Source organism: Planctomycetaceae bacterium, assembly GCA_041398825.1.
Lineage (GTDB): Bacteria > Planctomycetota > Planctomycetia > Planctomycetales > Planctomycetaceae > F1-80-MAGs062.
On record JAWKTX010000006.1, the window covers coordinates 115,343 to 173,013 of the forward strand.

General features: G+C 53.9%; 41 protein-coding genes and 1 tRNA gene (1 of these 42 cut by a window edge). 26 read left to right on the top strand and 16 right to left on the bottom strand.

Annotated elements, in window-relative coordinates; translation table 11 throughout:
• Nucleotides 1-719: 719 nt before the first annotated feature.
• The 3 genes from R3C20_12460 to R3C20_12470 all read left to right on the top strand — a co-directional run bounded on the left by R3C20_12460 (nucleotide 720) and on the right by R3C20_12470 (nucleotide 6,088).
• Entirely contained in the window at nucleotides 720-1,106 is a 387-nt protein-coding gene (locus R3C20_12460) for a hypothetical protein (protein MEZ6041312.1), read from the top strand.
• 2,322 nt (nucleotides 1,107-3,428) lie between these two features.
• Nucleotides 3,429-4,832 (top strand): sulfatase-like hydrolase/transferase, encoded by a 1,404-nt coding sequence (locus R3C20_12465; protein ID MEZ6041313.1) that lies wholly within the window; start codon nucleotides 3,429-3,431, stop codon nucleotides 4,830-4,832.
• Between the two features lie 443 nt (nucleotides 4,833-5,275).
• Nucleotides 5,276-6,088, top strand: coding sequence for a caspase family protein (locus R3C20_12470; protein MEZ6041314.1), 813 nt, complete (start codon nucleotides 5,276-5,278; stop codon nucleotides 6,086-6,088).
• A gap of 974 nt (nucleotides 6,089-7,062) precedes the next feature.
• Here the strand turns inward: R3C20_12470 and R3C20_12475 are convergent.
• From R3C20_12475 to R3C20_12505, 7 genes are all read right to left on the bottom strand, one after another.
• Entirely contained in the window at nucleotides 7,063-7,422 is a 360-nt protein-coding gene (locus R3C20_12475; protein MEZ6041315.1) for a hypothetical protein, read from the bottom strand.
• A gap of 23 nt (nucleotides 7,423-7,445) precedes the next feature.
• Nucleotides 7,446-8,069 carry a sigma-70 family RNA polymerase sigma factor gene (locus R3C20_12480; protein ID MEZ6041316.1) on the bottom strand — a complete coding sequence of 208 codons (624 nt, stop codon included), beginning with the start codon at nucleotides 8,067-8,069 and terminating at the stop codon, nucleotides 7,446-7,448.
• 250 nt (nucleotides 8,070-8,319) lie between these two features.
• Entirely contained in the window at nucleotides 8,320-9,636 is a 1,317-nt protein-coding gene (locus tag R3C20_12485) for a hypothetical protein (protein MEZ6041317.1), read from the bottom strand.
• 421 nt (nucleotides 9,637-10,057) lie between these two features.
• Nucleotides 10,058-12,649: a serine/threonine-protein kinase gene (locus R3C20_12490; GenBank protein MEZ6041318.1), complete on the bottom strand. Its 2,592-nt coding sequence runs from the start codon at nucleotides 12,647-12,649 to the stop codon at nucleotides 10,058-10,060.
• 319 nt (nucleotides 12,650-12,968) lie between these two features.
• Complete coding sequence (locus R3C20_12495) at nucleotides 12,969-13,694, bottom strand: hypothetical protein (protein MEZ6041319.1); 726 nt, start codon at nucleotides 13,692-13,694, stop codon at nucleotides 12,969-12,971.
• Between the two features lie 342 nt (nucleotides 13,695-14,036).
• Nucleotides 14,037-14,429, bottom strand: coding sequence for a holo-ACP synthase (gene acpS / locus R3C20_12500; GenBank protein MEZ6041320.1), 393 nt, complete (start codon nucleotides 14,427-14,429; stop codon nucleotides 14,037-14,039).
• Between the two features lie 5 nt (nucleotides 14,430-14,434).
• Complete coding sequence (locus R3C20_12505; protein MEZ6041321.1) at nucleotides 14,435-15,643, bottom strand: 2,3-bisphosphoglycerate-independent phosphoglycerate mutase; 1,209 nt, start codon at nucleotides 15,641-15,643, stop codon at nucleotides 14,435-14,437.
• A gap of 318 nt (nucleotides 15,644-15,961) precedes the next feature.
• Here R3C20_12505 and R3C20_12510 point away from each other — a divergent pair, with 318 nt between their 5' ends.
• From R3C20_12510 to murA, 4 genes are all read left to right on the top strand, one after another.
• On the top strand, nucleotides 15,962-17,755 hold the full coding sequence (locus R3C20_12510) for an aspartate kinase (protein MEZ6041322.1): 1,794 nt from the start codon (nucleotides 15,962-15,964) through the stop codon (nucleotides 17,753-17,755).
• A 35-nt stretch (nucleotides 17,756-17,790) separates the two neighbouring features.
• A complete protein-coding gene (locus R3C20_12515; GenBank protein MEZ6041323.1) occupies nucleotides 17,791-19,671 on the top strand; it encodes an ABC transporter permease in 1,881 nt (626 codons plus the stop codon).
• Nucleotides 19,672-19,841: 170 nt separating this feature from the next.
• Nucleotides 19,842-20,843: a peptide chain release factor N(5)-glutamine methyltransferase gene (gene prmC, locus R3C20_12520; GenBank protein MEZ6041324.1), complete on the top strand. Its 1,002-nt coding sequence runs from the start codon at nucleotides 19,842-19,844 to the stop codon at nucleotides 20,841-20,843.
• Nucleotides 20,840-22,156, top strand: a complete 1,317-nt coding sequence (gene murA / locus R3C20_12525; GenBank protein MEZ6041325.1) for a UDP-N-acetylglucosamine 1-carboxyvinyltransferase — start codon at nucleotides 20,840-20,842, stop codon at nucleotides 22,154-22,156. The genes prmC and murA overlap by 4 nt, the downstream gene beginning before the upstream one ends.
• Here murA and R3C20_12530 read toward each other — a convergent pair.
• The gene (locus tag R3C20_12530) at nucleotides 22,143-24,362 is read right to left on the bottom strand and encodes a hypothetical protein (GenBank protein ID MEZ6041326.1); all 2,220 of its coding nucleotides are present in this window, start codon (nucleotides 24,360-24,362) and stop codon (nucleotides 22,143-22,145) included. The two genes, murA and R3C20_12530, sit on opposite strands and share 14 nt — an antisense overlap.
• A 349-nt stretch (nucleotides 24,363-24,711) precedes the next feature.
• Here R3C20_12530 and R3C20_12535 point away from each other — a divergent pair, with 349 nt between their 5' ends.
• The 3 genes from R3C20_12535 (at nucleotide 24,712) to R3C20_12545 (ending at nucleotide 33,059) form a co-directional block, all read left to right on the top strand.
• Nucleotides 24,712-27,480 carry a peroxidase family protein gene (locus R3C20_12535; protein MEZ6041327.1) on the top strand — a complete coding sequence of 923 codons (2,769 nt, stop codon included), beginning with the start codon at nucleotides 24,712-24,714 and terminating at the stop codon, nucleotides 27,478-27,480.
• Nucleotides 27,481-27,951: 471 nt separating this feature from the next.
• Entirely contained in the window at nucleotides 27,952-30,207 is a 2,256-nt protein-coding gene (locus R3C20_12540; GenBank protein MEZ6041328.1) for a BatA domain-containing protein, read from the top strand.
• Nucleotides 30,204-33,059, top strand: a complete 2,856-nt coding sequence (locus R3C20_12545; protein MEZ6041329.1) for a VWA domain-containing protein — start codon at nucleotides 30,204-30,206, stop codon at nucleotides 33,057-33,059. The genes R3C20_12540 and R3C20_12545 overlap by 4 nt, the downstream gene beginning before the upstream one ends.
• A gap of 197 nt (nucleotides 33,060-33,256) precedes the next feature.
• Here the strand turns inward: R3C20_12545 and R3C20_12550 are convergent, their stop codons facing one another.
• Complete coding sequence (locus R3C20_12550; protein ID MEZ6041330.1) at nucleotides 33,257-33,997, bottom strand: LysM peptidoglycan-binding domain-containing protein; 741 nt, start codon at nucleotides 33,995-33,997, stop codon at nucleotides 33,257-33,259.
• Between the two features lie 550 nt (nucleotides 33,998-34,547).
• Between R3C20_12550 and plsY the strand changes: the two genes are divergently transcribed.
• The 4 genes from plsY to R3C20_12570 all read left to right on the top strand — a co-directional run bounded on the left by plsY (nucleotide 34,548) and on the right by R3C20_12570 (nucleotide 39,430).
• Nucleotides 34,548-35,246: a glycerol-3-phosphate 1-O-acyltransferase PlsY gene (gene plsY / locus R3C20_12555; protein ID MEZ6041331.1), complete on the top strand. Its 699-nt coding sequence runs from the start codon at nucleotides 34,548-34,550 to the stop codon at nucleotides 35,244-35,246.
• Nucleotides 35,243-35,911, top strand: a complete 669-nt coding sequence (gene mqnB, locus R3C20_12560; GenBank protein ID MEZ6041332.1) for a futalosine hydrolase — start codon at nucleotides 35,243-35,245, stop codon at nucleotides 35,909-35,911. The genes plsY and mqnB overlap by 4 nt, the downstream gene beginning before the upstream one ends.
• A 378-nt stretch (nucleotides 35,912-36,289) precedes the next feature.
• Complete coding sequence (typA, locus tag R3C20_12565) at nucleotides 36,290-38,152, top strand: translational GTPase TypA (GenBank protein MEZ6041333.1); 1,863 nt, start codon at nucleotides 36,290-36,292, stop codon at nucleotides 38,150-38,152.
• Between the two features lie 342 nt (nucleotides 38,153-38,494).
• A complete protein-coding gene (locus tag R3C20_12570) occupies nucleotides 38,495-39,430 on the top strand; it encodes a hypothetical protein (protein MEZ6041334.1) in 936 nt (311 codons plus the stop codon).
• A gap of 153 nt (nucleotides 39,431-39,583) precedes the next feature.
• Here the strand turns inward: R3C20_12570 and R3C20_12575 are convergent, their stop codons facing one another.
• From R3C20_12575 to R3C20_12585, 3 genes are all read right to left on the bottom strand, one after another.
• Nucleotides 39,584-40,507: an SGNH/GDSL hydrolase family protein gene (locus R3C20_12575; protein MEZ6041335.1), complete on the bottom strand. Its 924-nt coding sequence runs from the start codon at nucleotides 40,505-40,507 to the stop codon at nucleotides 39,584-39,586.
• A gap of 133 nt (nucleotides 40,508-40,640) precedes the next feature.
• Nucleotides 40,641-42,065 (bottom strand): DUF1501 domain-containing protein, encoded by a 1,425-nt coding sequence (locus tag R3C20_12580; GenBank protein ID MEZ6041336.1) that lies wholly within the window; start codon nucleotides 42,063-42,065, stop codon nucleotides 40,641-40,643.
• 24 nt (nucleotides 42,066-42,089) lie between these two features.
• The gene (locus tag R3C20_12585; GenBank protein ID MEZ6041337.1) at nucleotides 42,090-44,759 is read right to left on the bottom strand and encodes a PSD1 and planctomycete cytochrome C domain-containing protein; all 2,670 of its coding nucleotides are present in this window, start codon (nucleotides 44,757-44,759) and stop codon (nucleotides 42,090-42,092) included.
• Between the two features lie 736 nt (nucleotides 44,760-45,495).
• Here R3C20_12585 and R3C20_12590 point away from each other — a divergent pair.
• From R3C20_12590 to R3C20_12625, 8 genes are all read left to right on the top strand, one after another.
• A complete protein-coding gene (locus tag R3C20_12590; GenBank protein MEZ6041338.1) occupies nucleotides 45,496-47,235 on the top strand; it encodes a serine/threonine-protein kinase in 1,740 nt (579 codons plus the stop codon).
• A 210-nt stretch (nucleotides 47,236-47,445) separates the two neighbouring features.
• A tRNA-Arg gene (locus R3C20_12595) sits at nucleotides 47,446-47,519 on the top strand.
• A gap of 410 nt (nucleotides 47,520-47,929) precedes the next feature.
• Nucleotides 47,930-48,253, top strand: coding sequence for a hypothetical protein (locus R3C20_12600; GenBank protein MEZ6041339.1), 324 nt, complete (start codon nucleotides 47,930-47,932; stop codon nucleotides 48,251-48,253).
• Nucleotides 48,254-48,303: 50 nt separating this feature from the next.
• Complete coding sequence (locus R3C20_12605) at nucleotides 48,304-48,558, top strand: helix-turn-helix transcriptional regulator (protein MEZ6041340.1); 255 nt, start codon at nucleotides 48,304-48,306, stop codon at nucleotides 48,556-48,558.
• A gap of 501 nt (nucleotides 48,559-49,059) precedes the next feature.
• Nucleotides 49,060-49,344 (top strand): hypothetical protein, encoded by a 285-nt coding sequence (locus R3C20_12610; GenBank protein MEZ6041341.1) that lies wholly within the window; start codon nucleotides 49,060-49,062, stop codon nucleotides 49,342-49,344.
• A gap of 52 nt (nucleotides 49,345-49,396) precedes the next feature.
• Entirely contained in the window at nucleotides 49,397-49,582 is a 186-nt protein-coding gene (locus R3C20_12615; GenBank protein ID MEZ6041342.1) for a carbon storage regulator, read from the top strand.
• A gap of 368 nt (nucleotides 49,583-49,950) precedes the next feature.
• The gene (locus R3C20_12620) at nucleotides 49,951-50,826 is read left to right on the top strand and encodes a hypothetical protein (protein ID MEZ6041343.1); all 876 of its coding nucleotides are present in this window, start codon (nucleotides 49,951-49,953) and stop codon (nucleotides 50,824-50,826) included.
• Between the two features lie 36 nt (nucleotides 50,827-50,862).
• On the top strand, nucleotides 50,863-52,077 hold the full coding sequence (locus tag R3C20_12625; protein MEZ6041344.1) for a PIN domain-containing protein: 1,215 nt from the start codon (nucleotides 50,863-50,865) through the stop codon (nucleotides 52,075-52,077).
• 8 nt (nucleotides 52,078-52,085) lie between these two features.
• Here the strand turns inward: R3C20_12625 and R3C20_12630 are convergent, their stop codons facing one another.
• The 4 genes from R3C20_12630 to R3C20_12645 form a co-directional block, all read right to left on the bottom strand.
• On the bottom strand, nucleotides 52,086-52,805 hold the full coding sequence (locus tag R3C20_12630) for a hypothetical protein (GenBank protein ID MEZ6041345.1): 720 nt from the start codon (nucleotides 52,803-52,805) through the stop codon (nucleotides 52,086-52,088).
• On the bottom strand, nucleotides 52,805-53,926 hold the full coding sequence (locus R3C20_12635; protein MEZ6041346.1) for a hypothetical protein: 1,122 nt from the start codon (nucleotides 53,924-53,926) through the stop codon (nucleotides 52,805-52,807). The genes R3C20_12630 and R3C20_12635 overlap by 1 nt, the downstream gene beginning before the upstream one ends.
• Nucleotides 53,926-54,369, bottom strand: coding sequence for a hypothetical protein (locus R3C20_12640; GenBank protein ID MEZ6041347.1), 444 nt, complete (start codon nucleotides 54,367-54,369; stop codon nucleotides 53,926-53,928). Before R3C20_12640 ends, R3C20_12635 begins: the two co-directional genes overlap by 1 nt.
• Nucleotides 54,370-54,661: 292 nt before the next feature.
• Nucleotides 54,662-55,081 (bottom strand): hypothetical protein, encoded by a 420-nt coding sequence (locus tag R3C20_12645; protein ID MEZ6041348.1) that lies wholly within the window; start codon nucleotides 55,079-55,081, stop codon nucleotides 54,662-54,664.
• Between R3C20_12645 and R3C20_12650 the strand changes: the two genes are divergently transcribed.
• The 4 genes from R3C20_12650 to R3C20_12665 all read left to right on the top strand — a co-directional run.
• A complete protein-coding gene (locus R3C20_12650; protein ID MEZ6041349.1) occupies nucleotides 55,080-56,096 on the top strand; it encodes a lipase family protein in 1,017 nt (338 codons plus the stop codon). The two genes, R3C20_12645 and R3C20_12650, sit on opposite strands and share 2 nt — an antisense overlap.
• A gap of 249 nt (nucleotides 56,097-56,345) precedes the next feature.
• Nucleotides 56,346-56,756 (top strand): hypothetical protein, encoded by a 411-nt coding sequence (locus R3C20_12655; GenBank protein ID MEZ6041350.1) that lies wholly within the window; start codon nucleotides 56,346-56,348, stop codon nucleotides 56,754-56,756.
• Complete coding sequence (locus R3C20_12660; GenBank protein ID MEZ6041351.1) at nucleotides 56,753-57,082, top strand: hypothetical protein; 330 nt, start codon at nucleotides 56,753-56,755, stop codon at nucleotides 57,080-57,082. The genes R3C20_12655 and R3C20_12660 overlap by 4 nt, the downstream gene beginning before the upstream one ends.
• A gap of 457 nt (nucleotides 57,083-57,539) precedes the next feature.
• A protein-coding gene (locus R3C20_12665) for a hypothetical protein (protein MEZ6041352.1) crosses the window boundary here: on the top strand, nucleotides 57,540-57,671 show its 5' portion. 531 nt of this gene lie beyond the right edge of the window; only the first 132 of its 663 coding nucleotides appear in the window; the start codon lies at nucleotides 57,540-57,542; the stop codon falls past the right edge of the window.

Sequence of the window (57,671 nt, forward strand, 5' to 3'; positions counted from 1 at the left end):
AAGGTTCGGTCCTTCCTGTCGTCAGCGGAATATGACGAGACAGTACTATGACCTCTGCTGACTCCGTCGCACACCGACAGTGTTTGCCACTGAAGGCTCTGCCTGTCGATCAATCGAGCGTGCAGATACGTGCGGCGGATCTCCCAGGACCGCCCCGGGCGGATTGTTGGGAGCTACCGCTCCAAAAGCGATCCTAGCGCCAGCTGGAACAACGCGACAATGCCGCCCTGGATAAGACGTGTGACTTTCACTGCACAAGCTCCGGATTTAACAATGCGGATGAATAGAGACGGTTTCGTGATGATTGGCTCACTCACCTGTCCGCACCGGCCTTCTATAGGGTTTCTGTTTAGTCTGTGAAGTCTTGTATGGGGCTCGCAGCTCTGACGAGAGTGTGATCGTCGGCGAAAGACAGGCCGCCCCCCAAAGACGGAAAACAGTCGCGCACGCTTGCAGGCTTCCTCCCCACGGTTCGTTACCTTCCCGCGGTTGTCCTCGTTTTCTCCTTGATTCATGCTGCCATCTGGCGATACCATTAGTCAGCACGGCCTCCATTCTCCTACAGGGGATCTGCACCCCATAAAACACATGCCAGGCGTACCAATTGAATCCAGCCGAGTTGCCGTCGGTCGATTCTCACATGGCAAGTCAGTCGCGGCAGCCTGCTGATCCTGCTCATTGGTCCGGCTTTGAGGTTCCAACAGTAAAAGGTAAACGAAATGAAAATGTTACGTCCTGTCCTCTGCGTTATTTGCATACTTACAACTGGAACTATCGTCGTTTCGGAAGATGGCACAGGGGCAGAAAAGAATGTCACCCGGCAATGGCACGACGTCTTCGCTAGTTGGAACGAGAGCTTGCTGGATCCGATCTACAAGCTGAGTGAGAAACGTGCACGTTATATTAAGGAACTCGGTGCAGCGCATCCTGCTGTTAAATCGCTCAGCAAGCAAATTGAAACACGCAAGACAGAGCTTGCTAAAATCTGTCCCGATGCAAACTTCCAGGCGGAACGCATCGCGCGCATAGATGACGCTGAAACACAACGGTATGTTTTAGAGCTGATACTTAAAAACCGGGCACTTGAGTTGCAGCTGGCTGAGTAGCCAAATGGAGATCGCTTCCCGACCGAGAGGAACTTGGATGAATGCTCGACGAACGAAGGCATGAACGCCGAGCGTGTCAAACTTTGAAACACCTTCGACCCGGCGACCGGGTTATGGCTGGCGTTCACCGACATGAGATTGGAGACGAAAGCTTGCCCCTGTGGCTGATGCTTGAAGATGACCTCGACAGGATTGATCGATTCCAGTTCATCCTTGCCGGGCATCATCGACCGATTTCGCTTGCCATCTCTCGCGGGCCGCGCCGTCATTCCTTGGTCGATACAACGCACCGGACGTCATCCCGGACCTGATTTGCCTCGACCATGACTTGATACCAGACTCGAGGGACGATCCCGATGACGGAAGAGACGTATCGCGATTTAACAATACCTGCCTTGCGGCACCTCCCGTGTTGATTCACTCAACGAATTCGGTGGCGGCTGACTCGATGATGTTCTCCATACGTGAGCACGACTGGTTCGTCGATCCCATGTCTGCAATTGGACAGGATTGAATGGAATCGTATTGGTTTCCGTCAGCCTTCGAGATAGTTGCCAAATTCCGGACGTAGCCAAAACGAGTGGCGAACAAGGCGGTCAACCCGAGCGGCGGATCGGGCGGATTCTGAAATCAGAGGTTCGTGGCCGCCGCCGCGGTACCTTTATCGTTCGCATTCAGATTGGGAAACGCCGCCAAATGAATGATCCCGAGAAGTCGTGGGTTGGCTGGATTGGATTTATCGCGCTCGCCATTATTGTTGTGAGCGTTTGCGCCCTTTTTATCGCGATGCGTGCTGGTTCCCATCGAGACTAAGTGGGCGCTGGCATATGTTTTTTTTGTGCCAACTTAGGGTTCGGCCTGCTGTTGAATGCGATCTGCCGGCGCTAGCCGAGGCACTCTGCACAGTCAAAACAGCTCCTTCGACGTCGAACTGTTCTTCGTACTCGCCTGAATAAAATCGTAGTATTGTCCACAGATGACGCGGACGAACACGGGTGAATTGCAGAACGCAGGCGGCTGTTGAACGCTGAATGATTGAGACGCAACGTCTCGCAGCCTGTCTTCCTCAACCATCACATCCCGGGCCAGATTTTGATTCCGTAACCGGTCCGGCTCAGCGAACGCGAAAACTTCTGAACCACAAGGTAAACTGCACACGCCATGCTCTTGCCAAGGGGTGACATCTGTCGTAACCTCACAAAACAAAGAATTCAGAAACCGGCAACTCATTATCGCGCGTGCATTCGCCACGAAACAGAATCGGCGAGAATCGCAAATTCAAACAATAGGTTGAACCGGAGTTGCCGTAGATGGTTTCACATGACAAGTTGCCTGGCGGCAACCCTGTTACGACTGTCGTTCGCTTTTACTTGAGAGACTTAATTTGTAGGCTTGAATGGAAGAACCTGAATCACCCATCCTCAGCTTCTCGGAACACAGCAAACAATTGGGCGTCGATAGCACTGTCCGATGCCCCCGTTGCAACAAGCTGATTCTCATGCATTCGACAAGGTGTGAGCATTGCGGGATCCACTTCAGCGGTGAAGCGTGGCAATTTTCGCCATCTACGAAGATCAACGTAATTCCGCGTAGCCTCCCGGTGCGATGGTCAATCGCTATTGTCATCATTGCTCTCGTCGCTGTGCTGTTGCTGTACTGAGAACTTTGGTTGCGCTTTCGCTCTTTGATTCGAGTGAAACATTCTGTTGTGATCGCGAATTTGCAAAATCGCAAATATGAAATCTCGTAAGGACCATCATTGCTGATGGCCCTTACCACACCGCTTGACCTGAGGGTCCGCATCAGGCGGTTCGACGAGGTGGAGCCCGTTCGTTCCACGAACATTTCCGGCTCAGCAACCCATTGCTTCCAACATTGTGTTCGTAAAGCCGACGCCACTGGTGATGGCCGCTAACAGCCTGTTGAGAAATGGGACTGGCTCGGGCGGAAGACATTAAACACGACGTCTTACAGACGCCAGCGTGACTGTCCCGATTTTCAACGGACTGCTAAGAGATCAAACGCAGTGCCATACGCCAGTAGCCCTTGCGGCTTTTCGCGTGACGAATTGCCTGACGACGTGGTAATCCCAGTCGCATGAGTTTTCGGCCGCGTGTGCGAGCATGTCGCCAACGATTCCAGAACCGCCCGAGGCGGGTGATTAGGAACGTACGCTCCGCTGATCAGTTGGGAAGAGCTTATTGAACATGGTTAGATTACAATGGGTTACAGTGGGCCAATCACGGCGCGGTTGCCCCAGACCATTTCGTAGAAACTCGTTGGCTGAACCCAGATATCGCTCTCTTCGACAGGTTTGAAATTGTGCAAAGACTTCTGTTTCGTATCAGCGTTGCCGCTTTATGCGTGGCCGGAATTCCCTGCCGTTCTATATTCGCTGGCAAACCCAATGTCATTGTGATTATGTCAGACGACCAGGGAATTGGAGACGTCGGCTGCTACGGTTCACCTGACGTCCTGACGCCAGCCATTGATTCTCTGGCTGCGTGTGGAATTCGATTCACGCAGTTCTATTCCGCAGCCCCGGTCTGTTCTCCATCACGTGCCGGATTGCTCACAGGGCGATTTCCACTTCGGGCGGGGCTGACGGGAAATGCTTCGTCACAACCGGGCGGCAAATCGGCGCTGCCTCCCGAACAGATCACAATGGCTGAGATGTTTCGTGCGGCGGGATATCGGACAGCTCACATTGGAAAATGGCACCTTGGCTACACGCCGGAGACCAGCCCGTTAGCTCAGGGATTTGACCAAAGCTTTGGACATATGGGAGGCTGCATCGATAACTACTCCCACTTCTTTTACTGGTCAGGACCCAATCGACATGATCTTTATCGCAACGGTAAAGAGGTCTATCACGACGGGCAGTTCTTTGGCGATCTCATGGTCGATGAAGCAAGCCGATTCATCGAAGAGAACACGGACCAACCGTTCTTCATGTATTTTGCAATCAACATGCCGCATTACCCTTACCAGGGTGACGAAAAGTGGCTGACGCATTACGCGAATCTGCCCTATCCGCGAAACCTTTACGCTGCTTTTATGTCGACGTGTGATGAGCGAATCGGACGACTGATACAGTGCCTTGAAGCCCGGGGACTGAAAGAGGACACCATAATTGTTTTTCAATCTGACAACGGACACTCCACAGAAGAACGTGCTCATTATGGCGGCGGCAGCGCTGGTCCGTTCCGCGGTCAAAAGTTCAGTCTGTTTGAAGGCGGCATGCGTTTGCCGGGCATCATTTCCTGGCCGGCAAAAATCCCGGCGGGTGAAACGCGGCACCAGCTGGTTCATTCCGTGGACTGGATGCCAACTCTGGCAGAGTTATGCGGCGTTGAACTCCCGAAAAGGGCGCTCGATGGCAGAAGTCTGACGGCCGTCATCCGTTCATCCACAGCACCGTCACCGCATTCGGTTTTACACTGGTATGTTGGTGGCGGCAAAAACGCACAATGGGCAGTTCGCCAAGGCGACTGGAAACTGATCGGAAACGTTCAATCCGCACCGGATGAGTCACTGACAATTGAGGATCGGAAACTGTTCCTTTCCAATCTGGCGACAGATTCAGCAGAAACCACCAATCATGCGAACCAGCATCCGGAATTGGTCGAACGGCTGCACGGATTGCATAAAACCTGGTTGCAGCAAAATTCCCAGGCAGACTTGCCACCTGCAACGACACGGGACAGCAAAGGCAACGAACAGTAGGGTTGCTTGCTCCGTTTCAGAGCTTCGCAGGGAGTTGCAGACACGAAATCACTCTGGATACAGGGCGGCCTGCGATACCAGTGATCATCCGGAACACCTGATGAAGGCCGCCGCTTGATCGATGTACCTTGCGGCCTAACAGCCTGTTGAAAGACGGGACTGGCTCAAGCAGACCTTAAAACACTACCGTTTCCAGTCGTCCCGCGCGCCTGTCCCGGTTTTTCAGCGGACAGCAATCCGGTTCTCATGGCGGCCAGTTAAGGAATTCCCTGACATCGAGTCAAAAACAGATCGATGGTTTCATCACGTCATGGCCCGGACTACAGTCGACCGACATTCCTGTCGTACTTCGATCATTTCGATCACAAATCACTTCAATCCCCGTGCAACGCCAATCCGGTAATATTGCTTGCTGTGCGTTTCAAACTAATGAAAGCAGCGTTATGTGCTTCCACAACGTCATTAAAGCTGTCCTGCTGGCATGGTTATTCGTGTGTCCTGCGAAAACCAACGCTCAAACACTGCATGTCATCGCTGTTGCAGATACGGATTCCAACATCGGTCCGTCAGTTCGAGCGGACTTATTTCGACTAAAATCCACGCTGACGAATGGGTTTGAACAAAACCAAGTACACTGGATTGAACTGAGTGGCACCAGCGCGACTCCGGCTCGGGTCATCAGGACGCTCAAGGAAGTTGTGATTGACCCGCAACGAGATGCCGTGATGCTCTACTATTCGGGGCACGGAGGATTCGACACAAAAAATGGTCACTTTCTCTCGATGTCCCACGGCGGGCGGCTGTATCGGTCGCAGGTGCTGGACGCGATTACAACGCCTGTCACTCCCAAATTCTGGGCGGTCGTTACCGATTGCTGCGCCAATCTGTCAAACACCGCTTTCAATTCACCTTCGGTCGATGCACCACGAAAGCGCAAGCAACTGCTGCAGAATCTTTTCTTTCAGACTCAGGGATCAGTGGACATAACATCAAGCCGCCCAGGGCAGGTTTCATATTGCTCACAGTCGCTTGGCGGCGCATTTACCATCGCTTTTTGTGGGGTCATTGAAGATAACTATTACAACAGCCTTCGCTGGGACGACGTTTTCCGGCAAACCAGAAGTCAAACCGCGCGACTTGCGGAATTAATGATCGAAAATTCAAAGCCGGTGGCAGCAGGCAATACCGGGCAACAAACAACCCAGACTGCTTATTCGTTCTCCGAAATGTATGGACGGAACGTCAACGGGGAGTGAGTTGTTATTTCAAAGGACAATCCCCCGTTTCGCCCTGTCACAACAGCCCGGCATGGCCAGCGCATTGCGAATTGAAGTCGGGACGCAGCGAATCAATGTCAATTTCAGCTTCGTATTGCAGACAAGTTCAAGGATCCGGTGGATGTGCTGAATGCTATCCCGTATCCGGATATTGACCTCCCCGGCGGAACACCATATACCATCGTTGGGAGAATCTCGATGGATTTCGGTCAACGCGAATGCAGTATGCTGAATTCAGAATCGGAGTCGAACGGAATTGGGCCGACGGCTCTGCCTAGCGCTGGAACAACCCACAGGAACGTTTTGGAGGAGTTGACGAAGTGGATGGAATAGTTCGGCACTTAGAGAAACGGTGTTCCCTTCCGACATCTATTCTCTACCGTTGCTTGTTATTGATACTGGCTGTTGGCTGCGCCGATGAGATTACTCGCAAACAGCTCCCCGGCGGTTTATGGCATGAGACCAACCGAGGGGAATTTGGGATGCTGGTATCTTCACCTCTTGATTCAGGACAAATTATTTATCCACAACTAACCGTTGAGACAGACGAAAGTGAATGGTGGCAATGCAACGATGTGTCTATTGTCGACAGATTTATCATTGGGCGATGTGTTATTCACTCAAGTTACAACGTCATTGCTTCAGAGAAGTTTTTCATCATCGATGTGCATGATCGACCTTCGAAAGACTGGATCCTGACGGACAATCTTAGAGAGTTCTCCAGAGTGGATCTCCTCGTCAGCTATTGTGAGGATAGGAATATTAAACTCCCCGCGGAGTTTGAGACTACGCACGGCAGAACGGAAGATTGAAGGTTTGGCAGTGCCGAACAATCGCTGTGCTGCGTGAAAGTCGCGTATGCAGTGAATACGACCACGGACACGGTTCTCGGTATCAGTACAATCGCCAGCGGCCTTCCATTTCCGCGCAGAACCTCAGCCCGGGCAGGGTTATCAGGCAGTTTTGGGAAGTGGGACGAGGCTGTAAAGACGTGAATCCGTGGGTGGGTCGAGTCCGCATTGGCGGGTTATGCGTTGAAAGAGGCTTTCGCCGTCGTGCCACCATGACTGCACTTCGGCCAGCACAGTGCCAAGATGGAAGTCATCCAGATGCGGTTGCAGTGATTCCAGAACACTCATCAGGATTGTTGGGCATCGAGCACCGCGGAGTGTTTTGCTTGTACGACCGGTTCGGCGGTCCTGAGCCGCGCTGCAAAGACTGCGTTCGGCTTCATTGTTGGAGGCTTCTTTTTCCGGATGAAGCACGAACGTCAACAATTCTTCGTCGCATGCAAGCCGTGCGACTTCATGCACCAGGTTATGAATTCAGGGGTGGCTCAATCCAGACCGGTGCGTCGAAGGATTTCTTCGCACCCTTCTGATTCCATTTGCCTGACTTCCTCTGCAATCAGCTTCTGGATCTGGTAGCGACTCGAGTAAACACTTGGCAGCTTCATGTTCAGTTCTGCTGCAACATGCTCACCGGATTCGTTACGCACAGCAATCATCTCCCAGGCAAGCCACCGGCGACTGTCGACCCGGCGCCGCACGCGACATTTTGCTTCTTCGAAGAGCTCCAGATCGAATGCCGATTCCAGTCGTTCGGTAAGATCAGCTCGCGCGGCGGCGTCCTCCAGGAGGGTGATACATTGCTTCAAATCTTCGCCGCGACTTTTCCGTTCGCGAAAGAAGTCAATGACGGCATTCTCCGTCGTCCTTCTTAACCAGCCCCGAAATGTCATTTGCGGATCGTATTCGAACGAACCCAGCCGATTTGCGAGCTTCAGCAGAACATTCTGCGTGACATCTTCGGCATCAGCCGGCTGGAGCTTGCGGTTAAGACACCATTCGAAGATGCGACGACCGTAGCGGTTGACGAATTCGTCCCATGCGTGGGGATCTGAAGCATCACATCGAATCCGATGCAGCAGGCTGACGCTGGTGATGGATGTTTCGTTCATTTCCCGAATGCCGCGTTGAGTCAGATTGCATGGTGATTTCCTTCTGACGTTAACATTCGTTCGAGAAAAAAACACCTGAGTCCGGCTTCGCAGAAGGCAAAACCGGACTTCTGACAAAACCCGCCCGGATGGCCCGGCATCTAAAAACCGGGGACCACGGGCGGCAGACAGTAATGGGCAGACAGCAACTTCAGAGAAACCATTCGCCACCTGACGTTGCAGCAGCCGTCAACGCTCATTCAACACGGCGTCAGTCATTGGTCCACTGAAACGTCACGGTTTTACCCCGCATCGCGTACAGGTCAATGGAATGCTTTCTGATGTTGGTATGAGCACCAAACGCTTTGGCTTTGCAGAATTCCACCTGGCAACTGTCACCTGGCTGTACATCAAGGGCGAAATGATCGCTCCTTCGACCATCCTGCGTATAGAGCTCTTTGACCATGGTCCCATTCTTATAGATCTTCAGGCCCTTCCACCAGCTGATTCTGTCATGAGCCTGAAGTTGCACCGTAACTTTGCCCGAGGTCCCGCCCGCTTCACTCACGGAAAATTTGTCACCTGGTTCTGCCAGCTGTCTCGTCCGTGCGACAGCAAGTGTTGGAATGTCGGTCGTGGGTCGAGCGCTATCCGCGTAGGCAAGATTCCGAGCCACCCAGACATAGTAAAGGTGATTGTGAGGGTCGTCGTTGCGGAGTGTTTTTCCGCTGAATGCTTTTGGTCTGCGGATACGGGTGCCGGTAAAGCAGTGCTCGTTACTCAAACCAAGATTGATGATATCCGTCCAGAGTGTTGTCTTTGGATCCTCTTCGATTTCCACATCGAATGCTTTCGTCTGCGGTGCACTGGATCGCAGATGTCGGTTGAAATTCTCCCGGAACGAAGGAGTTCCGTAACGAGGTGCGCCAAATGTGATCAGCCGATGGGCCTTCCCCTGATTCAGGTACTTATTCTTGAGTGCAAGGTACATCAGATGCCCGGCAACGGCTCCGCCCTGACTGTGGCCGGTCATAATGATCCGCTTGCCAGCGGCACCCTGACCGGACATTTCCTTCGTAATGGCCGCATAATTGTCGTAGGCCATCGCAGCCCAGCCCGCATGGGTTGCCGAATTGTCGTAGGCCGGATTTACGACAGGGAGGGCAATATTGCCCTGCCAGTTTTGATCAGTCGTTCCGTAGAACGTTACAAACATTGTGTCGGTGTCAGAGAAGATCGAGAAGTTCAGCTTGTTGAAGCCATAATCTTTGTAGATCCACAGCTGGTACCGGTTTGAGGCTCCGTTCAGAAGTGTGTTGGCATCCCATGGAGGGGCTTCACTGTTTTGTCTGCCCAGACGAGAAACCACACTGCTGCCCGAGTGTGATTTAGCGATGCTTCGGTCACCGGATCCGAAGCGAAGATCTCGAATGTGATCAATTGCCAGCGAGGCTTTGTAGATATCCAGGTAGTCGGACGCCGTCTGCGCGTGGACACTTCCGGCGATTGCGAAATACATCACCATGACGATGACCAATCGCAAACGACCACGAAACGCAAATGCGTGAATCTTCATCAGGTTCTTCATCGGTTTAGCTCCTTCGAACTTTGGTGAACGGGGGAAGTAACGGGCATTCATCTGCCACAACTGGCAGATCTGAGTCGGTGACCGCGGATTCGCGCGAAGCGCTGATCCAGTCTTTGTTGCGAAGTCGTTTCTACTCAGGGTTCAGCAGGAGTGTGGATTGCTTTCGCACTTGTTCCTGCACCAAATGCACGGTGGTGCATTCGAAGGGCCTTACGGTGCCGTGGTTAAGAACTGCGCCGGAAGTTTGCGATTTCTGAAATCTGTGGCGAGCCGCTACCACGACGCTTCATGCAACCCCAAAACTGCTGTTGGCCCATCCGTATCAGCCGTCACGGGCGAACGAACAGGAAGCGGGCAACGAATGAGTCGTCACGGGAGTTCGCCTGTTACCGAAAGGCCGTCGACTTCCAGGTGCAGGCCATCAGGGCGTTTCGGGCAGCAGTTTTCTGATGCGTTCAATTTCCTGCTGCGCCTGTGTCACCTGAGCGGAATGGCGCTCAGTCCCGGTGGCTGTGGCGAATTCTTCCGCGAACTGAATGCGTTGTTGATGGCATTCGATGGCCTCTGTCAGCTGGCCCAGGCGTTCGCAGGCAGTCGCCTTCGCCTTCTGTGCGTGGAACAATTTGGTGTACAGGTGCGGGTTGGTTGTGTCGACTCCTGCAAGTCGAGCGCGAATTTCAATGCATCGTTGAGCTTCGGTGCGGGCCTCTTCGTAGCGACGTGCGCGCAGATGGCAGTCGGCCAGTTCCTGATAGCTGAACGAAAGCTGCCACTGAACGAAGTCATTTTCCGGAGCCATCCGGGCCGATGTTTCTGCAAACTCCAGCGATTCCTGGTAGTAGTTCAATGCCTGGTCGGGGTGCTTGAGTGCCTGGCTCGTGTCCCCCAGTCGACCCAGAGCTGTCGAGACATCCATGATGGCTTTGCTTTCACCGGGCAGGCGAGCAACGATTTTCCGGGCCTCAACATCCATTTGCTGGAAATGAGTATGAGCGGCCGACCATTCCTTTTTCTGAAGGTGCCAGTCGCCCAGCTTCAGGAAGGAGTGAACAAGTTCTCGATGTACGTAGGTGTCGTTCGGGGCACGTGGCAGCACGGCCAGACATCGCTGGTTCGCGCGATCCAGATACTCTTTTGCTTTTGGCAGATCTCCGGTGCGCATCAGAGTTTCGCCGTACAGCACTTCAAATTCCACCAGCCTTCCATGCAATCGAAAGTCGTCTGAAGTGCTGGCCGTCTCCGACAACAGTTGTGACGCCGTCAGACATCGTTCCACGTAGTCTCTGGCTGCTTTCCAGTCCGACGCATCGGCCAGTATGTTGCCGAATTCCAGAACAGCAGCAACCAGATCTTCTGCGGCGGCAGAATCATCCGGCCACTGTTCGTGCAAGTCCTGAATTCGTTGAATTGCGTCGACAAACAATGGCCGTGACGCAGTCAATCCGGTGCGCCCGGTTCCATCGCCAACCTGATGCGTTACTCCGGCCAGCCCCAGCAACGTATTGGCTCGACACCGACGCACTCGATTCTCGGTGACAAATTCCACATGCAGGTCATCCAGTCCCGCCAGAACCGACTCCAGAAGTTTTCGGCGGCGAAGTTGAAGGGCTGGATCGTTCGATAGAATCGGTTGCAGCTCGTACAGTGTCGATTCCAGCAGTGACAGCGTGGCACTCGCCTGCTGGCTTGCCAGTTCGGCCTTTGCTTTCGCATTCTCAGCTGCCTGTCTGGCCTCCTGTTCGGCCTTGACGAGATCGCTGTTCGCTGCGACCAATGTCACGGATCGTTCGTTGGCCAGTAAACCAAAGTAGGTCGAAATGGCCGTGCCGGCCATCAAAGCCATAGCAACGGTGAAGGACATTGCGGCCATTCCCGGATGCCGCCGACACCAGCGGACCAGTCGACCAAAGGCACCCACTGGACGAACAAGAATGGGTTCGCCGTTCAGGAATCTGCGGAGTTCGCGAGCCACCTCGCCCGCTGATTCATAGCGTTCGTCCGGACGCTTCGCCAGACAATGCAGGGCAATTGTCTCCAGATCCAGAGGCACTGCCGGATTTCGACGAATGATCGAGCCGGGTTCCTCGTGAACGACTCGATAAATCACCGCGACCGGATCCTGTCCTTCAAACGGCGCTTTTCCGGTGAGCAGATGGTACAGAATGGCACCGAGTCCATAGATGTCCGCTGCCGTGGTCACGCTGGTCTGGCCTCCCGCCTGTTCGGGAGGCATATATCCGGGAGTTCCAAGGACATCTCCGGATGCAGTCAGGTCCGAGCTGGATTCAAGCTGTTTGGCCAATCCAAAGTCCGCCACTTTGGGACGCTGATCCGATTCCAGCAGAATATTGGACGGCTTTAAGTCGCGATGAATGATGCCTCGCTCGTGCGCGTATTGCACGGCTTCGGCAATCATCCGCACCATGTCAGCGGCCGCCTGCGGAGAAAGTGGACGTTTGGCGACAAGTTCTGCCAGCGTCCCGCCCGGCACAAATGCCATCGCATAAAAAACGTAAGGCCCAAACTGTCCGACGTCATAGACCGGCACGATTCCCGGATGATCCAGTTTTCCGGCCGCACGCGCCTCGACGTAGAAGCGGTCCACCAGCGACGGCTTCATGTGTTGGCGAACGATCATCTTCACGGCAACAGTCCGATTCAGTTTGGACTGTCGAGCCCGATAGACGGTGCCCATACCACCGCAACCGATCACTTCCTGCAATTCAAAGTCACCCACATGGAAAGGCAGTCGCAGTTCGATGAATTCGGGCTTGTCATCACTTCCGTGATCAACTTCCCGCAAAGCGTCGCGCAACCTTTTGGCGACTTCTGATGACCATTCCGGCGGTGCATTGGTATCCAATGGCGTTGCAGGAATCGCAGCTGCCAGTTCCGACAGCGCCTGCTGGCATGAAGCGCATTCATCGAAATGCGTCTCAATCTCGTGCTGTTCGCTCGAAGCAAGCACGCCAGCAAGGAACAATTCAATGGTGTCTGGATCCGGACAACGCATTGATAGGTCCCCTCTGAGCTGTCAAAAACCGTCTTCGACGCTGTCGTGGAAAGTCTGCCCCCGACGCCGCTGATTTCCCCTGCAACGACGCTATTGACGACTTCGTTCCGCAGGCGGCCGTCAGACATCCATCATAGAAAGCCATCCCCAACGAAGACAGCCAGCAACGATGGACGTTTTTCGTCATGGTTCGAAAACGTTGACGATGATTGCAGGTGCCATCGTGGACGCTACCGGCACATTGCAGGACACGCTTTCATCCTGCCAGGCCTCTGAAATCCGCCCGTCGTCCTGCATTCTTTATTGGTCGGGAACTCTGTCAGAAACTGTCCGGGGGAACGGGAGGTGCGGAACCGATGTTGCCCGACGCAGCTTCGACAGGCCTCATCACGAGATACCGGAAACCCTGTCCCTCATCTCCGCGATTGTCAAAGGAATCAACGGGTCGCAAATTCATTTGTCGTTGTTCCCCGGGAAATGCCGTGGGGCCCGAATAGAATGCCGGGCGGAACGAGCTACCAGTTTTGTTTGCCCATTCAAACTGAACCGGAAAGCCAGTGAATTCCGGCCCGTCAAACGTCACTGTAATCTTCACCACACCAAGGCTTGCAGCCTGCTCATCCGTCATGTGATCCAGTTCGCGACGGCCTGTTGTTTCCCACGACGGACGAAATCCTGCTGCCGGAACCAGAACGTCGAATCGACTGAACTGGTGGACGATGCGTTCGCGAGATCGGTTATGAATCGCAGTCCCGCGGCAGCCGTTGTGGTCCGCGATTGCAATGCTGGTCCGCTGTTCGTCGAAGTATCCGCGAGCGATATAGATTTTGGCTCGACGGGTACCCCCACCCGTGATTCGGGTCGTGCTTTCGCCAAACGGAATCGCGTTTTCCGGTATCTGTCCGTCCTGAACAGCGACCCAATAGTAGCGGTCTTCAGCCGCGACGGATTGCGCCGAAACGAAGGAACTTCCCTGCCGCGTCAGCATGACGCTGCCAGCCATCAGGAAAAACGCAAATCGAATGGCAACATGGGGAATGCTCATTTCATGACCTCCTTCAGAAAAGTCAGACCACAGCAATCGGAAGAACGTGTCGCGCCGCGCGGACGTCGATCGCAGTGCTTTACGGACAGCTGTGTCTGACCTGCGCTTCAATTCCGAAGTTTTCCCCGACAGGACATCCTTGACTTTACCGAGTCGAAACGGCGGCCTGACGAATTCGCGTCATCGTGAGACGGGCGAGAGAAAAAAAACAGGGCAAACGGCCGCCCTCGTTTCTGTGTGAAGAGAGGTGTCCGACCGTCTGCTTTCAGTTTGCCACGGGATCCACACAGGGGGCTGGATGGCTGCGTCGGTGGGAGACGAAAGCCCGGGCGTTCGTGGGTATCATTGGCCAGGGCTTTGGCCCCAACCGATCGCGGTCGCAGTGGCGTATTCCCGGGCGTGGCTGATCGTCAGGCGTACCTCGACGATTCCAATGCCAGATGCGATGTCGGCCGCTTCACCGGATAGCTGGATGCTGGGTTGTCCTGATGGAAGCGATATCACTTCGACATCGTGGAACGTAATCCCTTTGACAAAGCCCGTCCCGAGCACCTTTACAACGGCTTCTTTGGCCGCCCATCGCCCCGCGAATCGGACGACCGAATCGCGGTGACGGCGGGAGTATTCGATTTCTCCCGCCGTGAAGCATCGTTCGATGAAATGATCACCGTGTCGGTCAATCATGCCCCGAATTCGCTCAATTTCCACGATGTCGGTGCCCAGCCCCAGCAGCATTGCGACTAGGCTCCGTACTTCTCAAGTCGTCCAGCGTGGGACAAGGCTTGAAGCATCAGATACTTTGCTTCGAACATACCGAGTTCGCCGACTCGACAAGCCGACTCGCCAAACGACTTCGAGCCATCAAATCGGCAGTTGTCTGCAACCAGCAGAGTGGGGACAGGATGCCCACTGTGCGATTTCATCTTCGCGGGTGTACTGTGATCTCCTGTGACGATCAGTACTGTGGGATTGAGCGCCATGATTTTGGGGATTGCAGAATCAAGCTCTTCGGTCCGCTTGACCTTGGCGTCGAAGTTGCCGTCTTCTCCGGTACTGTCGGTGTACTTAAAGTGGATGAAGAAGAAATCGTACTTCGCCCAGTTTTCTTCCAGACACTTCATCTGGTCATCCAGCGTCGCACCGGCATCCAGAATATCCATGCCCACCAGCCGCGCGAGACCTCGATACATCGGATAGACGGCAATCGCTCCGGCTTTGGTGCCGTAAACTTCTTCGAAACGCGGAATGGGCGGCATTTTTGCGATACCACGCATCGTCAACAGATTGGCGGGCGCGTCGTCCTTCAGAATTTGTGCGGCCTGCCGCTTGAACTCCGCGAGGATCTCCGCGGTTTTTTGTGATTCCGGATCGCTGCCCTGTGGGGCAAGAGGAGGAACGCCGGTGCGCTGCGGATCGGTGTCGTTGACGCGGCCACCGAGCCCATCGCCACGAATCACAATCACCAGTCGGTATTCCTTGACGTGACGGACGAAGACTTCGACGCCGGGAATCGTGATCTTATCCAGTTTTTCGCAAAGTCCGGCTGCGATATCGCTGGCGATGCGACCGGCGCGACGATCGGTAATATTTCCATCGGAATCCACCGTACAGAAATTCCCTCGGACCGCGACGTCACGGTCGGTCAGTTCGAAATCGATCCCAAGTGCTTCCAGCACACCGCGACCGATGTCATATTGAAGGGGATCATACCCAAACAGCCCCAGATGCCCGGGGCCACTTCCGGGAGCGATTCCCGGCAGAACAGGGATGCTCATTCCGGTGACGCCACGCTGTGCCATGGCATCCAGATTGGGAGTGTGGGCGGTTTCCAGTTCCGTCTTTCCGCCCGGCTCAAGAGGAAGGCCGCCCAGTCCATCACCGACCAGCAGCACGATCTTCGAATCCGATGCGCGCTGAAGTCGGCGCGTCAGGTTATGAATGTCAGTCATCAATGGTTCCTTTTATAATTTGTCCGTCCAAAGTGGACGTGAATGCCATACAGGAGGTGCCGGATCAGAAATGCTCACGGCGCGATGACGGGGAGAATATCGATTTGAATCGCCGGTTTCACCCGAACTCGCGGCCGAATCATGCGGGGGAATCGGGAGAAATCCGATTCCTGAAGACAGGAGTTTAGCACTTGTGCTTGCCAAACTACGGACGGACCTCCAAATTGCGGGGCAGATCACTTTTCTGAAGACGGGTCGAAATCGACCCGTTGATTCGTTTTACGACTTCAAGTGACGTAAACACAACGCAGGCGAACCGTGTCGATTATTGTCCAGAAATTTGGCGGAACTAGTGTCGCAAACGCAGAAAAGATCCGAGGCGCAGCGCAGCGCGCAATCGAAGCAAAAAGACGGGGACATCAGGTGGTCGCCGTGGTCAGCGCAAGAGGCCACAAGACGGACGAACTCGTGGAGCTGGCGGCTGAAATCACTAAAGCACCACGCCCCCGGGAAATGGACATGCTGCTTTCAACCGGCGAACAGGAATCTGTCGCCCTGATGGCGATGGCCGTTCACGAGCTCGGCGAGGATGCTGTCAGTCTGACCGGTGCTCAAATCGGCGTGCTCACCGACCAGACACACACCAAGGCCAGAATCGTCAGCATTTCAACCCGTCGGATGCAGCAGCTGCTGGATGCAGGGAACATCGTGATCGCGGCCGGTTTTCAGGGAGTGGATGCGGATTTTAACATCACGACGCTGGGACGTGGTGGAAGCGATACGACGGCAACGGCGCTCGCAGCAGCTCTCAATGCCGAACAATGCGAGATCTACACCGACGTCGAGGGCGTCTTCACCACTGATCCGCGTGTGGTTCCTTCGGCACGCAAGATCGAACGAATTTCGTACGACGAAATGCTGGAACTCGCAAGCCTTGGGGCCGGTGTCATGCATTCCCGCTCCATTGAATTTGCAAAGAAGTATGGCGTTCACCTGCGCGTGCGACCGGCGTACAGCGATGGGCCCGGCACACTGATTGCCCCGGAGCCCGATGCGTCCAGATCCGTAGTAACAGGTGTTGCATTTGTGCGTAACGAAGCGCTGATCGGACTGATTGGCCTCCCGGATCAACCCGGAGTCATGAGCCAGCTCTTTACGACTCTGTCACAAGCTCGAATTGCCGTGGACATGGTCGTTCAGAATGTTGCCAGAGAAGGATTTGCCAACGTTTCGTTTACGGTCCCCGAAGAAGATCTGGCCGCTGCACTTGATGTGGCGACAAGGGCCGCGCGAACGCTGGGTGGTGCTGAGGTAAATCACTCAACCGGTCTCTCCAAAGTCAGCGTGGTCGGGCAGGGCATGCAAACGCATACAGGCGTCGCCGCTCGAATGTTTCAGGTGCTGGCCAACGAAAAAATCAACATCCGCGTTGTCACAACAAGTGAAATCAAGATCTCTGTTCTGATTGGTCGGGAGCAATGCAGCGAAGCTGTCGTTGCCGTGCACAGCGGTTTCGGACTGGATAAGCCAGCACCACTTCTGCCCGACATTGGCGTCCGGGCCAGCGATCGTCGAGGCCAGTGGAGTGGTCGCGGCAACCAGCAACTGGCAGAGGACATCGCATCGCAGCTTTCCGGTATGGAAGCCATCGTTGTGAGTGAAGTATACGCCGACACTGATCAGTCGCGTGTGACAATCAGCAATCTTCCGGACGATCCCGGAATCGCAGAACATGTTTTCACTGCCATCGGAGAAGGCGGCGTACTGGTCGACATGATCGTTCAGAATGCCGCACGAGACGGGCGAGCCACGATATCGTTTACCGTTCCGTCCGAAGATCTGGATGCATCTCTGCTGCTGTTGAGGGAAGTTCTGGAGCACTATGACGGATCTGTCGTGACATCTGATCGGCATATCGGCAAGCTGTCAGTTGTCGGAATCGGCCTGCGAAGTCACACTGACGTAGGTGCAAGACTGTTTCGGACCCTTGGTGAAAACCAAATCAACGTACAGATGATTAACACCAGTGAAATCAAGATCAGCGTCGTACTTGCCGGGTCTGAAGTGCAGAATGCACTTCAACTCCTGAGGAAAGAATTTGGCCTGGCATAAATGAGATCGTGTCGCGGGCAGGGGCGAACCATTCGATGAAATCAATTAGCGCCATAGCCCGGGATATTCTGGAACTCCCGTTACTGAAGCGGGAGCTGATTGAAGCCGCAAACCGTAAGCGTACCTACGTTCTGCGTTCTGCAATGGCCGCCATTCTTCTGGTCGTGTTCCTGTTACTGTTCTTTGATCTGCGATCCTACCGCAACGCGTACCGGATGCTGGGCACCGGCGGCGAGATTGCCATGGTGCTGGTTGCGACAAACCTGTTTGCCATCTATATCCTGCTGCCTGTGATGACGTGCGGGGCGATTTCCGGCGAACGCGAAAAACAAACGCTCAGCCTGCTTCTGATCACCCGCCTTTCCCCGGCCAGACTTGTCGCGGAAAAACTGCTTTCGGCGTTGTTGCCACTCGCACAGTTCATGCTGATCACGCTGCCGATCCTGGGAGTCGCCTACCTGCTGGGGGGAATTACTCTGAAACAAACCATCGGCTCCGTAATGATTCTGATCATGGCAGCGATTCAGGTGGCTTCCGTTGCCATTTTCTGCAGCAGCCTGCTGCGTTCCGGGACAACATCATTCTGGGCGGTATATCTGACGTTGGCTGCCCTTGCACTTGTGCCGCCCTGCATCGCCGGAATCCTCGATGAGCTAAGGCTGTTGCCACGGATTCAGATCTTTCCTGCCTATGTTCCCTTGCGAGAACAATTGTACATTCCATTCGTCGCTTTCCTCGCCTGCATCGAAATGTTCCAGCGAGATCAGGGTGGGCTTCTGGATTTGATGATGATTGCATGGCCGCCGATTTTGGTTTCGACGCTGATGCTGGTAGGCAGTGTATTCGCCGTCGGAAGGCTTCACTCTGAAAAGGGTCTTGCGAACCCGAATTTCAAACAGATCCTTGCAGGGCCCATTCGATTTTTGGCACAGAAGCTTCGGCTGTCGAAACTTCGCGGGCTGGCTACCCGGATACCGCAACCCTGGCTGCAAACCATCAGAAGACGCCTGCCGACGAATACAGCAATTGGTAACCGCGAAATCGCGGCAACGATGCTTGCTCGATGGCCGTTGTTCGCCTTTCTGGCCGGGGCGTTCTTTGTGCTGACGATTCTTATGTCTCATGAACTACGCAGAGCAAGTTCGTGGTATGAGTTCTTCGTTGGGTGTGAAATTTTCGGCACGATCGTCAGTCTGTTGATGGTGGCAAGCGTAGCGAGTCGAATGTTCGCAGCTGAAAGAGAGAGACAAACTCTTGATTCCCTGCTTACGACTCCTGTTTCAAATCATGAACTGATCTCGGAAAAGCAGGCGGCAACAAACCGATGTATTCTGCTGATTATGGGATTCTTCGCTTACCTTGTTCTGCTGAATTTTCTGGGGATGATGTTTCGATTCGTGACGCCATCCGGATGGTTCGATATAGAAAGCCAGTACCGGAGATTTACATACGACCAGCTTGGCTTTCTTCAATCCCGTATTTTCATCGTCGTCGCGATGTTTCTGCACTTGTACCTGTACCTTCACATCGCCAAGTGGATTGCTACGGGCTGGGGCCTGTATCTGCATTCCCAACTGAAAGCGATGCTGGCTTCGATCCTGTCGCTTCTTGCCTTGTCTCTGGGACCGGTCGCATTGCTGACCATCATCATGCTGGCTGTCGATGCCCGACCTCGAACATTTCCGTTCTGGTATTTCTCATCCCCGGCGATTGTTTACGGATTGACGCTGGTGGGCGAACTGGACGACATTATCCGCGACCTGGGAACCGAACATGCCTTCGCGTACTGGAGCGTTATCTTCCTGAATCTGATCCTTTACTTTGGTGTCTTCTGGATCATTCGCGTTTGGGTCCTGCAAAAATTCCCGGCGTTCCTCGGGCGCATCGACACGCAGCACACAGAAACGCCGTCGTGATGGCTGCTGCAATTGTCGCACCTCGTACTTGACTCGCTTCGCCGAAGTACGAACAGTTCTGTTCCGGTAGTGTTCACAGCATCCGATGTGATACAACTCTCCCGCCCGGCGATGCATCGTCTATCGCCAATTTTCTGTTTCAGCACAGCCACAGCCGAAATCAAAGCTTCATGGGAACGGACGACCATCCAACGCCTCCTGCACCGCTGTCTAATGCCATTCCTTCAGGATCAGCCGTAAGCAAAAATGCCGCCACCGCACATCCGTCAGCTTCCGAAGAGGTGTGGACAGTTCAGCGGATTCTGGAATGGACGACCGGGTTTCTGAAACAGAAAGGGATCGAATCACCGCGACTGGAGGCGGAATTACTTCTTTCCCACGCGCGACAGTGCCAGCGCATCCGCCTTTACACGGATTTCGATGCCGTCGTTTCTGACACCGAACGATCCAGAATGCGTGAAATGGTCCAGCGCAGGGCAAAACGAGAACCACTGGCCTACCTGGTTGGCAGTAAAGAATTCTACGGGCGAAGTTTTGAGGTTGGCAAAGGCGTCCTGATCCCCCGTCCTGAGACGGAGACTCTGATTGATGTCTGCCTGGAACGATTACCTCGCAATGAAAGTCGACACATTGCCGAAGTGGGCTTTGGAAGTGGCTGCATATCCATCACGTTAGCGAAACAGTGCCCCCAGCTAACCATTCAGGCGACGGACCCATCGCCGGAAGCAATGCATTTTGCGACCCACAATTCCTCTGCGCACAAAGTGCAGGACCGAATTCAACTGGTCAATGGTGATTGTCTGCGGGCTTTCCTGCCGAAGAATTCATCGGAAGGAACGGCCGCCGGATTCACTCCGTCGTTCGATGGAATTGTCAGCAACCCACCGTATATCCGGATCGACGAAATGGCGGCACTGCAGCCTGAAGTTGGCCTGCATGAACCCCACGAAGCTCTGGTCTCCGGTGAAGACGGACTGGACATCACTCGCCGAATCATTCATCAGGCAACCATGATCCTGAAGCCGAACGCATTCATCGCGTTCGAACTGGATCCCGCCCAGTGCCAAACGGTCGAATCGATTCTCAGGACAACAGGTTTCACCGCGACAGGTATCCGCAAGGATCTGAGTGGAAATGACCGGGTGGTGTTTGCTGAATGGCCGGGACAGTGACGTTCGATCGATCGAATGAAATCTTTCGCATTCAGGGCGCCAAACCTCTGCGCGGCAGGGTGCGAGTCGATGGATCCAAGAATGCCGCACTTCCCATACTGGCGGCATCCCTTGCCGTTGACGGCACGGTCCAGCTCCGGCAGATTCCCGATCTGACCGATATCGATACGATGTGCCAGTTGTTGTCTCAACTCGGCGCTCACATCTGTCGCGACACAGCCGCTGGTACTGTGGAGATCCGCAACTCCGCCCAGGAGTCGATGGAAGCTCCTTACGATCTGGTCAGCCGGATGCGTGCCAGCGTCTGCGTCCTTGGACCACTGCTTTCACGCTTTGGTCGCGCGCGTGTATCACTTCCCGGAGGCTGTAACATCGGTCATCGACCGATCGACCTGCATCTGAGAGGCCTGGCAGCACTGGGAGCCGACATCCGCATAGAACGAGGCTACATCATTGCCGAGTCCCGAATTCTGAAAGGATGTGATCTTGTCCTCAGCGGCCCGGAAGGAAGCACGGTCACAGGGACATGCAATGTCTTGTGTGCTGCGGCAACAGCGGTTGGCCGAACTGTGATTCGGGCAGCAGCCTGCGAACCGGAAGTCGCAGATCTTGCGGCATTTCTGAACGCAGCGGGCGCTGATATTCAGGGCGCGGGGACCTCGACGATCGAAGTCACCGGTGTCCGACATCTGAATGCGGTCGCTCATTCGGTCATTCCGGACCGCATCGAAGCAGCAACGCTGGCGATCGCGGCAGCGATCACCAGTGGGGACGTTGAGATCATCAATGCTCCAACGGAAAGCCTTCAAAGCATTCGGACGGCGCTGGACCAGATTGGAGTATGCCAGTCCGTCATAAATTCCGATGTCGAAGTGACGTGGCGCGTATCCGCCGAAGCAGCAGGGGAACTGCGCCCGGTAGAACTGATCGCGCTGCCTTACCCGGGAATTCCAACAGACGCTCAGGCGCAATTAATGGCGCTGCTGTCGCTGGCCGGCGGCACCAGTGTCATTACAGATCGCGTCTTCCCGGATCGATTCATGCACGCTGCGGAGTTGGTTCGAATGGGAGCCGATATCCGCGTTACTGCGGGCACGGCAATTATCCGCGGTGTGGATCGGCTGACTGGCGCAACAGTGATGGCATCCGACCTGCGGGCGAGTGCCGCACTCGTGCTGGCTGCAATGGCTGCCGAGGGGACTTCTGAAATCCGACGCGTCTACCACATTGACCGCGGGTACGCCGGATTCGAGAGGAAACTGAATCAGCTCGGCGCCTGCATCCAGAGACTTTCCGGCCCTAATCCTGACTGAGCTCAATCAAACGGGCTTTGTGAGCTTCCGCCATATCCATTTTGCCCAATTCCGTAAAGGCGGTCACCAGAAGTTCGTGAGTCAGCGCATCATTTTTCTTGTCGGGCAGAGCAATCAGTAACTCGTTGCAAGCTTCTGTCCATCGTTCCATTCGCAGGAGGATTTCGCCGCGAGTTGCGTGCAGTTCCGACTGATCGTCCACAATCGCGAGAGCCCGATCCACTTCCTGGAGAGCTCGTTCAAGATTGGGTGGCTCGGAACGACAAAGTGCGATGGCCAGATTGTTGAGTATCGATGGATCTCCGGACCGGATTGCGTTCGCCGTGTCCAGCAGCAGAATCGCATCGGTAAACTTTTCTGCCAGTAGCGCCTGTGTTCCCATCAGCATGTGAATCTGTCCATTCGGATCTCCCGCCGTACGCAGCTTTCGCAGGCGATCCCGTGCTGGGGCCGACATCACATCTTCCACCCATGAAAGTCTCGCAAGTTCCACGATCACCGGCGCCTGAGTTGCCGGAATGGTGATGGCCTGATCAAGCAACAGGAGCATTTCGTTGGCTTTATCAACATCAAGCACCCTGCCAGTATTTGCAGAATCAACCGAATTTTCGGCGGAAGAAGACTGTTCACCACGCAGCAGTATTCCGTATTGACGGAGGCAAGCGGTCCCGAAAGCGGTCTGAATGATCGGTGAACATTCATTCAATGGCTTGTTCGCCGATTCACACCACCTGCGGACAAGATCAATCGACTCCATTGGTCGCTGGAGAATCGCATAACATTCAAGCATGACCTGCAGGGCATTTTCATCTTTCGGGTGCTCAGAAAGGCGCAATTCACTTTCTTCTAATAGTGTTTTTGTCAGAGTCTGCGCAGCAGCACTATCGCCTGACACTGCGTACAACCGAGCGAGGGTCACTCGCATTTGTGGTCGCGATTCGGCAACGACCTGCAGCAATTCAATGGCTTCCGGAAGGGCATTGCAGGCGACATACAGCTGCGAAAGATTGAGCCTTGCATCGTTCAGGCGATTCAGCTCGGTTTCGTCACTGCCCCCCTGATGATCGTTTACAATGCCGCTCCAATGGTTGATACAGGACTGCAGCTGTTCTCGCTCAAATCTGGCTCCCATCGAGTGGACGCGAGTAACAATCGGAATGATCCCCGGATGGTCAGGCTGTCTGGCAATGACCTGAAGGACGTTTCGCACTCCAACGTCCCGATTCAACGGTGATTGCTGGAGCCGCATAGCGGTGACCTGCAGATCAAAATCGGACAATGCCCTCGACAGCATGGGATCATTCGTTTCCTGAAGCCCTGTCTGCAGCAGGCTGCGTGCTTCCGGCAGGCGTCCCAGAGACGCCAGCGCTTCTGCCAGCATCTTCCTCATCGAAGAATCCTGACGATTGGCGGAGAAGTACGACTGCAACTCAGCAAGACCGGTTTCCTGCAGCGTAATGATGTCACTTTCCGGTCGACCAAGCTGCTTCTTGACTCTTGCCAGAGAGAGTGAGAGCACCGGGTATGTCCTGACGGCAGTGTTGAGCGATTGTTCTGCAAGCCGCCACTCAGACCTTTTCAGATAAACGTCAGCCAGTCGTCTGGCAATGTCGCTGTCATCGGGTGCCTCCCGTTGTATCAGTAACAATTGTCGTTCAATATCGTCTTCGGTCAGCGGTACATACGGCTCTTCCAAAAGGGCCTGATTCACGATCCACCGGCGGGCCGGTGTGTATCCATTTGCATCAGGCGCCAACAGTGGCATCATGTACGCGAGCCCATCCTGTCTGTGTTTTGTCAGAAGAAAAACACCCATGCGAAATCGAAAACTCTGATCGCTCGGCCGTAACGACATCAGGGTTTTCAACCCATACTCAATGCGTTCTTCGTCATCTGCCTCTACGGCGGCATTGATTTCGCGTTCAACCCTGGCAATGACGGGTGCGTCCGATGCATTTTTGAGCCAGATGGTATAGGTCAGAGTGCCTGCCGCAGCGAGAGCGAACGGCAACCCCTGCAGCAGCCGCATGAATTCTCGGGAGTAGCACCAACCTTCGGCAAAACCCATGAACCAGGTCCACCAGTTTCCGGGGCGCATCAGGTCGGACAGACTGACATTTCGAAGGGTATTGTCCTCGTCGCCGAAATAACCACGAGACTCCGGTTGAGATTCCCGGCGGCCACTTTCTTCTTTACTAACAGCCATACCAAAGCCCTAACTTCTGAAAACGTCCGGACGAACCCCAGCATAATGACATCATCACCCTGAATGATCCAGAAACTTCCACCTGATTCCACCAGCTTTATCACTGCCGAACGTTCAACCCGACGGGCGTGACCTGCAGGCTTGATCGCAGGCTTAATTCCGGCATGTTGCAAAACATCACCGCGAAAACGGCAACCACGCGAGTGTCGGCTATCGAACTGTACGCAACGGACGGGCATCATCAATTGTCTCTGCGGGCGGGAATCCACGAAAGGCACGCCCCCGCGACACGACTCTCCTCCGGAGAATCCCACCGGAGTCCGAAAACTGTTCGAAGTGAGATGATTTCATGAAACGCGGCGCTCGTTCCGGCATTCACAATCGGCCCGAATCGGTACTGTTTTCGTCGATTGAGGCAGTCGAAGAACGTCAACTCCTGTCTGCAGCGACGTCTCCTATCGACGGAGTTGGGCACAACGAATCGTCTCCGTGGTGGGGAAGCACAGAGACAGAACTGATCCGCTACGCCAGCCCCGCCTATGAAGATGGAATCTCTAGTCCGGCAGGCAGCAATCGCCCCGGCGCCAGACTGGTAAGCAACCAGATTGTTGCACAGGCCGAATCGATTCTGAATGATCGGCAGATGTCCGACTTTGTCTGGATGTGGGGTCAACTCATCGATCACGACATCGATCTGACCGATCCTGCGGTTCCTGCGGAAGACTTCAGTATCGACGTGTCGGCCGGCGATCCGTGGTTTGATCCGCTGGCGACGGGAACCGTGCAAATTGACCTGGCGAGATCCGTCTCCGTCGAGGGAGAAGAGTCATCTGATGGTATGCGACAACAACTTAACTCGATCACCGCCTGGCTCGATGGATCAGTCGTCTACGGATCATCAAACGAACGTGCGAATGCGCTGAGAAGTTTCGACGTAGGGCGTCTGCGAACCAGTGAAGGGAATCTGCTTCCCTACAATGACGCCGGATTGCCCAATGCCGGTGGATCATCTTCATCACTGTTTCTGGCGGGTGACGTCAGGGCGAATGAGAATATTGCGTTGTCGTCGATGCACACACTGTGGGTCCGGGAACACAACCGCCTTTGCGAAGAACTTTCCGCAGCCGACTCATCACTCACCGACCAGGAACTCTACGAAAAAGCTCGATCAATCGTTGCGGCAGAAATCCAGGTCATCACCTACAACGAATTCCTTCCGGCTTTGCTTGGCAATCACGCCATTGCTCCCTACGCCGGCTACGATTCGTCCGTGAATCCGACGATCGCCAACGAATTTTCCACGGCAGCCTACCGATTCGGGCATTCATTGTTGTCGCCATCGTTACAGCGGATCGACGCTTTTGGTAACAGTATCCCTGGAGGTGCGTTACCTCTCGCATCAGCCTTCTTCAACCCGCCCGCGCTGCTGTCCACGGGAATTGATGTTCTTTTCCGAGGTGCAGCCGTTCAGGCAGCTCAGGAACTGGACGTTCAGATCGTCGATGGCGTTCGCAATTTCCTGTTCGGTGAGCCAGGGCAGGGCGGGCTTGACCTCGCGTCCCTGAACATTCAACGAGGGCGTGACCACGGTCTGGCGGACTACAATACGACACGGGAAGCGATGGGGCTCCCACGCGTCAGTTCATTCGACGACATCAGTTCCAATCCGATGGTCGCGGCCGCATTAGAACTAACCTACGGAAATGTCGACAACATCGATCTCTGGGTCGGCGGCCTTGCTGAGGACCATCTGGCCGACAGTTCGATGGGAATCACATTTACTACGATTCTGGTGGATCAGTTTCAACGACTCCGCGATGGAGACCGATTCTGGTACGAAAACATCTTCACAGGAACCGAACTGCAGACTCTGCGAAACACGACTCTGGCTGAAGTCATCGAACGAAACACCGACGTCCAGTTCGCCCAGAGTAACGTGTTCTTCACTCCAAACTCAGAGATCATTGAATTTGAATTTGCACCCACCGGTATTCGACGGGCGACCGTCAAAGCTGTCAACGAATACATTCAAATTGTGGATGATGTTTCGGGCAACATCGTCTTCATGCATGACACGAATGATCTCAGCGGTCTGATTATCGTCGGCAACGAGAAGCTGGCCGACCGACTGGTCGTCGACGGCTCAATCACCGCCGAGATGCTTCCCAACGGTATCGATTTTCGCGCAGGAAATGTGGGACGAGACCGACTTGTCGTTCATGGCACTTCGGGGGACGACACGGTCACAGTAAATGGCAACTCTGTCAACCTGAACGACCTTGATGTTTTCTTTGAATACATCGACGAACTCATGGTCGAAGGCGCCGCAGGTGACGACAGCCTGACGATCGTTCATCCGTGCGTTAACAAGACCATCCTGGATGGCGGCGATGGCAACGACCTTCTGGTGGGCGGAGATTCAAACGACGAACTCTACGGTGGATATGGGAACGATATTCTTCGAGGCGGCAACGGAGACGACAAGCTCTACGGCGGACCGGGAGCGGATCAACTCTACGGTGAGGGGGGCGTTGATCAATTGATCGGCGGTGGCGGATTCGATTTGATCGTCGAAGATGGCAATGAACAATCACCAGACGTCGCTCCTCGATACGCGGCATTCCTCGACCAGTTCTACAATCTGCGTTTCCTCGGAAATGACTACTACAACTGGAGTGGACGTCAGGAACGATGGTTCTATTCGAACAAAGGATGGATGTTCATTTTACCGGATGGTTCGATTCATCTGTGGGATCGACTCCCTGGCGCCAATGGCCCCTTCATCGGCAGGGTCGAAGTTTCGTGTTACCAGAATCTGAATGAACTCTGTGACCACAGCACACCGTTCAATGATGAAGATACGCTGGATGGCGTCGCAAATCTGGCCAGGCAACTCGACGAACAGCTTCAGCTTCGGTTCTGGGGAAGTTACATCTACAACTGGGGTGGACGTCAGGAGAAATGGATCCCTGGAAAGAACGGCTGGTATTGCATCACCCGGGACGGGCGGCTTTGGTTCTGGGATGGATCTCGAAACTCCGAAGGGACACTGATCGCAGAACTGAACATCATGTATTTCAGTTCTCCAGCACTCCTGCATGACGCATGGAATGGTTAGTAGTCTGTTGAACAACGGAACTGGCTCGAGCAGTAGACCTTAAAACACGATGGTTTCCAGTCGTCCTGCGTGCTTGTCCCGGTTTTTGAACGGAGAGCCAGCAGCCCGTTGAAGAATCCAGCAACCGGTCAGATGAAGGGTGCAAGAAAAACTTCTTTACCGGTTCCCTTTGGCCAGTGATGCCCGATGTCACGTCGGTCTCCGTTCACCGGATTGCTGCAGGCCATCACCGATACTCCGTCGTCGCCAGCCGTGAATTTGTCACACAATCCGACTACACTGGGTCCATCGAGACCGAACGGCGTCTTTTCTCCACGAAGACGCCGTTCTTATTTCCTGACATTCCAGTGGCGGATCTGCTGGCGGCATAACGCCATGCAATTACGCGGGATCACCTGCATCAGTGCGAAACAACTTTCCGGAATCGCCCATGCATGAACAGCAACGTCTTGTTTGCAGGAGATACGCGACATGACGTTTCTGAATACATCGTTGCTGGCTGGCGCCGCCGCATTCGCAATTCCGCTCGTCATCCACATCCTGAACCGCAGCCGTTATCGAACCGTCGAATGGGGTGCGATGCACCTGCTGGAATCTGTGATCCGGGTGAACCACCGGCGGTTCCGAATGGATCAACTGATCCTGTTGCTGATTCGCTGTGCGATTCCGGCGCTGCTGGCGTTCTGCCTGGCCCGCCCCGTCCTTACCGGAAGTCGCGTTCTGGAGGGCAACCAGCCCGCTGGCATTGTCATTCTGCTTGACAACAGTTACTCGATGGATCGAAGTCGAGGGGTACAGACTCATTTCCAAATGGCAATCGATTCGGCCACGCAAATCATTTCGAATGCACCTCGAGGTTCCCAGTTCAGCGTAATCGCAATGGGTGGACGCCCAACTCCCTTATTCGACCAGCCGATCTTTGATCAGCAGGCAGCCATCAGTCGCCTGAAGCAGATGGACAGTGGATTTGGTGCGGCTGACGTCGCATCCTCCTTTGAAGTCGCATCGCAGGTCATCAGCCAAATGACCACAGCCCGGCGCGAACTGATTGTAATCAGTGACTTCCAGCAGAGTGACTGGAATGCCTACGCAACCGCTGGAAACCGGGGACTCCGGCAGTCTCTGGACAATGCTCCCATTCAGGTCGATCTTCACCTGATGCCGATTGGATTTGCGACCACGTTCAAGAAGCGAGATCAGCCATCTTCGGAACTTTCGTCTCAAAAAGCCCCGGCAAACATCTCCGTCGATGGAATTCAGATTGCCAGCCAGGCCATTGCCGTCGGACAAACAGTGCCCGTTCGAACAGCCATCCACAACCATGGCGATGAAACACAATCTGCAAGAATTATCCTTCGAATCGACGGAAAGCAGACATCCGTCACACAGACTTTTCTGGCCGCCGACAGCACATCACAAACACTGCTCACCTGTGAATTCGACACACCCGGTTCGCACGTTGTTGAAGTCGAAGCCATCTCAGACGACGACGTCTCCACAGATAACAAGCTGGCAGCCGCGATTACGGTCTGGGAAGATCTCAAAATTGTAATCGTTGATGGTGCGGTGAGCCGTGAACCGCTGAAGTCCGAATCAGACTATCTTTCCATTGCACTCACTCCTTTCACATTCGGGCGAGTGCAGTTGGCGGACCTCATTTCAACCCGAACCGTCACGCTTGAAAATCTGAACAAAGATGCGATCTCTGACGCTCGAGTCGTCATCCTCGCGAATGTATCTCGCCTGAAAGATCAGCAACTGGAGTTCATCACACAATTTGTCCGCCTCGGAGGCTCACTGCTGGTCACGGCTGGAAATCAGGTGGACTTGAATTGGTATCGGCAGAAATTCTATTCGTCAGGGCAGGGCCCACTTCCTTTGCCTTTTGGTGAACGACAGGGAACCGCAGCCTCGTCCGAGTCATCGCCGTCCTCCATTCGAAGGATTGCCCGCCAGCATTTCGATCATCCCGCACTGGACTTCTTCAATGAACCGTCAAATGGAGATCTTTCGGACGCAATCATTGAGCAATGGTACTCAATAGATATTACTTCTCCTGAAGACATCACTGTCGTGGCACGCCTGAACAATGGCGACCCGTTGCTTGTCGAAAAACCCTTCGGGCAGGGAACCGTTTTTCAATTCGCGACGACATGTGATACCGACTGGACAGACCTGCCGACAAGTTCCGTCTGGGTCCCGTTCGTCCAGCAGATTGCGGTGACGCTTGCCTCTCGCATATCGCCTCCCCGCAACATTGAAACGGGGCAGTCGGCCATCCTGATTCTCGATGAGGCTTCTGCTGATACGGCTCCGACGGCCACCGAAACAGATTCTTCGAGCGCCACGATGGTCAGTGTGAGTACTCCCAGCGGCTTGTCAGAATCTTTGTCGATTCAGACGAATCAAAATCATCGCGCGGTGGAGTTTAACGGAACCCGAAAGCCCGGCATCTACACAATGACCCTGCCATCCGGTGCCCCGGTGCATTTTGTCGCAACAACGTCACCCGTCGAATCCAGGCTGCAGACAATCTCGGCGGCGCAGCTCAATGATGTCGCCGAAGCACTGGATGCCAGACTTCCGGGGTCGGCCGCAGAATATCTGAAGCAGGACCAACTGCGTCGTAATGGTCAGGAGATCTGGAAATATGCCCTCGCCCTTCTGCTGGCATTCATGGCGTCAGAAACAATCCTTCAGCAGCGGTTTGCGAGGGCCATTCAATGACAACGCTCCGGTTCATCGGGGAACTGCCGTTATGGTTTGGACTGCTGCTGGCAATGTGCATCAGCACGGTTTCCTGGCTTTATTATCAGCGTGACTGCAAAGAACTTTCCCGCCGACTTCGATGGATACTTCCGTCTCTTCGGTCGATGGCGTTCTTTCTGGGAGTCATCGTACTAACGGGGCCGGTCCTGCATCACAAACAGATCACAGGAGAACCAGGCAAAGTCACCATTCTGATCGATCAGTCAGAGAGCATGTCGCTGCGGGACCGTCACATGTCGCTCAGCCGAAAGTTTCTGATAGCGGAACAACAGGGCTGGCTCAGCAGCGGAGTGGTTGATCACACCGTCCCGAAAATCATTCAGGGTCTCAACGATGCCGTTCAACAGGCAGGTAACCAGGTTCATTCGCTGCCGCCGGAAGCATCCGTGCTGCCGGAGAGCCTGCAGGACCAGAAATCCTCCCGGGAAAGGACGACAGCGATGGACCAGATTCGCCGGAACGCTGCGACCGCCCTGAACGAATTGCCAGTCGAACTGCGCGCATCGTTGACCGCTGAGTTGCTTGCCCGGGCCGAACGCCTTGTGAATTCGAATCCGGCACCCATCGCCGCAGATTCGCTCGACGGCCATCAGAAAGCACTCGAAGATGCCATCGAAACAGCCTATCAGCTTCAGACCGAGATCACCCGGCTGTTTGAAAACCAATTGACAACCCGGATCCAGTCCAGTGACCCTGCGTTAAAGTCCGCGATCGCAATGTTTGATGAATCGTCGCGGTGGGACCGTCTTATTCAACTCATCAACCGTGACAACGCGGATCTGCTGAAACAATTGAGTGCCGAGCATGAAGTACAGATCTTTGCAGTAACAAACTCAAAGGCCACCGATGGCCGAACAGGGAAAAGGCTTCTGCCATGGAATACAGTCGATGGCATCCAGCCTGGGCCGACGTCTGACAAGCTCGGCGACTTTTCGCCCGTCACAGATCTCGCTACACCACTCAGCCTGAAAGATACGTCCGCCACGGCGACTGATCCGGATGCACAGGCACCAGCCCGGGACAACACTCCGAAGTCGACCGTCATTCTGATGACGGATGGTCAGCACAATGCCGGACCGTCGGCAATCCGCGCGGCACAAATTCTGAAAACGGAAGGAAGCCATCTGTTCACTGTGGCAGTCGGCGCTGACCAGCCTGCAACCGATCTTGCTGTCACATCAGTGGAACATCCGGATTCCGTTTTCAGAACAGATGATGTTCATGGCACTCTCGTCTTAAAAGATCGCATGCCCGCAGGCCAGCCGATGGTCATTGAACTCACCCACGGCAACACAGTCGTCTGGCGTGAGGAATTGTTGTCGCAAAATCTATCGCAGCGACGCGTCGATTTTCAGTTCAATGCGAAACAGATTGCGGAGTCAGTCCAACAACAATCGGCATCAGATATCAATCAGCATGTCGTCCCGGTTGAACTGACCGCGAGAATTATTCCACAACGCGACGAAGCAGAAATTCGAAACAATGCCATCACCATGCGATTGGCGCTTGTGATGCAGAGCCAGCGAATCCTGATTCTGGATGGTCGTTCCCGGTGGGAAACACGCTACCTGCGAAACGTATTCGATCGCGATGAACAATGGTTTGTGAACACCGTCATTCCAGGAAATCCCGCGGAGGCGTCGACATTGCCCCGAGGGAAACAGCCCGGCCAGTTCCCTTTATCACGCGACGAACTGTTTGGATATGACGTCGTCGTCTTTGGCGATATCTCACCCGAGTTGTTTGAATCGGCGGAATTGAAATGGATTCGTGAATTCGTCGAATTGCGTGGAGGCGGAATTATCTTTATCGATGGGCAGCGCCAGTCACTTCGAAGACTCAGTGAAGCTGACCTCCAAAGCCTGCTGCCCATTGAGTGGACCGGGCTGGCAGATGTGACATCGATTCCCTCTGATTCAAAATGGCAGCTGAATCTCACCGAAGCCGGCTCAGAAGAATCCGCGTTCAGCCTTCAAACCGACGCACAGAACAACAGACAATTCTGGAGCGAATTGCCCGGACCTCACGTGATCAATCAGGTACTGGCACTACCGGGCAGCACGACGCTCGTTTCTGCCGTGACCGTCGGCAATTCAAATCCGGTTCCGGCGATCGTCACACGGCAGTTCGGAGCGGGTCGCGTCCTGTATCTGGCCTTCGATGAAACATGGCGGTGGCGTTACAAAGCCGCGGACACCTGGCACCAGAAAATATGGAACCAGCTTGCACGTATGGTGATGCCGCCCGTCTTTGCATCCAGTGATGAATACCTGTCGATCGATACAGGTGCCGTGAGCTATCAATCCGGTGCGCCGGTCGATATTCGGATTCGACTGAAAAATCCCGATGGTTCCCCCGCTACAGCGCTCGCCCCCGATGCGTTGCTATCCATCGGGAATCGGATCGTGTCAGAAGTCTCGCTCACAGAAGACACCCGTGTACCGGGTGTTTATCGCGGCCGGGCAACGGGACTGGCGGATGGCGATTATGAAGTGTCGGTCAGAGCATCCGGGTTCACACAAGCCGCCCTGAAAGCGCGAGGACGATTTACGGTACTGCCAGTTGTCTCGGGCGAAATGACCGAAACCTCCGCAAACGAATCTCTGCTGCACCAAATGGCATTCGTTTCAGGTGGTACGTTTCTTCGAGAAGAACAGCTCTCAGAACTTCCAGACCGGTTGAGACCATTCAGCCATGGGAAGATCATCGAATCAGAAACCGAAATCTGGCAAACCTATTGGTGGTTTTCAGCCATCATCGCACTACTGACTGCAGAATGGGCGTTACGCAAACGTGCGGGCCTTCTTTGACGCGACCCAGCCGCGCAAATCGCCGAATGGCTTGCGGAAGAACGCGACAGGATTTCCTGATCGTGGCCGCATTCTGACGATTCCAGCGACGGGACAGCGAGAATCCGTTAAGCGAATGCAGAGTTGCGAATACAGAGTTGCCAACGCCAGGGGTGAGCAGGGGAATTCATGTTCCCGTCTCCGGCTGATGTTGGCCGTTACTTTCGAGGTATCCTCAACGACTTGCCAACCTGCAGCTTATCCGGTGCGGAAATACGATCGCGGTTCGCTTCGAAGATCTCCTGAAACCGCGACTGCGAACCAAGAAACCGTTCAGCAATGTGAGACAGTGTGTCGCCGTATCGGACCGTGTACTCCTCGAAATCCCCTGCAGGCACTATTCCGACGTCTGCTGCTTTCGTCTGCTCGAGACCCGGAAACAGTTCCCCATCCGTCTCGGCAGTATCTGCGTTCTTGCTCGGAACCGTGTCTGAGTTCTTCAGCTGAGGCATGAGTGGCGGGAGCGGGCGATCTTTCAGGCCTTCCCCCATGGCGATGCGGACAGGCTCGCGAGCCGCTGGATCGGTATCAGCACTCTCGGAAGCTTCAATCGACAGCGGCTCTTCCAAACTGGCCGGCGCCGCAGAATCTGACTTCGCGATTTTCTCCGATATTCCCACGGGGAGCGGCACACCATCATTTCGTGAACTCAAATCTTCTACCAGATTCTGAAGAGTCCAGCGTGGAGAATCACCGGAAGAAATTGGAATGTCTTCGGCGGATTCATCGTTCAGGTACACGGAGACATCACGGGCACGCAACTGTTCATTCAGCTGCTTTTCTCGGCGCACGGTGGGCACCTCGTCCATCACAAGCGGCTCGTTCCGAAAGAACAAAGCTCCCACGATGCCGATCAGGAGTATCCCCATCGCAAACCCAATTTTTCGATCAGGATGCATGTCGACGCTTCTGGCGGATTGACTTCAAAAGTACAGACCGGCGATAACCGCCGATCTGTTGACACAACGTCGGTTTCGTCTCAACCCAGTGACCGCTTGAGGAAACTCACGATGGATTCGCCACCTCCCCAAAGATACGGTCCGGTTGTAGCGATCAGGAAACACCACGACCCGCCATTGATGCCGATCTGCCGAGTCCAATCGTTTTCCCGCGAGAATTCGTCACCATTTTCATTCAGGAAAAGTGAATTCCCACACCTCAGCGGTTCGATCCTCACTGCGTGACGTTGGAAGAGCGTCGCACAATAGTTTCCAGTGGATCAGGTCAATCCTGACCACGAAGCCAATGCCTCGAGGGGACGCATCACCAAACTCGGGATTCAGGAAACGAAGAAAGAACTCACCGGTACCCCGGTGAGTTTTTTTTGTTCACAGGCGGCTCTCAACATTGCGTCACGCACCATACTGGACGACGATTGCCGGACTTCGATAAGTTGCATCGCAAGTCTTTCCCCCAAAATTTCACCGGCATCGTGCCACAGTTCGTTCCATGCAGACAACCGTTTTCTGTATCGCAGGTCTCCTGATTGGCGGTATCCCTTTTGGGTACCTTGTGGGCCGTGTTGTGCTGAAAGACGACATTCGTCGGCACGGCAGTGGAAATATCGGCGCGACAAATGTTGGCCGCGTGCTGGGCTGGAAATGGGGAAGTCTGGTTCTGGTCCTTGATGCACTGAAAGGGCTGATTCCCACGCTCACAGCCCGCTTTATGGGAGACGACCTGGCTTTTTCCGGGGTAATCGATGATCTGCAGCAATCCGCATCCTCCCACAGACTCATCAATCTCGCTCTCGCAACAGGCGTGTGTGCGATCATCGGCCACATGTATCCGGTGTATCTGAAACTACGAGGTGGCAAGGGGGTTGCAACAGCGCTGGGGGTCGTGCTGGTCGTGGCTCCCTGGGCCAGTCTTGCCGGATTGTGCGCTTTTGCAATCGTCGTCGGAATGTCTCGAATCGTGGCCCTGGCGTCGATCTGCGCGGCGGCCGCTTTTGCAATCGCTCAACTCTGGATGATTGGCAGTTCCGCGTTTCGCCCGGACGCACTACCACTGACACTTTTTTCGATTGGGGTGCCCGGTCTGATCATCTGGCGGCATCGTTCAAACATCCTCCGGCTATTGCGCGGCGATGAAAAAGCGTTCAAGGCTGGTGGAACCCCGGGCCAGGCGGAAACAAGTCCCGAATGAGCGATCTCCTGATTCTGATTCCGACCGAGTATGAAGCGCAGACGCTTGTCCCAGCTCTGCCATCGTCGTGTCTCCCACCGAACACAATCACTGAAATCTGCGGATTCGGTCCCGTTGCCGCTGGCATCAGAACGGCTCAGTTGCTTGCCCGGCATGGGCCACGCCAATGTATTCTCGCAGGCATCGCCGGCCGATACTCGCCACACCTGGAGATCGGGGCTGCCTATAGCTTCAGTTCCAGCAGCCTGACCGGGATCGGCGCTGGTTCGGGGAGCGAGTTTCGTTCCGCGACAGAAATGGGCTGGAAGCAGTGGCAGGTATCTGCGGAAATCCCGAACGAAGACATGTTTGCCCTGTCGCAACCGAAAGGGATTGCTGAAGCGGGTCTTCTGCTCACCGTTTGTGCCGCTGCCGCAACGGCTGATGAAGTCCGACAACGCCTGAACTACTATCCCGAAGCCGTCGCAGAAGATATGGAAGGCTATGCAGTCGCCATGGCCTGCTATGCCGCGAATGTGACCGTCAGCATCGTCAGAGGAATCTCCAATCAGGCCGGAAACCGTGATCAAAGCCACTGGAAAACCAAAGAGGCCCTTGTGTCGGTGGCACAAGCGTTGGGCTCCTGCCTGCGACAGCCCATACCGGAGCCAACATCACCAGAGTAGCACGCTTCGCGAATGACATTTCTGAGAAATTCGCCCCCTGCAGTGGCTGTGCACCTGCACCGTTCAGATTCGGGACGACGCAGAGAATCTTCTCTCCCGGCTCCTGGCACCAGACTCCTGCCTGCTGCGTTGCTGAGTGCAATTCTCGCCGGAATCTCTCGGATTTTTAACATTTGAGGCGTCCGAGGTCAGAGAATCTGCCCCTAATCGCCCCGTGCCGCCTTCCGTCCAACGTGCAGAGGTGGGTACCATGCCGCGGCTTTCCGGCTCTTAATAGCTGCGGATTTCCAGTGCGGTCGACCATCGACGCTGCCGTGATGCTGTCTTGAATCGAATGAATCAGGTTCCTCGTGCCGGGCTCCCTGGGTGATTTTCCAAATGTCTACCGCTCTTGATCCCGCTACGGATGAAACCGTGTCATCAACTGAACGCCGCCCCGATATCCGCAACATCGCAATTATTGCCCACGTTGACCATGGCAAAACGTCGCTTGTTGACTGCCTGATCAAACAAAGCGGTGCCTTCCGCGACAACCAGAATGTCGGCACCTGCATTCTGGACAGCAACGATCAGGAACGGGAACGAGGCATTACGATTCTGGCCAAGAACATCGCGATGATGTACCAGGGTGTCAGAGTCAACATCATCGACACTCCCGGGCACGCAGACTTTGGAGGCGAAGTTGAACGCGTCCTGAAAATGGCAGACGGAGCTCTGCTGCTTGTCGACGCCTTCGAAGGGCCTCGACCGCAAACACGTTTCGTTCTGCAGAAAGCTCTGGAATGCGGTTTGTCGCTGATGGTGGTGATCAACAAGATCGACCGACCAAACTGCCGACCCGACGAAGTTCTGTCCCACACTTTCGACCTGCTGGTTGAACTTGGCGCTGACGACAAGACCCTTGATTTTCCATACATCTTCACCAGTGCCATCAACGGATACGCAACACACGATCCTACAACGCCCGGCGAAGATATCCGCCCGTTGCTGGACATGGTGCTGGAACGTATCCCCGGCCCGGTTGTGCGTCCGGCGGACCCTCTGCAGATGATGGTCACTTCGCTGGAATGGTCCAAGTACGTCGGTCGAATTGCGACCGGGCGCATTGCTGCCGGCAAGCTGAAGACCGGTCAGCAAATCGCTCTCATGCGTGCTGATGGCAAGAAGGAGATGGCGAAAGTCGATCAGGTCCAGTTGTTCAGCAACCTCGGACGTGTCGATGCCGAAGAAGCCCAGGCGGGCGATATCGTTGCTGTGGTTGGTCTGCCCGACCCGGAAATCGGTGACACAATCGCCGATCCGGCGAATCCCGTGGCACTACAGCGCATCGCGGTCGATGAACCCACCCTTTCGATGAAGTTTACCATCAACAGTTCACCACTCGCCGGCCAGCATGGCAAGTTTGTGACGAGTCGTAATCTGCGTGACCGACTCTTCCGCGAACTCCAGTCCAACGTGGCGCTGCGAGTTGAAGAAACGGGCGATAAAGATTCGTTCAAGGTTTCCGGTCGAGGCATCCTGCATCTTGCCGTACTGATCGAATCCATGCGACGAGAGGGTTACGAACTGTCTGTCGGTAAACCTGAAGTCATCATCAAGGAAATCGATGGCAAGAAGTGTGAACCATACGAACACCTGGTGGTCGATGTGCCGTCAACTGATGTTGGTCCCGTGATGGAACTGGTTGGTGCCCGCCGTGGACAAGCCACGGAAATGACAACATCCGACACCGGCATGACCCACCTGGAATTTGCCATTCCGGCACGTGGCCTGATTGGCATGCGAACTCGAATGCTGAATGCCACCAAAGGTGAAGCAATTATGCATCATCGATTCCAGGCCTATCGTCCGATGGAAGGTGACATCGCCACTCGACAAAATGGTGTGCTGATCTCGCAGGAATCCGGAAAATCAGTTGGCTACGCTCTTTGGAAACTTCAGGAACGTGCTGAATTGTTCATCGGGCCAGGCGAAGATGTGTACGAAGGCATGATCATCGGCGAAAACGCTCGCGACAATGACATGACTGTCAATCCGATTCGAGAAAAGAAGCTGACGAATATTCGCTCCTCGGGAGCTGACGACGCCATTCTGCTTCGTCCACCACGCGACATTACGCTGGAACTTGCCCTCGAATACATCGAAGCCGACGAGTACGTCGAAATCACGCCTAAGGTCATTCGCCTGCGAAAAGTGCACCTGACCGAAAACGAACGAAAGCGACTGAACCGGAACAAATAGTCCGCTTTCCATCAACCGTTTAAGCTGACGATCGACATTCATTCGATTGATGCAATTCTCCAACAGTCCAGTCGTGCAGGCATAGTTTGCACAACTGGACTGTTTGCACAATTAGACTGTTTGCATTCGTATATCACGTCGGACAACAGTACCGGATTTCAGACGCCACGATCAGTCGATTGCCAGCAAATGAAAGTCTGAGTCCGTTCTCGAATTGCGTTCCTCTGGTGGGTAGACTGTCGGAGAGTCGCAATACGAACTCTTGTTCGCAGGCTAAAACTGGTCCGGTACTTCGCCGGATTCGAACAACACGACGCAAAAAAGCCACAAAACGGGCAGATAATGACAGAATCAGGATATGACGATCGTGCGATCGATCAGGCAATTCTTCAGTCTCATCGCACGAAGAATTCAGTCACCAGTGCCTGTGCGATTGATTATGTGATCCATCGTCAGATTGTCACACAGCTCATTCGGAAGTCCGCTGAAACCACATCGGCGCCAGTTGAGTCGCGGACTTTGATGCTGCTCGGAGCCGGCAATTGTCTGGATGTCGATCTCAGGCTGCTGGGGCAAATGTTCACAGAGATCCATCTCGTAGATCTGGACGAGAATGCGGTCAACGCTGCTGCAGATCGCCACCCTCAATTGAAAGACAAGCTTCGAATTCACGCGCCTGTTGATATTGCATGGCCACTTTGTGACGCCGCGATGGTCCACGAAAAACCAGACTCTCAGGACACAGCATCCACGAAGAAACTCGCGTGGTTGCAGCAACTTCAGGAGACAGATGCGGTCCAGAGTCTCCCTAGGTGTGACGTCGTGGTCTCACTTTGCCTGTTCAGCCAGCTCGTTGATTCGCTCAGCCAAATACTTGGCCAGCGACACGAAGGCAAAGACGGAATCACCAGGACAAGTATTGCTGATCCGCAGGCACTGGAATTGGCGGTGCAGGCACTGCGAAAAGGGCACCTTTCCCGCATGAAGACTCTGTGCCATTCCGCGGGGCAGATTCTCTTTGTTACGGATGTCGTCTCCTCATCCACATTGCCCGAACTGTCAACAACTCAGCAGTCAGAGTTACCGAACGTGTTGAAGCAGGCGTTTGCAAAAGGCAACTTCTTCACGGGATGTCACCCGGACCGAACTTCCAGTGACTTTGCGGAAATCGTTTGCAACGGTGATCGCACTCGAATGCAAATAACAGCACCGTGGATCTGGATGATGGGCTCGCGTCACTTTGCCTGCTACGCTTTGACAGGCAATATGCCAGAATGATTCGCCGTCGGGCTTCACCGTCGGGAATCATCGTGTTCCCTCTGGCAGACAGCGCTGGCTGTGAGCCGCAATATGCATCGTTCAAACAGGGGCTCGTGTTGGACTGTGTCGTCCCCGGATTCAGCACTGGTTGCTGCACCAATTTGATCAGAATTAGTGGACGTCTGATTGCAGCTTTATGATTTCATCGGCCTTCTGCAGCAGATCGGCAGCCTGCATTCTTGCAACGTCAATAGGAAGGCCTTCTTTCACTCCCGGACGCTGATGCCCCACATGAGAAAGCCAGGCATTATGCAACAGTGCGCCGCGGTGATTCATCACGCTCATCAGTTCAGTGGAAGGTCTGGGCTTCGATTTTAGTCCCCAGGCGGCCAGAACAGAGTCCGCCAGAACCTGGTGCCCGTCCGCATTCGGGTGAATACCATCCGGTGACATCGTGTATTTCGGGTCCTGCTGTCGCCTCTGCGTCAACGCGTTCAAAAAAGGAGTATGCACATCGATCACCATCTCGACATTCAGGGGCTCCTCGACAATCCAGCGCGCATACTCCTCCAGCACCGAATCGTAGTCTTCATACATCGCGAAATAAGAATATTTTGCCTGGCCGTCGGGTCGTAGTTTTCCGGAATCTTCCAAAGGAACGGCATCAAACGGTGGAGGCGTAAGCAGCACGAGTTTTGCGCCGGCTGCGTGCACCTTTTCTATCAGACTTCTGACGCCAGCCTTGTAGGCATCAAAACGCGGCGTGGACAGCGGGTAATAAATCCCATCGTTCATACCGTAACAGGCAACGACGACATCCGGGGAAACCATTTCCAACGCACGTGCGAGTCGTTCGTGAACATTCGGACGCGGAAAAGGATGATCCGGCTCAGATAAACCACTGCATGTTTCGCTGCTCAAACCGATGTTGACGATTTCCGGCATCGGGTTGACATGCTGAAGACGCATCTGAGCCTCGATGCAATTCACAAAACCACCCGCATGAGTGATCGAATCGCCGAGGAACAGAATTCTTTTCGCCCGAAGGGGAAAGCTGACATCTTCGCCGCAGGCCTGACCGTGATTCAGGATCACTCCAGGACTAATTGAACATAGAAAAAGTAGCAGGGCTTTGAAGTGCCAACGGAAGAAATTCTGCTGCATGATCGGCCTTAAGAGAATTCGTACCGGTATGAATCCCGGCGGAAGTGATCAGACTGGAAGAAGGTCAGGACAAGATCCCGTGAACAACTTCTCCGGGCTGTCCTTCGAGAAGGCTTCCGATCCCCGTCGCACGAGCGATGCTGAGCTGCTCGTTCGACAGCCCGAACAGATGCATCAGAGTTGCGTGGTAATCGTAGTGATTCACAACATCTGTCACGGCCTTGTGCCCCAGTTCATCGGTCTCACCATGGATACAGCCGCCTTTGATTCCTCCTCCGGCCATCCACATACTGAATCCGTAGGTGTTATGATCTCGACCAATATTCTTCTCATTCTGGATCACCGGCAGTCGACCCATTTCGCCTCCCCAGTGCACGACAGTCGAGTCAAGCAAACCTCTCTGCTTGAGATCTTTAACTAAACCGGCTGAGGGCTTGTCTGTCTTCCTGCAAACCTTAGGAAGTGAATTTGCGATATTTCCGTGGTGATCCCAGGTTTGATTACCGGTATGGAGCTGCACGAATCGAACACCTCGCTCGACAAGCCTTCGTGCAATCAGGCACCTGCTTCCATAGTCTTTGGTGACGGGATCATCAATTCCATACATCGCATGGGTTGCCTTTGTCTCTTTCGTGATATCCATGGCTTCCGCAGCAGCAGACTGCATCCGTGCAGCCAGATCATAACTCTGGATGCGTGCTTCCAGATCAAGCTCCCCCGGATGTGCCTCCAGATGGCGTCGATTAACGGACTCCAGATAGGCAAGCATCTTGTTCTGCGGAACACCCGCAATCGCCGGAGGAGCATCGAGGTTGAGTATTCGTGGCTCCTGAGATCGCACCACCGTTCCCTGATAGATAGACGGAAGCCATCCGTTCTGCCAGTTTTCCACACCCAGGACAGGCAAACCCGTTGGATCGATCAGGACCATGAATGCAGGCAGATCCTGACATTCTGTTCCAAGTCCATATGACATCCAGGCGCCAAGTGAAGGACGACCTCGCAACTGGCGTCCGGTGTTCATCGCATTAATCGATTCGCCATGGTTATTGACCCCGGTGTGCATCGATCGAATCAAACAGATATCGTCGGCAACATCCCCCAGGTGCGGCACCAGTTCGCTCAGTTGCATTCCGCATTGCCCATAGGCCCGGAATCTCCAGGGGCTGCCAAACAATTTGCTGCTGGCTTCTCCTGCATTGTCGTACTTTATGTCGCCGGTAAACGTCTGCAGATGCCGCTTGCTGAGCTCCGGCTTGGGATCGAACATATCGATGTGGCTGGGCCCTCCCTGCATAAACATCGAAATCATAGCCGTCGCGCGAGGCGTAGAAGTCGTTGATTTTGGCCGCAGATCAAAGACGTGCGGCTGCAGATTTGGCTTGGGCGGCGCAGCCGCGGCCACTCGATTCTGCAGCCAGGCAGCGGCAAGACCACTCAATCCGAACAGCGATTGAGATATCCAGTGGCGTCTGGTGAAATGGGACATCGCATCTTGCCTCAGTGAATCAGTTTAGTCGACGTAAAGAAAGCCATTCGAACTCATCAGCGAATGACACAGATAAGCCAATGCCAGGCGATTTGTGTCCTGCGATCCTGCGTCCACAGGAGCAACAACCGATCCATCCCCGGTGACCAGATTCGCGTCTTCCGGGGATTGGAAGGATTGTACAAATGCAACAGCATCATCGACTTCCTGGTCAGATGGCGCATGACTGAAGAGCAACTGCCACGCAAGAACCACCTGAGCACGAAGATCAGCGGGCGTTTCCGTGATCAGTCGTTCTGCCATTGCCTGCGACGACTGAACCACGAACGGGTTATTCATCATCATCAGCGCCTGTGAAGGCCCGGTGGATGAAGGTCTCAGCTCACAGTTTGGTGTAACGATGGGCAGATCGAATGGCTCCAGAACCCCAAGCGGCATCGAGCGGCGTTGCTGGACGTAGATGCTGCGTCGGAATTCATCTTCGCCAAGTGAACTCTTCTTGCCAGAAGGACGACCGGCAGAGTCTCGATTGTCGTTCATCAGGACGATCTGTCCGATTTCATCGGGACTCACCGGAATGGGAGGGCCATACATCTTGTCCGATCGCAGTCCGCTGACACTCAGAAGTGCATCACGAACGATTTCAGATTCCAGCCGACGGACAGACATTCGACCGATCAGACGATTCTCAGGATCCACAGCATCCAGCTCCGGCCGATGCACTGAGGACTGCTGCCAGGCGGCTGAATTCAGGACAAGACGATGGAAATGTTTCAGACTCCAGCCCTGCGTCATGAAGTCGGCGGCCAGCCAGTCCAGTAATTCCGCGTGCGACGGCGGTTCACCCTTGATTCCAAAATCTGACGGAGTCCCGACGATCCCTCGGCCAAAATGGTGAAGCCAGAATCGATTCACAAGAACGCGGGCGACCAGAGGATGTTGTCCACTGGTCAGATGACGCGCGTAGGCTAATCGACGACCTGTCGTTTCAAGAGACTCATCATTCACCGGAATCTGCGTTTCGCCTGAACAAAGGATGGTCAGCTCTGCAGGAACAACCTCTTCTCTCGGCTGCTGATGATCTCCCCGACTGAAAATGGTGGTGACAGGAACCTTGCCGGCAACTTCCGTCAGGCACATGACGAGATCTTCGGCAGGTCGCTTCTTTTGAACTTCAGCGGTTAAGTCATCCCATTTCTTTTTGTGCCCATTCAGGCGATCTTTGAGATACAGATACACGGTACCGCGGTTCACATTCAGAAATGGATACTGCTTGATCAGGTTCTTATGCTGGTCGGTCCTCTTGTCGGCGGCTGTTTCCCGTGCTTCGCGGGCAACCGATTGAAGTTCTGCCGGCACTTTTTGAAGCTCACGTTCAAACGTGTCCGCAACAATCTGATCCAGCTCTTCTGTTCTTTTCGCCGCAACGTCTTTCAGTTCTTTGTCGACTTCATCGGCTGCAGCACGTGTCTCTGCTGACCACATTGAAACCAACCTTGCATTGGGAGATCGCCAGTTCTTCCAGTCATAGGCGGGTTCAAAGATGGCTCGCAGGCGATAGTAATCTGCCTGCGTAATTGGATCGTATCGATGTTCGTGACACTGTGCACAACCAACAGAAAGCCCAAGCAATGATGTCGACACGACCTTGATCGTCTCTGCCATGACATCATTACGAGCCACGTTCTGATCGACACTGCCATCTGCCGTTCCATCAGGAATCATGCGAAGAAAACCGGTGGCGGTCAGACAGGCGGCCTGATCCGGAGCCAGATCTTTGTAGGGTGGCGTCAACAATTCGTCCCCCGCCAGCTGCTCTACAATAAACTGATCCCACGGCTTATCTGCATTCAACGACTGAATGACATAGTCCCGATACTTGAATGCCCACTTCCTTTCCGGGTCCTTCTCCGTATATCCATCGCTGTCAGCATAACCAGCGACGTCCAGCCAGTGTCGCCCCCAGCGTTCGCCGTAATGCTCAGAAGCCAGCAGCCGATCAACAACTTCAGCCCAAGCATCCGGCGATTCCGAATTCACAAACTGAGCAACAACTTGCGGGGAGGGTGGCAGACCAATCAAGTCGAAGTACGCGCGGCGGATCAGAGTGGCTTTGTCAGCTGGCTCACTGAAACTCAACCCATGCGACTCCAGCTTTGCCAACAGGAACGCATCGATCGGATTACGTACCAGGTGCGAACCAGTGACATCAGGAACATTCGGCTGCGCAATCGGTTGAAATGACCAGTGGTTTCTTTCTTCTTCCAGCAGCAATGCCCCCGGTGATATCTGCTCCGGTTCTGATCGAGAAGTCTTAGCCCCGGCATCGATCCATCGAACAATCACAGCAAGCTCTTCCGGCGACACCTTTGCCTTGGAAGGCGGCATGTCCCCGGACGCAATCCGATCGTAAAGCAAACTGGAAGCGTGATCGCCCGCAACAATTGCAGGACCAGAATCCCCTCCCGACATCATCAGACGCACGAGCCGGGTATCGAGGCTGCCCTTCAACTCTGCTTCTTCACCATGGCAATGCCAGCAGTGCTCTTTCAAAATTGGACGCACTTCCGTTTCGAACACCGGCGTCGGCTCCTGCGCTTCAGCATTGCCTGAAGCAGGCACCAGGGTCACCAGAAAACAAGCGAAAGAACGAAACGCGACGTGCAGCAAAGCTGAGTATCGATAGAGCGGCATGGTTTGGACCATTTTGCGCTAGCGGCATTAAGATTGAGGCGGGACAATTCAGACCAGTGCCAGACAATCATTCACATCGTTCAGTTCCTGAACGATCGTCGAGTCAATTGAGCAGGCTTCAGGCTGAAGTGGAGGCAAGGGGATCCCTTGATTCAGGTGGGAGCGGCGCTCGCCGCTGACCATACTTTAGCCGATGTTCTGGGTTCAGCAACGACCAAAACCCGGATCAGCCCGACTCGAACCAGTTAATTTGCAATTATCGAAATCTCCTCAAAAAGCTGACTTGTGCCGAAATTCGCCAGACCTGCGTAATCGGCACACACACACCGTGAATGCCCTGTGGCCCGGCCCTCTGCTTCAACTGCGTTGTGACCAGGCGCAGGAATCGTCACAATGACGCTGATGGCGGGAGGCGCCTTCACATGGGATGATTGAACCTCAGGATATCCAGCGAAATGCTTCTCACCATCCGGGCTTAATGTGCGTAGATCTATAAACCGGAACATTGCTGCACCCTCGCGGGCTTTCCTTCTCAGGGATGATGCTCCGGATATGCAGATCCAGTTGTCAATGATGCTTTTTTTTCTGACGTGAATTCCGACCAACAATGTCAAGCGGGTTTCTGCAGGAGCGTGTGACAGGAAGTCCAGCCGCTCCTGTTGTATCCCCGGTCCGAACGGGACCACCGAACCGTAGACACCCAGTTTGTTACCCAATGAGTTAAGCACCACTGGACATGGCAGAACGCAGAATTGGCCCATTTCTGATCGAAAAGCAGCTCGGCGCGGGAGGCATGGGAATCGTCTACCTCGCAACATACGAGCCGGCGGGCAAAAAGGTTGCACTCAAGGTACTGACGCCAGCGCTGTCTTCTGACGCCAAACTGCTCAAAAGATTTGAACGCGAAATTGACATTCTGAAGAAGATGAGTCACCCGAACATCGTCAAGTACTACGGCGGGGGTACCAAAGACGGCCAGCGATACTATGCAATGGAATTTGTCGACGGAGGTTCACTCCAGGACGTCCTGAAGAAACGCGGACGGCTCAATGTCGAGCAAACGATTCAGGTCGGTCGACAACTCTGTGCAGCACTCGAACACGCTCACAACGCGGGGATTATCCATCGCGATCTGAAGCCGGCAAATCTGTTCATCAGTCGCAAGGGAAGACTCAAGCTGGGAGACTTTGGCATCGCCCGTGATACCGAAGCCACCGCACTCACTGCCGCAGGTAAAACGGTTGGCACGTATGCCTACATGGCTCCCGAACAGATTCACGGTAACGCCCCCATATCAAGAAAAACCGACCTGTACGCAACCGGCTGCCTTCTCTACGAAATCCTGACTGGGGAGACTCCGTTTCTGGCAGACAATCCGGCAGAAATGCTGATCCAACATCTGAATGACGACCCGCACAACGTACGAGAGTTCAATAAAGACTGCCCCATCTGGCTGGACGAACTCATCGATCGAATGCTGTCGAAGAACCCGGACGAACGACCGTACGATGCACTCGCTGTGCATACGGAACTCAGCGAGATGCTGCGCAAGTTGACGCATTCAGAGGCCGTTGCTTCGACCATGCCACGGTCTTTCATGGCGAGCGATATGCAGGACAACATCGACACGGTGATCGTCGGTCAATCAACGATCGCCGCAGCGACCGAATCTGCCACCGACAAACCCAGGAAGAAGAAAAAGAAGAAGCGTGATCAGAGTCCATTTTACGAGAGAACCTGGTTTCTGCTCACGTGCCTCGGGCTGTTGATTGGCGGCGCCGTCTGGTTTTCTCTGCCACCAGGCGAAGAGACGCTTTACGAACTGTGCAGGCAGACCTGGCAAAGCAACGAAACAATGGTCCGCCGGGACGGCCGTCAGAATCACATGCTTTCCTATCTGGAACGATTTCCTGAAGGCACCCATGCTTCCGAAATTCAACAGTGGGCGAACGAGATCGCCGCAGACACCTACGAACAAAAAAGGAATCCGCAAAAGGAACACGATTTTGAAATCGCCTACTGGGAAGCAAGGGAGAAAGAAGACGAAATCACAGATTCAAAGAAGGGAAATCTGCTCGAACCCCTGCTGATGTATCACGCCGTCGTGAAAGCGACGGAGAACAATTCGGACGCCATCATCGTAAATATCGCGGCCAACCGGCGAGTCGCACAACTTCGCGAGCAACTACTCGACTCCCCCGATCGCACGGCAACGATTCGACAGTATTTGCTTCACGCAGAATTGATGCAGAAAGAAGGCAATCCCAGCGCAGCGGCTTTCATATGGTTTCATTTTCGTGAGGTCTTCTATGGCGTTCGGGAAGTTGAAGAGTTTTATCTTTACGCCCGAGATCGCAGCCACGGGAAAACCAGCGAAGTGCCAAACCCGCCCGCCCCGCCTTCTAACCTGAAGGACATCCCGCTCTCTTCCGGCAATGATCCCGAAGAATCATCCGGGAACCAGGACATTCGGTAGCAATCAGACTTTCCGCACGCTCAGCGAAAGGCCCCGTTCCGGCAAGCCCGGTTTTCCCAAACCGAACCATTGAGATAAAACGCCTGTCTCCCTTTGGTACATCACTTGAGATTCACTCCAAAATCGATAACATTCCGCTCCGGAGCGTCTCGGCAAATGCCGAAACTCCAAACGGAATGTCTCTCTTCGGGAGACTTCCTGTCTCGTTTTGCATCCGTAGCTCAATTGGATAGAGCGTCGGTCTTCGGAACCGAAGGTTCCAGGTTCGAGCCCTGGCGGGTGTACTCTAGGCGTAAGGGCGATGGTCCTTACGCCTTTTTTGTTTAAGTGACCGCCCGAACGCCGTGGTCTCGGCCAAGATTCCATACGGCGCCCGGACAGCCAAGGCCCATTGTACCCGCGAGGTTAGTTGAACGGGAAGGTACTCCGGTGAGCAAAGAAGAATCTGAGCCGACTCCAAAGATGAACGAACAGGTCAATCGGATTTTTTATGAGGTTGCGGGTGTAACAGCTCTTGGGCAACGCCAAGACGCTTTTTTGTCGGTCGAATCACTAATTCAGGCTGGACAGTCAGATCCAGATCGAACGGAGGCTTCGGAAGAAGGCTGATTTCGCGGCGACGTAATGGGCCCGCTGATGGTTGCAGCCATCAACGGGCGGGTTCTGAAGGCCCACTACCTTTCACGGAGGAATTATGGAACCAACAGATTTGCAGATCTGCGAGCGGATACTCGCAAACCTCGTTCAGCTAGCACAGGAAATCGATGATGAATTGAAGGGCCGGAAATTATCCCTCAATGAATCCTTCAAGTCCTTCAAGAAACAGTTGGAAGCGGTATGGAAGCCACTCAGGGCAGACAAAATTGACGATCTGTATCTCACTCCCGCAGTTGCAGAGGCTATCGCTCACCTCAACGGCGAAAGCGGAATTGTTAGGTCCCGTTGGGCTTTAGAAGAAGCCTTGGAAGAGGTTCGCGACGAACTGAAACGACTCGGGTATTTACTCGACCGAAATTAGCTTTGAAATATCGACAACCAACACGCGATAGTGTAATCTGGAGAGTACAATTGTCGAAGCCTAAACCCACAAAGCAGGACGAAACCGTGGACAACTTCCTTCAGTTCATCCGTGATTACTTCGACGAGCCAACGGCCAAACCGAAGATGACGGTTGCAAGAGAAGCAGGAATCTCCCGGGTCTATCTTCACGACCTTATCGAGGGAAATAAAACCGACCCATCACTGGCGGTTTCGATCCGTATTGCCAGGGCCATGGGAACAACGCTGGAAAAAATCCTAAGGGACAGTGTAATCCACAGTTGACAGCGTTCTCTCTGGAGAACTATAACCCGCCCCGCCACGACGGCGGGTGTTTGAAACATGTTCAGCCCGCCGAACCGTGACAGGATCGGCGGGCTGTTTTCGTTTCACGTCAGCAAGAAGCCGCACGAGTCACTCGCCTCAACCGATGCCGATCCTTTTTCGCCAGTGACGCCCTTTACTTCTTCGGGGTGGTCTGGTGGTTCGGAACCACGGCTGGCGATGCCAAGACTGCAGGCGGTCGGATAAGAGCAGCTGCTGAGCAACATTGCTTTGTGAATCCTCCGACCATGTTTCTGATTGCGACGCCCTCGTCGCAGTTGCCCCCGATATGGACATCAGCGTTTTCACCCGGACTGGAAAACCGCCTTTCTGGGGGAAGATTCGCCCGATTTGAACGGAGTATGCGGGAAGTGTTGACTGTGTCTCGGCCCCACATCGCTTCGCCAGCCTTTAACTATCGACGACCAGGTCGACCCGCCGAACCAGTTGTTCGACGCGTCCGTGACGACCGACCGACAAATCGCTTTGACGGTCTGGAAAGTCGTTTCTCTTTCGGCGAACCAGCGCTGGCAAGTGTTGACGGCGTCGGTCCCTCCGGAAACGTTCAGCGTCAACGCGGCCAGAATCGTGGCCGAATTCATTGGTCGGATTCGCCGAGCTCAAACGACGCCGGCGGGTTCCGGGACTGTCGCGATTTTGCATAGCGAACGCGACGCCGTGTTGCTGTTTTCCGAAGCTGCCAATCTGCTTTGGTTATCTCGTTTCGTGGCGGACGTTGCCGCCTGATGTGTTCCGCGCCGATCCCCGGTGCAATCCTTTGTGAATGGAGTCGCAAACCATGTTAGTACTGAACAGGAAACAATTCGAAACGATTCATATCGGCGACGACGTCGTGATTCGAATTCAGGCCATCAAGGGAAGTTCGGTCCGTGTTGCCATCGAAGCGCCGCCGACGGTTCGGATCGTTCGTGGTGAATTGACAGTGTCGATGCCTCAACCTCAATTGACGAAAGCAGAATCATGAAAGTCTATGAACTCATAACAGAACTCTTGAAAGTGCCCGCGGTCCGCCCACTGCGATCAGTAGTGGAGCCTTTCGAGTTTCTGGCGGAAGAATTGCGGCCATGATTCGTCAAATTGCTATTCAGTCTTGTCTGGTTCGGATTCTGTTGGCGTTTCTACGAAGTTGCTGCGAACTGCTACAAGTAACCAACCGGCAAGATTTCCGGTCGCGTATTTATACCGTGGGTGGTTGAAGCAGCCAGTATCGTGGGATGTGTTGACAACGATATCTTCGGGTAGCAGAATCTGCCTCGTTACCACACGAATGATTTCCAGATCATTTAGTGTGATTGTTCAGCGACTCAATGAACCTTGTTAACTGGCAAAAAAATGACTGAACCCATAGGCAAGCCTGACCCAGAATTGGATGCCATTCGCCAGCGAGTGCTTCCCGCACTGAAGGACGATCTTGAATCGTGGGCAAAACGGCGGTTTTGGATCTTACTTGTTATCGGTGCATTAATTGCAACTTCTACGTTTTGGGTGGTCTTGAACTCTGCAGTGGAATCTGTGGTTCAAAAGGAAATGGCATCGAAGCAAGCAGTGATCAATGCAATCGTCGGACAAACGGAATCAATGACCGGACGACTCATTGACACCACGCTCTCGGATAGCCGTAAGGCTCAAGAAGCCGCCGCCAAGGCAGAAATCGCGGCGGCGAATGCAAACGAATCCCAAGACCTTTTGACGAAACAGGTGAATGAAGCAATTCACCGTAGTCAGGCACTCAATGATGAGACCAAGGCTGCGCTCGACGAATTAGCTCAACTTAAGACAGTTCTATCACAGATGAAAATCCGCCAATCCGAGGTTCTCAACCAGATCGAAAAAGGAAACGAACTTTCACTTCAGTTTGATAAAGAGTTGCAGAACCTTGTCATCGTTCAGGAAGTGGAAGTTCTGAATGACGAGAAGTCCAAGATTACTCTGACTGTGGATGTCAAACCCGAAGCGAAAGCGGATCGCGAGAGACTCTTAGCGAAAGTCGAAAGAGTGGTATACAACTTCGACCCGCGATGGTTCCAAGACTCACGCAAAGAAATTGTGGATGCTTCAGCTCGCTACCAGCAAATCATGACAATTTGGGGTTCAACGATGTTTACTGCTGAGATTGTGACACATGACCCCGACCGAACCATCCTCCGTGGCGGTATGCTTGATACTGCCAATAGCAAAGTCTTTGAGTTGCCACCTTACCAAGAATAGCCAGCTAACGATGCTGAACACGTCGGGTCTGAATCAATGAGAACGAAGTTCCCCGGACACTTTCGCCCAACTGACGCAGAATTTGAAGACCTTTGGCAAAATGCAACCATAGTCCTCGATACGAGTGTGTTGCTCAACCTGTATCGCATCTCATCAACCGCGGCTAACGAATTCTTAGATCTGCTAGGCGCGTATCGAGATAGACTTTGGATTCCGCATCATGTGGCAAAGGAATATCTAAAAAACCGCACCACCGTGATCGGCAAAGAATGTAAGAAATACTTAAAGCTCATTGGTGACTTGGAGTCAATGGTAGATGCTATTGAAGGGGAGAAATCGCATCCCTTCGTGCCGGAAGACTTGGCGAATCGATTCAAAGACATCGCTGAAGAATTAAAAGCGGCATTGACTGGAAGCGAAGATGACCATCGAGGTCTTTTGAGCAATGATAGAATTCGTGATGCGATAGAAGGGCTTTTCAATGGACGCGTTGGTGAAGCGTGGACTGAGGACCGGTTGCAGCAGGTATACACTGAAGGCAAGGAGAGGTACGAAAACAAGGTTCCACCTGGATTCGCCGATCTAAAAGAAAAACCAGAGCCGGACCGATACGGCGACTTGGTGATTTGGTTGCAAGTCATTGAATGGTCTGAATCACAATCAAAGCATGTGATCATGCTGACCAATGACAAAAAAGAAGATTGGTTTGAAGAGGCATCTGGCAGGACCTTAGGCCCACTACCGCAGTTGCGTTTTGAATTTGCGGAAAAGACCAACAAGACGGTGTATCTCTATTCCCCATCTCAGTTCATTGGACTTGCGAATAGTCGGGGTGAACAAGTCTCAGAGAATACCATCAATGAAGTAGCAAAATTAGAGGAAAGCGGAACGAGTTCATCCGAACGAGCACCAAGGCCAGATGCAGATCTGGTGAAGTGGCTGCAGGAGATCGTTTGGAATAGTTTAGCTCCGCGTATGGGAGATTACATACTCGATTCATCGAGGAAGTTGGTCCAACGTGGGATTCCATTTGCTGCTCAAAGGAAGAGAATTCACCGTGACGTCATTGGGAGGCTTAGGAAAGATATCGATGACATTTTGGCTCATAGTGTGCAGAATACCCTTGAGCATAGTATTGCTACTGACCTTCTTGACGCTGTTGGACTCATTTGTTTAGGCCGACTCTCAGTACACTTAGAGAACACTATTGTAAGTGTTTTTCCGGAGTTCTTGGAAGAATCCGAGGACTAGCTCGAAAACTAACGGGCGTCGGGCGATACGGTTAGTTTCCCGCTGAAGTAGGTTCGCGTCGGCGTTCCTGTTCTGACGACGTCGTATTCGTACACGGGACCGACGCGACCCTTCGCGGTTTCTGTCGCGGCGAATTCGATGGTTACGGTCAGAACGTCCGACGCATAGTTTAGCGCGGCGACCGTGCCTTCGATTCGACTGGTCGTGTCCTTGCCAATCATCGCGAAGATTGACAGGTTTTCGACGCCGACGGCGTCCATCAGTGTGAACAGCGAACCGCCGACATCCGAAACGCCGACCGACAACGCGTTGCCCTGAGAATCCAGATGGTCGTCCCCGTGCTTCAAAATAATCTGGCCGCCCGGTTTTACGTTGCCGTTCACGGTAACCGGCGCGCCCGATAGTTTGGTCGTTTGCGATTCGATTCGTGAGAGTTGCGCCGCGTTCTGAAAGATCATCGCGGAATCGGCCGCGCCGTCGGCCGTCACTTTCAAAAGCAACTGGTCGACGTTGGTTTTCGAACCTGCGATCGTTATTTCGTAGACTCCGCTGGTTCCGATTTCGGCGGGCGTGCCAGGAGAAGCGACGACGACCCACGCGCCAGAACCTGTTTTGCTCCAGGCTTCCAGAGTCACTTCCAGACCGCTGGCAAACCATTCCGGCGACGCGCTCGAGACCATCGGGAAAGACACGTAAAGCGGACTTCCCGCCGTGAATGGTGACAACATTAGACCAAACCTCGAAAAACGCCCACGGCCGAACCCTGCCAGGATCCACGGGCGAACGTCCCGGAATTCGCGGAAAGCGAACCGACCAGCGTCGCAGGATCGACGCCGGAAGCCACCACGGAAGCCGCGCTGGGCGTCAGAACGACCGGAATCGAAATCGTCGCGTAGGTTGCCGCGGTCGCCGGGTCCGGTGTAAAGGTGATTCCGCCGCCGCCCGGCGCTGGCCAGTCGCCTTTCGATTGCGAACCGTAGGTCGTGTGCATCCCCGTGAGCGGGTTGCCGCCTGTGTCTATAGTGAATCGAATCGATCCGTCGGAAAGCTCGTAAATTTCATAAGCAGCGTTTGATCCAATCCAATAGTCTGTACCAACTAATTGACCGATTCCAGATGCGAGGTATAAACCAGACACCGACCAAACTGTTGAGCCATCTGACGGGTTCAGGCAGTACGTTGTTGTTCCAACCGTTGCAAGAACGTAGTCATCGTTGCAATCTAATTGCCCGCTACTGTATCCAAGTGAACGTGTCCACAGAGTAGTACCGGAATCATCAACCGCCTTGACGTTCGTCCCGTCATGGAAGTAACAGGTTCCGCTAGAATCTAAGGCAAATATTCCATGGGCTGAAAAACCTTTCGTCTCGACTAAAGTGAGGTCGGAAAGCGCCACTTTGTGAATGGTGTTGTCTGCCTGTAGGTAGATGTGGGTTGAAGTGCTGCGAATGTTCTGATTTGCGTTGATCGATCCTAAGGAATTCAGCACAGTCCCATCGACACTCATTTTATAGAGTGTTTGGTTTGCCAGATTCTGTAGGTAGAACACATCATTAGCACTCAATTCTGCATAGAAAGCGGTGAAACCTCCTGTGCCGATATCATATGAGTAAAGAGCGTTCCCGTCAGTATCCCAGACGAAGACGTCGGGCGTGGAATTCGCGACGCCTAGGCCAATCACGTAGTTCTCTGCCCCGTTGGTCACAATGTTGACGGCAGAGTACAAAGAGAAATAGGATGTCGTGTGCGGTTTTGACCAGAGGTAAGAGCCATCAACCGCATCGCGAACCAGATAGTCATCTGTTCCGCCGTAGATGTTATGTCCTGCAAGGTAGATTGGTTGTACCATCAGGCATCTCCGAGGATTTCGTCACAACGCGATTGAGTGATTAGGTTCTTTGCCACCAACCACGCCATAGATTCCCGAAGTCGGCGACTCGACAAATCAACTTCAGAGAGTGCCGCCAAATCCTCTTCGATGCATTTCATAATTGCCGAATCCTCAGGCGACAGGACGGCAGTTTTCAATCGCACCTTCTCTTCGAGCGTGAACCGATTTCGGAATTGAATCGGCGTGATGGGAACGCCGATTCGATCGAATTGAATCGAGTTGTCTTGAAGGTCCAAGTACGGGATAAACCTGTAACCTTCCAGTTCCGGTGGTGTCGGCATTGCATCGATCACCAATGCCGATTCTTTTTGCTCCTGAGTCAGAACGGATTCTTTGTAGACGCACCGAAGGCCAATCGCTTTATTGCCTTCGACGCGATCCCAGAACACGTAAACCGCCATCGTTCGGTACTCCCTGAATCAATCAAAGTTCACCCGGTCGACTACGTCAAACGAAGTTCGCAATCCTGCAACGTTAGCGTTTGGGTGTCGCTGACTGTGCGGTCGGCCGTCAAATCCCACCACGCAATAATCACGCGAGAACTCAGCGTCGCGTTGTCATCGGTCAGAACGGCATAGGCCGCGATCTTCTATCTTCGCTGGATCAACCAGCGGTCGAATCTACAGGTGACGTCTGAATTCGAGAACATCAGGTTCTCGAAAGACATTCTTCGCGCGACATGGCTGGCTGAACTTACCCTCGAACCTCGAGAAGTCCCGCTTCGATCCATGCTTCGACCTGGTCGTTCATCAGTGATTCGGCTCGAGCTTCGCAGGTGTAGGACTTCGTCAGGATGTCGTAAGTATGAAGGGCGGTCGCGCCGTCTTCGATGTCTTCGGCCGTCGGTGATTCGTCCAGCAAACCGGGAAACGTCAACGCCCACGACGCGAAGTCGTCACAACGTCCCAGGTCGAACGCCCCGCGGCAGAACTGGCCGTCGTGAATGTAAGGTCGTCCGGACGTTCGCCGCCACAATAGCGGGTCGATTAGTCGTTCCGAGCTCGAGACTTTCACGTTCCCGTAATATCTCAAACAACGGTTCCGTTTGAGGGGCGACTTCAGCGCTTCGTTGATGTGTTTTTTGTACTTGCTGAAGTCGACCGAATAACCCATGTTCGGATTGGCCTTCGTCCAAATCCGTTCGTCCCATGGGTCGGTTTCGGATTTCGGATCGAATGGCAAGTCGGCCGCGACTTTGGTCGATCAGTTGCGGCGCAAATACCAATCGGCGTTGATACTGCCTGACGGGTCGCCGATTATCGACGAATTTGTCACGGCCCCCATGCTGGCGATGTCGCAAACCTGCGCCCGTTTGTGCGCCGCGGTCTATGGGCGCCAGGAATCATTGCCGGAAGCAATGGCAATCGATGGATGGAAGTTCGACCGCCTGGTTACCACGCCCGACCTGGCCGCCGTTTGCGCGATTGTGTACCGCGACGACGGCCCCGCGCCTTCAACGATTGTTGTCTGGCGGGGAACGAATCTTTTGAACTGGGCACAGATCAAAGCGAACCGAAAAGGCCGCCGCCGAAAATTGACTGTGAACGTTCCGGACGTGAACGGGACACAAAAGGCCATCGAAATCGACGGGACGGTTCACGACGGACTGGCGGGCGAATTCGGTGTCGTTGGTCGGAAGCTTTGTCGCATCATCGAAGGACACATTCGAGCGGGCCGAAAAATCTATGTCACGGGACATAGTCAGGGGGGCGGGTTGGCTCAAATCACGGTCGCCGCCCTCCAGGCGATGGCCCGAGTTCAACACAACGCCGACATCCTTCCGGCCGGTTTGATAACGTTTGGAAGCATGAGAGCGGGCGACACGGCCTTCGCGAAATATGTCGAGTCGGCGACGACCTACGCGCCGGGACAGGGCGATTTCGGAATCATTCGATACCGAAACAACAACGACATCGTTCCGACCGTCCCGCCGACAAGTTGCGGGTATCAACACGCCGGGGACGAACTTTACATTTGGCCCGCCGGAATGGTGACGATGAACGTTCCCTGGCCGTTGAAACTGATTCAGCGAATCAAACCACTGGCCGCCGGAATCATCGGGGATTCAATCGCCGACCATTCCGTCGCCGAATACGTTCGACACTTGGAACGGGTTCGAATTCCGTGACTTGGTTTAAGCAAAGAATCGAGGCAATCTGGCAAGCGCGGAAGGGTGTTTCTCACCTTTATTTACAAGGATTTGGGATACTTGAATTTATTCGCTGAATAAATAAAACACCCTAGGTGACTCAGTTGCAATTGCCCTTTCGCTCCTGCGTTGTGATGTCCCCACCGCTTGTTTCCATCCAAACCCGATAATTGATGTGCAATCGTGTTGGGAGACGAGTGGGCTTAAGTCTGATCGGAAAACGGAAGAATGACCAGCAGTATGAATGCCGACGATTTCAAGGCTGTCGAAGACCACCTGAACAAGGAGTATTTCTTTGTCCGCCTTCAATCCATCAAGCTGATTGTTGTAGGCTTGGGCGTGTTGGGTCTTGGTAACATTGGAGCGGCGTACACAGCCGCTAAGAAAGTAGCGAATGACACAGCTACTACAGTGGCCACGACTGAGGCGGCGAATGTAGCAGCGGAAAAGGTGGAAGAATTGTTACCGAAAAACTTCATTGAAGAGTTGGAGCAACGGAAATCGACAGCCCTGGCTGAAGCGGCACAGATCAAAGCGCTGCAAAACAATCTGCTGAGGCCTCGCTCGAATCGATCAATCAGAAGAAGGTTGAAGCTGACCAGGTTGTCGAAAACCTTGCTCCCGAGATTGACTCATTGACCAAGAAGGTTGGTTCACTAAGAGTTGCACTCGGGACACCTGTCGAAGTGCAATATGGCACGAGCCACAAAGACCAGAAGGTTTACAAAGCTCCTTCTACAGGTTTCATTGTGCTTTCAAATTCTGGGCCCAGCTATGCCACGGCCACAGCTGAGGTCAACGGATCCGGAAAGCGGTTGGCGTATGTGAATGGAGTACTTGATGTCAATGCATCTCAAATGCTACCTGCCGAAAAAGACGATGAGTTTTCCGTGTGGGCCTCACAAGACACAGTGAAAATCTACTTCATACCATTGGGATTCGAAGTGACAGAAGATGCAAATTGATGCTGCGTGAGGTCGCGATAATGGGCGAATCATTTATCAGGAACTGCGAGAACTGCGGATCTAGAATCCGCATGGCACAGATGGAGAATGGAAAATGGCTACCATTCGAAGTCGATGGAAGTGGGAGACATCAATGTTCTGGTTCCAGTCGCGGTAGCTCATCTGCGCAAGATTCGCCTCCTCCTCCGCGTTCAAGTGCAGCTGATTCCGACCTGCGGGGCGACTACGTTTCAGCCCCATATCGGACGGGTTATCCAGGCAACGAGAACAAGAGTTGTAATCCTCCTGCCTTCATCGCTTTCATAATATTTGTGCTGATCGTGATTTGGTTCTTCTGGTTGCGGTAATCAATATCTTTCGTCGTCATGTGCCCTTGATAGACAATGGCGACATTTTTCGGGCCGGACAAATAGCGATTCCTCGTTAAGCAGTCAGTAATTTCAGAAAGCCGCTGGGCATGCATGAGTCACGAAAACAGCAGCTGCTTCAGATTGTGACAGAGTTGATCAGCGAGGGTGACAGCGTGGCCGCAACCAAGTTCCATACTGAAATTATCGGTTCTGCAACGTTTGTTGATCTCCAAGCTATG

Excerpts from the sequence above, each read along its gene's own strand:
- R3C20_12460 (MEZ6041312.1), top strand. The coding sequence starts at position 720 with ATGAAAATGTTACGTCCTGTCCTCTGCGTTATTTGCATACTTACAACT.
- R3C20_12470 (MEZ6041314.1), top strand. The coding sequence starts at position 5,276 with ATGTGCTTCCACAACGTCATTAAAGCTGTCCTGCTGGCATGGTTATTC.
- R3C20_12480 (MEZ6041316.1), bottom strand. The coding sequence starts at position 8,069 with ATGAACGAAACATCCATCACCAGCGTCAGCCTGCTGCATCGGATTCGA.
- R3C20_12485 (MEZ6041317.1), bottom strand. The coding sequence starts at position 9,636 with ATGAAGAACCTGATGAAGATTCACGCATTTGCGTTTCGTGGTCGTTTG.
- R3C20_12490 (MEZ6041318.1), bottom strand. The coding sequence starts at position 12,649 with ATGCGTTGTCCGGATCCAGACACCATTGAATTGTTCCTTGCTGGCGTG.
- R3C20_12495 (MEZ6041319.1), bottom strand. The coding sequence starts at position 13,694 with ATGAGCATTCCCCATGTTGCCATTCGATTTGCGTTTTTCCTGATGGCT.
- acpS (MEZ6041320.1), bottom strand. The coding sequence starts at position 14,429 with ATGCTGCTGGGGCTGGGCACCGACATCGTGGAAATTGAGCGAATTCGG.
- R3C20_12505 (MEZ6041321.1), bottom strand. The coding sequence starts at position 15,643 with ATGACTGACATTCATAACCTGACGCGCCGACTTCAGCGCGCATCGGAT.
- R3C20_12515 (MEZ6041323.1), top strand. The coding sequence starts at position 17,791 with ATGAAATCAATTAGCGCCATAGCCCGGGATATTCTGGAACTCCCGTTA.
- prmC (MEZ6041324.1), top strand. The coding sequence starts at position 19,842 with ATGGGAACGGACGACCATCCAACGCCTCCTGCACCGCTGTCTAATGCC.
- R3C20_12530 (MEZ6041326.1), bottom strand. The coding sequence starts at position 24,362 with ATGGCTGTTAGTAAAGAAGAAAGTGGCCGCCGGGAATCTCAACCGGAG.
- R3C20_12535 (MEZ6041327.1), top strand. The coding sequence starts at position 24,712 with ATGAAACGCGGCGCTCGTTCCGGCATTCACAATCGGCCCGAATCGGTA.
- R3C20_12540 (MEZ6041328.1), top strand. The coding sequence starts at position 27,952 with ATGACGTTTCTGAATACATCGTTGCTGGCTGGCGCCGCCGCATTCGCA.
- R3C20_12545 (MEZ6041329.1), top strand. The coding sequence starts at position 30,204 with ATGACAACGCTCCGGTTCATCGGGGAACTGCCGTTATGGTTTGGACTG.
- R3C20_12550 (MEZ6041330.1), bottom strand. The coding sequence starts at position 33,997 with ATGCATCCTGATCGAAAAATTGGGTTTGCGATGGGGATACTCCTGATC.
- plsY (MEZ6041331.1), top strand. The coding sequence starts at position 34,548 with ATGCAGACAACCGTTTTCTGTATCGCAGGTCTCCTGATTGGCGGTATC.
- mqnB (MEZ6041332.1), top strand. The coding sequence starts at position 35,243 with ATGAGCGATCTCCTGATTCTGATTCCGACCGAGTATGAAGCGCAGACG.
- typA (MEZ6041333.1), top strand. The coding sequence starts at position 36,290 with ATGTCTACCGCTCTTGATCCCGCTACGGATGAAACCGTGTCATCAACT.
- R3C20_12570 (MEZ6041334.1), top strand. The coding sequence starts at position 38,495 with ATGACAGAATCAGGATATGACGATCGTGCGATCGATCAGGCAATTCTT.
- R3C20_12580 (MEZ6041336.1), bottom strand. The coding sequence starts at position 42,065 with ATGTCCCATTTCACCAGACGCCACTGGATATCTCAATCGCTGTTCGGA.
- R3C20_12585 (MEZ6041337.1), bottom strand. The coding sequence starts at position 44,759 with ATGCCGCTCTATCGATACTCAGCTTTGCTGCACGTCGCGTTTCGTTCT.
- R3C20_12590 (MEZ6041338.1), top strand. The coding sequence starts at position 45,496 with ATGGCAGAACGCAGAATTGGCCCATTTCTGATCGAAAAGCAGCTCGGC.
- R3C20_12600 (MEZ6041339.1), top strand. The coding sequence starts at position 47,930 with ATGGAACCAACAGATTTGCAGATCTGCGAGCGGATACTCGCAAACCTC.
- R3C20_12615 (MEZ6041342.1), top strand. The coding sequence starts at position 49,397 with ATGTTAGTACTGAACAGGAAACAATTCGAAACGATTCATATCGGCGAC.
- R3C20_12620 (MEZ6041343.1), top strand. The coding sequence starts at position 49,951 with ATGACTGAACCCATAGGCAAGCCTGACCCAGAATTGGATGCCATTCGC.
- R3C20_12625 (MEZ6041344.1), top strand. The coding sequence starts at position 50,863 with ATGAGAACGAAGTTCCCCGGACACTTTCGCCCAACTGACGCAGAATTT.
- R3C20_12630 (MEZ6041345.1), bottom strand. The coding sequence starts at position 52,805 with ATGTTGTCACCATTCACGGCGGGAAGTCCGCTTTACGTGTCTTTCCCG.
- R3C20_12635 (MEZ6041346.1), bottom strand. The coding sequence starts at position 53,926 with ATGGTACAACCAATCTACCTTGCAGGACATAACATCTACGGCGGAACA.
- R3C20_12640 (MEZ6041347.1), bottom strand. The coding sequence starts at position 54,369 with ATGGCGGTTTACGTGTTCTGGGATCGCGTCGAAGGCAATAAAGCGATT.
- R3C20_12650 (MEZ6041349.1), top strand. The coding sequence starts at position 55,080 with ATGTTCGGATTGGCCTTCGTCCAAATCCGTTCGTCCCATGGGTCGGTT.
- R3C20_12645 (MEZ6041348.1), bottom strand. The coding sequence starts at position 55,081 with ATGGGTTATTCGGTCGACTTCAGCAAGTACAAAAAACACATCAACGAA.
- R3C20_12655 (MEZ6041350.1), top strand. The coding sequence starts at position 56,346 with ATGACCAGCAGTATGAATGCCGACGATTTCAAGGCTGTCGAAGACCAC.